This is a genomic window from Enterobacter sp. ODB01 (assembly GCF_001623605.1).
Lineage (GTDB): Bacteria > Pseudomonadota > Gammaproteobacteria > Enterobacterales > Enterobacteriaceae > Enterobacter > Enterobacter kobei.
Genome location: NZ_CP015227.1, coordinates 2,409,804 through 2,466,775 on the forward strand (window position 1 = coordinate 2,409,804; position 56,972 = coordinate 2,466,775).

Genomic DNA, 56,972 nt, shown 5'->3' on the forward strand with positions numbered 1-56,972 from the left:
CGGTCATGGTGAGCGCGGGGATTGTCGGACAGTGGCCGATTGGCCGCCTGGCCGATCGCTTCGGTCGCCTGCTGGTGCTGCGCGTTCAGGTCTTTGTGGTGATCATGGGCTGTTTTGCTATGCTCAGCAACGCCGCGATGGCCCCAGCGCTGTTTATCCTTGGGGCAGCGGGGTTCACGCTTTATCCGGTCGCGATGGCGTGGGCCTGTGAGAAAGTTGAACATCACCAGCTGGTGGCGATGAACCAGGCGCTGTTATTAAGCTATACCATCGGCAGCCTGCTGGGACCAACATTTACCGCGATGCTGATGCAGAGTTATTCTGACAATTTGCTGTTTATCATGATCGCCAGCGTGTCGTTTATTTATCTCTTAATGCTGCTGCGCAAAGCAGGCGAGCATCCAACGCCTGTGGCGCACGCCTGATTAAATAAAAGCCTGTCAATGACAGGCTTTTTTGTCCCTGTCATATATAAGACTTTTACGTATTGTTTGTTTTCCCCGCCCGGCGATAATTCAAATGAGTTCTACCACTAAAAGGCAACAATCATGTCTAAACGTCGTTTTTCCACTACCGCACTTGCCGTAGTGTTGTCTTTAACGTTTGCAACGGCTCCGGTCATGGCTAATCCAGGAAACGGGAATGGCGGTGGTCACGGCAACGGTGGCGGACAAGGTAATGGCGGCAATCATGGTAACGGGAACTCTGGTAACCATGGTAATAAGCAAAATAGCGGTCAGGATAACCCAGGGAAATCAGATAAGAGCTTTAAAAGCAGCAAAGATGTCGGCAATGATGTTGACGCTCGCGTAAGCTTCGATCATGCCCGTCACCTGGCACTGAATTACGGCTTAACGGGCTATGAGTCTCTGCCTCCGGGTATTGCGAAAAACCTGGCCCGCGGTAAACCACTTCCTCCGGGTATTGCGAAGAAAACCGTGCCAGCCTCTATGCTTGGCCAGCTTCCATCCTACCCAGGTTATGAATGGCGCGTGGTGGGTGACGATCTGGTCTTAATCGCGCTGAGTACGGCGATTGTGACTTCCGTTATTAACGGCGTCTTTAAATAGAATTTAAAAAGGCCCGGTTCTCACCGGGCCTTTTCTTTAATACATGACCTTGTGGCCATACTGCTCAAGAATACCTTTCACGCGCTCCATCGTCTCTTTTTTCGGTGGCTTCACGCCATCAAGTTTGTACTCTTCACCCATCGCCACCCATTTATGTTTGCCGAGTTCGTGATAGGGCAGAAGCTCAATTTTCTCGACGTTGCCCATGTCGCGGGTAAATTCCCCCAGGCGGTGCGCAGAGTCGTCATCATCTGACCAGCCGGGAACAACAACATAGCGGATCCAGGTTTTGATGCCTTTGTCGGCAATATACTTCGCAAATTCCAGCGTACGGTGGTTGGAAACGCCAACCAGATTCTGGTGGATCTCATCATTCATCTGTTTGAGATCGAGCATCACCAGATCGGTCACTTCGAGCAGTTCATCAATGACCGGATCGTAGCGGCGCACGAAGCCGTTGGTATCGAGACAGGTATGAATGCCTTCCTTGCGGCAGGCGCGGAACCAGTCGCGGACAAATTCAGCCTGAAGAATGGCTTCGCCGCCGGATGCGGTCACGCCGCCGCCGGACGCGTTCATAAAGTGGCGATAGGTCACCACCTCTTTCATCAGATCTTCCACGGTGACTTCTTTCCCACCATGAGTGTCCCACGTGTCGCGGTTGTGGCAGTACAGGCAGCGCATCAGGCAGCCCTGGAAGAAGGTAATAAAGCGGATACCTGGGCCATCGACGGTGCCACAGGATTCAAAGGAGTGAATGCGACCAATAGTTGACATTGCGGTGAGATCTCCGAATTTGGCCCATCCGGGGGCCTATGTAGTTGCACAGCTCAAAGGCTATGTCGAGTCTGTTTTGGCTGTTATCCATTCAGTATAGATAGCGGACAAAAGAGACTGATGAAGCGAGGGTGTTAAAAAGGCCCCACTTGCGTGGAGCCTTTATTGTACGCCTTTTAACGCGTGATTTCAGTCAATTCCACTTACATGGACTGAGTGAAAGTACGGGTGATAACGTCCTGCTGCTGTTCTTTAGTCAGGGAGTTAAAACGTACTGCGTAGCCAGATACACGGATGGTCAGCTGAGGATATTTCTCAGGGTGTTCCATCGCATCGAGCAGCATTTCACGGTTCATTACGTTCACGTTCAGGTGCTGACCACCTTCGATGGACGCTTCGTGGTGGAAGTAACCATCCATCAGACCCGCGAGGTTAGTTTTACGTACTTCGTCATCTTTACCCAGCGCGTTTGGCACGATAGAGAAGGTGTAAGAAATACCATCTTTCGCGTAGGCAAACGGCAGTTTAGCAACGGAGGTCAGAGAGGCAACCGCACCTTTCTGGTCACGACCGTGCATTGGGTTAGCACCTGGGCCGAATGGCGCGCCAGCACGACGACCGTCTGGGGTGTTACCGGTTTTCTTACCATACACAACGTTAGAGGTGATGGTCAGAACAGACTGAGTCGGGATAGCGTTACGGTAGGTAGTGAGTTTCTGAATTTTCTTCATGAAACGTTCTACCAGGTCAACCGCCATGTCATCAACGCGAGCGTCGTTGTTACCAAACTGCGGGTATTCGCCTTCGATTTCGAAGTCGATAGCCAGACCGTCTTCGTCACGAATTGGTTTAACTTTCGCATATTTGATTGCAGACAGGGAGTCAGCCGCAACGGACAGGCCTGCGATACCACACGCCATGGTGCGAACCACGTCACGGTCGTGCAGCGCCATCAGAGAGGCTTCGTAGCTGTACTTGTCGTGCATGTAGTGGATAACGTTCAGTGCAGTCACGTACTGCTTCGCCAGCCAGTCCATGAAGTGGTCCATGCGCTCCATGACTTCGTCATAGTTCAGCACGTCGCCTTTGATAGGTTCAGACTTAGGACCCACCTGCATTTTCAGTTTTTCATCAACGCCGCCGTTGATGGCGTACAGCATGGTTTTCGCCAGGTTTGCACGCGCACCGAAGAACTGCATTTGCTTACCAACAACCATTGGGCTTACGCAGCACGCGATAGCGTAGTCGTCGTTGTTGAAGTCCGGACGCATCAGGTCATCGTTCTCATACTGCAGAGAAGAGGTGTCGATGGACACTTTAGCGGCGAATTTCTTGAAGTTCAGAGGCAGTTTTTCAGACCACAGAACGGTGATGTTCGGCTCCGGAGAAGGACCCATGGTGTACAGGGTGTTCAGGAAGCGGAAGCTGTTTTTGGTTACCAGAGTACGGCCATCTACGCCCATACCGCCGATAGATTCGGTTGCCCAGATTGGGTCACCAGAGAACAGCTCATCATATTCTGGAGTACGCAGGAAGCGAACCATACGCAGCTTCATGACCAGGTGGTCAATCATTTCCTGAGCGTCTTGCTCGGTGATTTTACCTGCTTTCAGGTCACGTTCGATGTACGCATCCAGGAAGGTGGATACGCGGCCGAAGGACATTGCTGCACCATTCTGAGACTTAACAGCGGCCAGGTAGCCGAAGTAGGTCCACTGGATAGCTTCCTGGGCGTTGGTTGCAGGACCAGAGATATCGCAGCCATATTTCGCTGCCATCTCTTTGATCTGACCCAGCGCACGGTGCTGTTCAGCAATTTCTTCACGCAGACGGATAGTCGCTTCCAGGTTTACGCCGTTTTCCAGGTCAGACTGCAGGGAAACAAACTGCGCGTATTTGTCTTTCATCAGGAAGTCGATACCGTACAGCGCAACGCGACGGTAGTCACCAATGATACGGCCACGGCCATACGCATCTGGCAGACCAGTCAGAACGCCAGATTTACGGCAGTTCAGAATGTCTTTGGTGTAAACATCGAATACACCCTGGTTGTGGGTTTTACGGTATTCGGTGAAGATTTTTTTCAGCATTGGGTCCAGCTCGCGGTTATACGCTTTGCAGGAACCTTCAACCATTTTGATACCACCGAACGGGATGATTGCGCGTTTCAGTGGTGCTTCAGTCTGCAGACCAACGATTTTCTCAAGGGCTTTGTTGATATAGCCAGCATCGTGAGAAGTGATGGTGGAAGCAACGGAGGTGTCAAAATCAACTGGCGCGTGAGTGCGGTTTTCCAGTTTAACGCCTTCCATTACGCTGTCCCACAGCTTGGTGGTCGCGTCAGTTGCGCCAGCCAGGAAGGATTCGTCACCTTCATACGGGGTATAGTTTTTCTGAATGAAGTCACGGACGTTGACTTCATTCTGCCAGTCACCTTTCGCAAAACCTTCCCAGGCTGTGGCTAACTTTTCATTAAGCTCGGACATGTAACACCTACCTTCTTAAGTGGATTTTTTATTTACTGCCTGAGATAACCATCAATGATGGTCGTCGCCACGCAGGTAAATGACCCAGTATGTCAACCCAACTAACAGACCCCCACCGATAATGTTCCCGATAGTGACGGGGATCAGGTTATCAGTAATGAAATTCATAATAGTCAGGTGAGAGAAACTTTCCGGGGATGAACCAATTGCGGTCCAGAACTCCGGGCTTGCAAAGTTGCGGATAACAATCCCCATCGGGATCATGAACATATTCGCAATACTGTGCTCAAAGCCGCTGGCAACAAACATCGCAACCGGCAGAACCATAATCATGGCTTTATCCATCAGGCTACGACCAGAATAGCTCATCCAGACCGCCAGGCAGACCATCAGGTTTGCAAGGATGCCGAGAGCAACGGCTTCGATAAATGTGTGGTGCATTTTGTGGTCGGCGGTTTGCAGGACGTTAAGCCCCCAGCCGCCGTTGGCGGTCATGTACTCGCCAGAAAGCCACATCAACAGAACAAAGAGCAGACAGCCAATCAGGTTGCCAACGTAGACGTTAAGCCAGTTGCGCGCCAGTTGACCCCAGGTAATTCTTCCGCTGGCTTTTGCCACGACAATCAGCACCGTTGAGGTGAAGAGGTCGGCACCGCAGATGACGCAAAGAATCAGACCCAGTGAGAAGCAAATGCCGCCAATCAGTTTGGCCATGCCGAAAGGCATTCCGGCAGTACCGGTGGTGGCGGTGATGTAGAAGACGAAAGCGATTGAGATGAACACACCAGCAGTAATCGCCAGATAGAACGTCTTCATCGGGTGTTTCGTTGCTTTATAGACACCCGCTTCTTCGGCAACTTTTGCCATCGCGGCGGGGAGTAAAAGATCAAAAGGGTTGTCAGCTTTCACACTAACTCTCTCTTTATTAAGTCGGCGACGAGATACTAACAAAGCATTATAGAAGAGAAATTGATATAGATCATATCTCGCCTGGCTTATAGGCCCGCAGTGTGTATGGTTTTACAGCAAATGCGGAGTAAGTAATTGATTATCCGTATAAAAATAAATTTTAAAAGTTATGAAAAGAGTTGAATTATTTCGTTCGTCCCCCTCCGAAACAGTTAATTAATATGGAGTATTTACCATAAAAAGTAACAATAAAGCCCGGGTAAAGATTATTATATTTACCCATGTTTAACTTTATTATTACAATCAGCAATCATTACCGAAAAAAATAAAAAACGGGGCAATGAAATTGCCCCGTAATATAGCCCAGACGATTGAATACGCCTACTGCTGCTAATGTTATATGCGCTTATTTTGACCAGTAAGCGGCTTTTGCTTTCTGCAGCTTTTCATAGGCCTTGAGCAGCGACTGATGCGCCGGGAAGGCTTTCAGATCGCTGTCCACGGCCTGCAGACCGTAGAATGGCTCTTCACCGCTGAGCGCCGCGCTGGCGGCTTCAACCGCTTCAGCACCGTACATACGCACGAAAGCGTTCAGGTACTGCAGTGGCTCGCGATCCTCTTCCTGCGAAAGCAGCAGCAGGGTTTGCAGGCAACGGTAATAGTTGGTGCGCTCGGCAGAGAAGACCGACTGGTTGAATTCCATCGTCCATTCCGTCCAGGCCAGGGCCTGATCCAGATCGCCGCCAGCCAGCGCCAGCATCGCTTTCAGTTCCCCGATACGCAGGGTATACCAGCCGTTGTCTTTACCCGTCGCCAGGCCCAGCAGTTCACGCACGCGAGTGAAATCATCGTGACCTTCTTCGTCCAGTTGGGCGATCAGGTTCAGATAATCCTCTTTTTCCCACTCGCTGCCTGGCAGAGCAAGCAGGGTTTCGCGCAGGTGCGCACCCATGCTGTTGTTCGCCAGCCACAGATCTTCAGCAGGGTAGATGTCGGACATGCCCGGCACAATGATGCGGCATGCGTAAACGCCCAGGTGTTCATAGTCGGCAATGTAGACTTCCTGATCTTCGGCGTTAAAGATGGCCATTAGCGTGGCGAACTCTTCTTCCGTGGTGCCGGCAAAGCTCCAGTCTACGAACGGATAGTCTGCGTCCTGCTTAAACATATCCCAGGAGATCAGGCCGCTGGAATCGATGAAGTGGGTTTCGAGGTTGGTATGCTCCGCCACTTCTTCATCGTCAAAGGTTGGCGGGGTGAAGACGTCGAGATCTTTCAGGCTACGGCCTTGCAGCAGTTCGGTGACGGTACGCTCCAGCGCCACGCCGAAGTCAGGGTGCGCGCCGAAGGAGGCGAAGCAGGTGCCGTTTTCTGGGTTAAACAGCACCACGCAGATCACCGGATATTTACCGCCCAGTGAGCCATCGTAGGCGAAGATTGGGAAACCTTCCGCTTCGAGTTTGGCGATGGATTCCACCACGCCCGGGTAGCGCGCCAGCACGTCGGCCGGAATTTCAGGCAGGCTGATAGATTCGGCGATAATGCGGTTTTTAATGTGACGCTCGAACACTTCTGACAAGCCCTGAACGCGCGCTTCGTTGCGGGTGTTACCGGCGGACATGCCGTTAGACACATACAGGTTGCCGACGATGTTCATCGGAATATACACGGTCTGCTCGTCAGACTGGCGGGTGAACGGCAGGGCGCAGATACCACGATCTTCGTTACCAGACTGCAGATCGATCAGCATGCTGGCGGTCAGTTCGTTTTCTGGATCGTAGAACGCACGCAGGCGGGCGTCGAGAATACCTTCCGGCAGTTCATCGTCTTCGGTCAGCGGGAACCATTTTTCGTTCGGATAGTGAACGAATGGGCCGTTAGCGATGGTTTCGCCCAACCAGAAGTCAGCGAAGAAATAGTTGGTGGACAGACGCTCAAAATACTCACCCAGCGCGGAGGCCAGTGCCGCTTTTTTAGTCGCGCCTTTCCCGTTGGTAAAGCACAGGGCACACTCTTTGTCGCGAATATGGACGGACCAGACATGGGGCACCGGATTGAGCCAGGAGGCTTCTTCGATGTTAAAACCCAGGTCGGTCAGTTTCTGCTGGAAGCGAGCGATGGAATCTTCCAGAGCGGCGTCTTTGCCGGGGATAAACGTTTGAGTCATGGCGTTCACTTTTATCGTACGTAAAGCGCGCAATGATACGGGTTTTGCGTGACGGGTGCTATCTTCGGCGAAAATAAAAGGCTGGGCTATGCTTAGTGGCAGTAACTGACTGTTAAGGCATAGAAAAATGAAAGCATTTGATCTCCAGCGGATGGCGTTTGATAAAGTTCCCCCCGAGTTTTTAGGCGAAGTGGCTTTGCGGAGCCTGTATACCTTCGTTCTTGTCTTTCTGTTTCTTAAGATTACTGGCCGTCGCGGTGTGCGGCAGATGTCGCTTTTTGAAGTGTTAATCATCCTCACGCTGGGGTCAGCGGCGGGGGATGTCGCCTTTTATGACGATGTGCCGATGGTGCCGGTCTTTATCGTCTTTGTCTCGCTGGCGCTGCTGTACCGCCTTGTGATGTGGCTGATGTCGAAGAGCGAAAAGCTGGAAGATCTGCTGGAAGGGAAGCCTGTGGTGATTGTCGAAGACGGACAGTTGGCCTGGGAAAATGTGCAAAGTGCCAATATGACCGAGTTCGAATTTTTTATGGAATTGCGTCTGAACAGCGTCGAACAACTCGGACAGGTGCGTCTGGCCATTATGGAAACGAACGGTCAAATCAGCGTGTATTACTATCATGATGACGAGGTGAAGCCGGGGTTATGCATCCTGCCGGATATGCTCATTGAGCGATACAAAACCGTCCCCGATGCGGGCGAATATGCCTGTATAAAATGTAGTCATGTGGTGGTGATGAAGGCAGGCGATCATCAATTATGCCCTCGCTGTACGAATCCAGAATGGACGAAGGTTAGCCGGGCTAAACGGATCACCTGACAGCCATTTTGTCGGTTTTGTCCTGGCGAGGCGGCAGATTGTTTTGTGTGATGTGAGCCACATTTCACGGGTCATAAGTTTTAGACATTGCGGCGCGTGTCACTGAATGATAAAACCGATATCCACAGTTATAACTTATGGCTTTTAGCGTGGTGAGGGGAAATGGCTCAAGTCTTTAATTTCAGTTCAGGTCCGGCGATGTTACCGGCAGACGTGCTTAAACAGGCTCAACAGGAACTTTGTGACTGGAACGGTCTCGGTACGTCGGTGATGGAAATCAGCCACCGTGGTAAAGAGTTTATTCAGGTGGCGGAAGAGGCAGAAAAGGATTTTCGCGATCTGCTGAATATTCCCTCGAACTACAAAGTATTGTTCTGTCACGGCGGCGGACGCGGCCAGTTTGCTGGCGTACCGCTGAATATCCTTGGCGATAAAACGACGGCTGACTACGTTGATGCGGGCTACTGGGCGGCAAGCGCCGTTAAAGAAGCGCACAAATACTGCACGCCGAACGTTATCGACGCCAAAGTGACCGTTGACGGTCTGCGCGCCGTGAAGCCCATGAGCGAATGGCAGCTTTCTGATAACGCAGCCTATCTCCACTACTGCCCGAACGAAACTATCGACGGGATTGCCATCGACGAGACGCCAAACTTCGCCAGCGATGTTGTGGTTGCCGCCGACTTCTCCTCCACCATTCTTTCTGCCCCGATTGATGTCAGCCGCTACGGCGTTATCTATGCAGGCGCACAGAAAAATATCGGTCCTGCGGGCCTGACAATCGTCATTGTACGTGAAGATCTCCTGGGGAAAGCCCATAAGTCTTGCCCGTCAATTCTCGACTACACCGTGCTGAACGATAACGACTCCATGTTCAACACGCCACCGACGTTTGCCTGGTACCTCTCGGGCCTGGTCTTCAAATGGCTGAAGCAAAACGGCGGTGTGGCGCAGATGGACAAGGTCAATCAGCAGAAAGCTGAACTGCTGTACGGCGTGATCGACAAAAGCGATTTCTACCGTAACGATGTGGCGAAAGCTAACCGCTCCCGCATGAACGTGCCGTTCCAGCTGGCAGACAGCAACCTGGACAACGTGTTCCTGAAAGAGTCCTTCGCGGCAGGTCTGCACGCGCTGAAAGGCCACCGTGTGGTGGGGGGGATGCGCGCCTCTATTTATAACGCGATGCCGCTGGAAGGGGTTAAAGCTCTGACCGATTTCATGATCGACTTCGAACGTCGCCACGGTTAATCGCGCTGTTTCCACCCCCGTAGCCCTGCTGCGGGGTTTTTATTATGTTGAGTTGAGAGTTAAGTTTCATGGAATCCCTGACGTTACAACCTATCGCGCGGGTAGATGGCACCATCAATCTGCCTGGTTCAAAAAGTGTCTCGAACCGCGCTCTGCTGCTGGCAGCTCTGGCAAACGGTACCACCGTCCTTACAAACCTGCTGGACAGCGATGACGTACGCCACATGCTCAATGCGCTGAAAGCGTTGGGTGTTCATTACACTCTCTCTGACGATCGTACCCGCTGTGAAGTGACCGGCAACGGCGGCGCGCTGCGTTCGGGTGAAGAGCTCGAGCTGTTTCTGGGCAACGCGGGTACCGCGATGCGTCCATTGGCGGCGGCGCTGTGTCTGGGAAGCAATAACATCGTGCTGACCGGCGAGCCGCGCATGAAAGAGCGTCCGATCGGCCATCTGGTCGATGCCCTGCGTCAGGGTGGCGCGCAGATTGAGTATCTTGAGCAGGAAAATTATCCGCCACTGCGTCTGCGCGGGGGCTTTAGCGGCGGTGACGTCGAGGTGGACGGTAGCGTTTCCAGTCAGTTCCTGACGGCCCTGCTGATGACCGCGCCGCTGGCACCGCAGGATACGGTTATCACGATTAAAGGTGAGCTGGTCTCCAGACCGTACATTGATATCACGTTGCACCTGATGAAAACCTTCGGCGTCGAGGTCGAAAACCAGTCTTATCAGCGTTTTGTGGTGCGTGGGGCACAGCAGTATCAGTCTCCGGGTAATTACCTGGTTGAAGGCGATGCGTCATCGGCCTCTTACTTCCTGGCTGCGGGCGCGATCAAAGGCGGCACCGTGAAGGTGACCGGTATTGGCCGCAACAGCATGCAGGGCGACATCCGTTTTGCCGACGTGCTGGAGAAAATGGGCGCCACTGTCACCTGGGGCGATGACTTCATCTCCTGTACCCACGGCGAGCTGAATGCCATTGATATGGACATGAACCACATTCCGGATGCGGCGATGACCATTGCCACGGCTGCGCTGTTTGCCAAAGGCACCACCACGCTGCGTAACATCTACAACTGGCGCGTGAAAGAGACTGACCGTCTGTACGCGATGGCGACCGAGCTGCGTAAAGTGGGGGCTGAGGTGGAAGAGGGCGAAGACTACATTCGCGTCACCCCTCCGGCAAAACTGCAGTTCGCAGAAATTGGCACCTACAACGATCACCGTATGGCGATGTGCTTCTCGCTGGTGGCGCTGTCCGACACGCCTGTGACCATTCTTGACCCGAAATGTACGGCGAAAACTTTCCCGGACTACTTCGAGCAGCTGGCGCGCATCAGTACGCTGGCCTGATAGCGTTATGCCGCATCCTTCGATGCGGCATTTCCTTACGCTTCCTGACGAACACTTCCGCTCATTTCTTCTACACTCTGCTTCAATCATTCCGTAATTTGCACGCAAAGGTAACAGTTGCGCACGTTGGCGCGTATAATGCGCGGCGTTCATGTTAACGGTATGCCTTATTTAAGGAGAAAAAGATGACGGCAGTTGCCCCGGTAATCACCATTGATGGGCCGAGTGGCGCAGGGAAAGGTACCCTGTGCAAAGCGATGGCGGAAGCATTGCAATGGCATCTTTTAGATTCGGGCGCAATCTATCGCGTGCTGGCGCTGGCTGCGCTGCATCATCATGTCGATGTCGCCTCTGAAGAAGCGCTGGTACCGCTGGCTGCGCACCTGGATGTCCGTTTTGTGTCTACCGATGGCAACCTGGAAGTGATCCTTGAAGGGGAAGACGTGAGCGGTGAAATCCGTACGCAGGAAGTGGCGAATGCGGCCTCCCAGGTTGCGGCCTTCCCGCGTGTGCGCGAGGCGCTGTTACGTCGCCAGCGTGCGTTCCGCGAAGCCCCAGGGTTGATCGCCGACGGACGCGATATGGGCACCGTGGTATTCCCTGATGCGCCTGTAAAAATTTTCCTTGACGCCTCTTCAGAAGAACGTGCTCAACGCCGCATGCTTCAGTTGCAGGAGAAGGGGTTTAGTGTTAACTTTGATCGCCTTTTATCCGAGATAAAAGAGCGCGATGATCGCGATCGTAACCGCGCTGTCGCGCCACTTGTTCCTGCAGAAGATGCATTAGTTCTGGATTCAACCAGTTTAACTATTGAGCAAGTGATTGAAAAAGCGCTACAATATGCGCGCCAAAAACTGGCACTCGCGTAAACGCGACCGATTTAGCAGTACCCCCGCTGCAATGGATTGACGGCGGGTATGTGAAACAACCCCATCCGGCACGGAGCCAGGTGGACGTTAATATTAACCTGAAGATTAAACATGACTGAATCTTTTGCTCAACTGTTTGAAGAATCCTTAAAAGAAATCGAAACCCGTCCGGGTTCCATCGTTCGTGGTGTTGTTGTTGCTATCGACAAAGACGTAGTACTGGTTGACGCCGGTCTGAAATCTGAGTCCGCCATCCCGGCAGAGCAGTTCAAAAACGCCCAGGGCGAGCTGGAAATCCAGGTTGGTGACGAAGTTGACGTTGCGCTGGACGCAGTAGAAGACGGCTTCGGTGAAACCCTGCTTTCTCGTGAGAAAGCTAAACGTCACGAAGCATGGATCACCCTGGAAAAAGCTTACGAAGAAGCTGAAACTGTGGTCGGTGTTATCAACGGCAAAGTTAAAGGTGGCTTCACTGTTGAGCTGAATGGTATTCGTGCGTTCCTGCCAGGTTCTCTGGTAGACGTTCGTCCAGTCCGTGACACCCTGCACCTGGAAGGCAAAGAGCTTGAGTTCAAAGTCATCAAGCTGGACCAGAAGCGTAACAACGTTGTTGTATCCCGTCGTGCCGTTATCGAATCCGAAAACAGCGCAGAACGCGATCAGCTGCTGGAAAACCTGCAGGAAGGCATGGAAGTCAAAGGTATCGTTAAGAACCTCACTGACTACGGCGCATTCGTTGACCTGGGCGGCGTTGATGGCCTGCTGCACATCACCGACATGGCGTGGAAACGCGTTAAGCACCCAAGCGAAATCGTGAACGTGGGCGACGAAATCACTGTTAAAGTGCTGAAGTTCGACCGCGAGCGTACTCGTGTATCCCTCGGCCTGAAACAGCTGGGCGAAGATCCATGGGTAGCTATCGCTAAGCGTTACCCAGAAGGTACTAAACTGACTGGTCGCGTAACCAACCTGACCGACTACGGCTGCTTCGTTGAAATCGAAGAGGGCGTTGAAGGCCTGGTGCACGTTTCCGAAATGGACTGGACCAACAAAAACATCCACCCATCCAAAGTTGTTAACGTTGGTGATGTAGTGGAAGTGATGGTTCTGGATATCGACGAAGAACGTCGTCGTATCTCCCTGGGCCTGAAACAGTGCAAAAACAACCCATGGCAGCAGTTCGCGGAAACCCACAACAAGGGTGACCGTGTTGAAGGTAAAATCAAGTCTATCACTGACTTCGGTATCTTCATCGGCCTGGACGGCGGCATCGATGGCCTGGTTCACCTGTCTGACATCTCCTGGAACGTTGCAGGCGAAGAAGCAGTTCGTGAATACAAAAAAGGCGACGAAATCGCTGCAGTTGTTCTGCAGGTTGACGCAGAGCGTGAGCGTATCTCTCTAGGCGTTAAACAGCTCGCAGAAGATCCGTTCAACAACTGGGTTGCACTGAACAAGAAAGGCGCAATCGTAAACGGTAAAGTAACTGCAGTTGACGCTAAAGGCGCAACCGTAGAGCTGGCTGACGGCGTTGAAGGTTACCTGCGCGCTTCTGAAGCTTCCCGTGACCGCGTTGAAGATGCCACTCTGGTTCTGAACGTAGGCGACGACGTTGAAGCTAAGTTCACCGGTGTTGACCGTAAGAACCGTGCAATCAGCCTGTCTGTTCGTGCTAAAGACGAAGCTGATGAGAAAGATGCAATCGCAACTGTTAACAAACAGGAAGATGCAAACTTCTCTAACAACGCAATGGCTGAAGCTTTCAAAGCAGCTAAAGGCGAGTAATATCAGGTTCTCAGCATCATTTGAGCTGTAACGCATTTACAGCGCGAAGGATGAAGAGCAAACTTGACAGATTACAGGATCCGTCCTGTAATCAATAACAAAGGGCGGCTACGGCCGCCCTTGTTTAATGAGCTGTTCAGCTAATTGGTTTGAAAGGAACCGGAGGAATCATGACCAAGTCAGAATTGATTGAAAGACTTGCCAGTCAGCAACCGCATATCCCTGCCAAGGCAGTGGAAGATGCCGTAAAAGAGATGCTGGAGCATATGGCCTCCACTCTTGCCCAGGGCGAGCGCATTGAAATCCGCGGTTTCGGTAGTTTTTCTCTGCACTATCGTGCTCCACGCACCGGGCGTAACCCGAAAACGGGTGATAAAGTCGAGTTGGAAGGTAAGTACGTTCCACACTTTAAACCGGGTAAAGAACTGCGCGATCGCGCCAATATTTACGGCAACTGAGTTTAGCCAGCCGGTTAAACTGGGTTCGAAAGAAAGCACCTGCGGGTGCTTTTTTTGTTCCTGTCGTTTTCTTCTGGAAGGCACCCCGCATTTCCCGCTGCGTTTTCTGCAACCTGTTAAAAACCTTGCTGCGCTTGCTGTAAATCCTTTTCTTCACAACTGACGAGCCGCATCACCCACGAGCATACTGCCCCCTGAAACAGGGAGGTAGCAATGGGAATTCCCGCTTTATGTATCTGCGCCATTCTGGCGATAGCCCCGTTACTCTGGTTACCTGAACTGCCATCACGCTATACCGTCTGGATAATGCTGGCGGGCGGGGTGGTGCTGGGCACATGCCAAAACGTGCGCCTGAAGTATGTGGGGACCGTGCTGTTATTTTGCGCGTGGGGCCTTCTGGCCGCGCAGGAGAGCGTCTGGCCGATGCAGCATTTAACCACGAGAGCCGTGCAGGCCGAGGTAGAGATCACCGCCACTGATGGTGCAACTCAGCATCAGGGAAAGATTCGTACCGTAAACGGCCGGCGCTGGTGGGCGTCCACCGGCGTAACGCTGTATGGAAATTATTTGCCACAGAGAGCATGTGCTGGCCAGCGCTGGGCGATGATGCTCAGGCTAAAACCTGCACACGGCGAGCTGAACGACGGAGGCTATGATCCCCAACGCAGCGCCATTGCCCGACACCAAACGCTGAGCGGGCGCTTCACCCATGCGGAACTTGTTGATGGACACTGCAGCCTGCGAGCGCAATACCTGATGTCGCTGCAAAACCGACTTTCTGATTATCGCTGGGGAGCGGTTATCCTCGGGCTGGGGATGGGAGAGCGTCTGGATGTCCCCCGAGAAATAAAAGACCTGATGCGTGAAACCGGCACACTGCATCTGATGGCGATTTCGGGCCTGCATATCACGCTGGCGGCATCCCTCGTCTGGTTACTCGCGCGTGCGATCCAGTTTATATTCCCCAGCCACCGGGTCCACTGGCAAATGCCACTCCTGGCCGGGGTGTTCTTCGCCGCTTTCTACGCCTGGCTTACCGGTCTGCAGCCTCCTGCACTACGAACGGTCATCGCACTTGCCGTGCTGGCGGCGCTGCGAATCGGTTCCCGCCAATGGTCGCCGTGGCAGGTATGGTGTTGCTGTGTCGCGGCGATCCTGATAAGCGATCCCTTAGCCATACTTTCTGAGAGTCTGCTCCTGTCCGCATTTGCCGTCGCGGCGCTGATTTTCTGGTTTCAGTGGCTGCCTCTTCCTCGCTGGCAGTGGGCCCGACGCATACGGCCACTACTTAATCTGATCTATCTGCAGGTCGGCATGCTGGTGTTGCTCATGCCGTTACAGGTGCTGATTTTCCATGGCTTCAGTATCTCCTCTCTGGTCGCCAATCTCTTTGCCGTTCCGATAGTGACGTTTGTCAGCGTACCGCTGATTTTACTCGGTATGTTGCTCCATCTGTTACCGCTGGGGGGAATGGAAAGTGCCATCTGGTTTGCAGCCGATAAGTCCCTTGCCGGGTTGTTCTGGCTACTGATGCGCTTGCCAGACGGCTGGCAGAGTGTGGATCAACGCTGGCAGTACATGACGCTACTGCCCTGGCTTATCATCATCGGCTGGCGTTTGCGAGCCTGGAAAACCGTTCCAGCCGTGTGTCTGGCTGGGAGTCTATTGCTGGCATTTCCCCTCTGGCGAACGGCTAAAAGTGATGCCTGGACGCTACATATGCTGGATGTGGGGCAGGGGCTGGCCATGGTCATCGAACGGCAGGGAAAAGCGATTCTCTATGATACCGGGCTCGCCTGGCCAGGGGGAGATAGCGCACAGCGGTTAATTATCCCCTGGCTGCGCTGGCACCATCTGCGGCCAGATGGCGTGATTCTCAGCCATGAACATCTTGACCATGCAGGAGGTCTCGCATCGCTGCAAAAAGCATGGCCGGAGATGTGGGTAAGAAGTCCATTACGTCTGGCGGGGCATCGGCCCTGCTTTCGTGGGCAGAGCTGGAGATGGCAGGGATTAACCTTCACCGTCCACTGGCCCCTGGAAAATGACCCGGCTCGGGGAAACAACCGCTCCTGCGTGGTGAAAGTGGACGATGGTGAGCAGAGTATACTGCTGACGGGAGACATTGAAGCGCCAGCAGAACAGGCTATGCTTAGCCATTACTGGCAACATCTGACGTCGACGTTAATCCAGGTTCCCCATCATGGCAGCAATACCTCATCGTCATTGGCGCTGGTACAACGGGTGGAGGGAAACATTGCGCTGGATTCAGCAGCCCGCTATAACGCCTGGCGGTTTCCGTCGGCGAATGTGGTCCGACGTTATCGAAAAGAGGGGTATATCTGGCAAGATACCCCCCATTCCGGGCAAATATCGGTGACATTCTCGCAACATCGCTGGCAAATCCGGCGCTTGCGGGATCAATTTTTACCACGTTGGTATCATCAGTGGTTTGGCGCGCCCGTAGATAACGGGTAGAATATGCGGCTATTTCAACAAATGCTGGTTTTTTGAATGCATAACGACAAAGATCTCTCCACGTGGCAAACCTTCCGCCGACTCTGGCCGATGATTGCACCTTTTAAAGCAGGCTTGATCGTGGCGGGTGTAGCGTTAATCCTCAACGCAGCCAGCGATACTTTTATGTTATCGCTCCTTAAACCGTTACTGGACGACGGTTTTGGTAAAACGGATCGCTCAGTGTTGCTATGGATGCCGCTGGTGGTTATCGGGCTGATGATCTTACGTGGTATCACCAGCTATATCTCCAGCTACTGCATCTCCTGGGTATCCGGGAAAGTGGTTATGACCATGCGCCGTCGTCTGTTCAGCCACATGATGGGCATGCCGGTCTCATTCTTTGACAAGCAGTCTACGGGGACACTGCTGTCCCGTATTACCTACGATTCAGAGCAGGTTGCGTCCTCCTCCTCAAGCGCGTTGATTACCGTCGTGCGTGAAGGGGCGTCGATCATCGGCCTGTTTATCATGATGTTCTATTACAGCTGGCAGCTGTCGCTCATCCTGATCGTTTTGGCTCCGGTTGTCTCCATTGCCATCCGCGTTGTGTCCAAGCGTTTCCGCAATATCAGTAAAAATATGCAGAATACGATGGGGCAGGTAACAACCAGCGCCGAACAGATGCTGAAAGGACACAAAGAGGTGTTAATTTTCGGTGGCCAGGACGTCGAAACCAAACGCTTTGACAAAGTCAGCAACAAAATGCGTCTTCAGGGGATGAAAATGGTCTCGGCCTCTTCCATCTCTGACCCGATCATTCAGCTGATTGCCTCACTGGCGCTGGCGTTTGTCCTTTATGCGGCAAGCTTCCCAAGCGTGATGGAGACGCTGACGGCGGGTACCATCACCGTGGTCTTCTCCTCGATGATCGCCCTGATGCGTCCCCTGAAATCTCTGACTAACGTGAATGCCCAGTTCCAGCGCGGGATGGCGGCTTGTCAGACATTGTTCAGCATTCTGGATTCCGAGCAGGAAAAAGACGAAGGTACACGCGAGATTGAGCGCGCCCGTGGCGATGTTGAATTCCACAACGTGACCTTCACCTATCCGGGCCGCGATACGCCCGCTCTGCGCAATATCAACCTGACGATTCCGGCGGGTAAAACGGTGGCGCTGGTAGGCCGTTCTGGCTCCGGTAAATCCACCATTGCCAGCCTCATCACCCGTTTCTACGACATCAACGAAGGTGAAATTCTCCTGGACGGTCACGACCTGCGGGAGTACACCCTGCAGTCGCTGCGTAACCAGGTTGCGCTGGTTTCTCAGAACGTGCATCTGTTTAACGATACGGTCGCCAACAACATCGCTTATGCGCGCACTGACGAGTACAGCCGCGAGCAGATCGAGAATGCCGCACGCATGGCCTATGCGATGGACTTTATCAACAAGATGGATAACGGTCTGGATACCATCATTGGTGAAAATGGCGTGCTCCTGTCCGGTGGTCAGCGTCAGCGTATTGCGATTGCGCGCGCGCTGCTGCGTGACAGCCCAATCCTGATTCTGGATGAAGCGACGTCCGCACTGGATACCGAATCTGAACGCGCTATTCAGTCGGCGCTGGACGAACTGCAAAAGAACCGTACCTCACTGGTGATTGCACACCGTCTGTCGACTATCGAGCAGGCGGATGAGATCGTGGTGGTTGAGGATGGCGTCATTGTTGAACGCGGAAGCCACGCAGCTTTGCTGGAACACCGCGGCGTATACGCCCAGCTTCATAAGATGCAGTTCGGCGAATGATTGCACGCATCTGGTCCGGTGAATCCCCGCTGTGGCTGCTGCTTTTGCCGCTCTCCTGGCTTTACGGCCTGGTGAGCGGCATCATTCGTCTGCTTTACCGTCTGGGGATCAAGCGGGCCTGGCGTGCGCCAGTGCCGGTTGTGGTTGTGGGCAATCTTACGGCGGGCGGCAACGGTAAAACACCGGTGGTGATCTGGCTCGTGGAACAGCTGCAAAAACGCGGTATCCGCCCGGGTGTGGTCTCGCGTGGGTATGGCGGTAAAGCGGCGCAGTACCCACTGCTGCTGGCAGAGAAAACCACCACTGCCGAAGCGGGTGATGAACCGGTATTGATTTTCCAGCGTACTGGCGCGCCGGTGGCAGTCTCCCCGGTTCGCAGCGACGCCGTGCAGGCGCTGCTTGCCGAACACGCGGTACAAATTATCATCACTGACGATGGTCTGCAGCATTACGCGCTGGCGCGTGATAAAGAGATTGTGGTCATCGACGGGGTTCGCCGTTTCGGTAACGGATGGTGGCTGCCAGCCGGCCCTATGCGTGAACGCGCTTCACGTCTGAAGTCCGTTGATGCGGTGATTGTAAACGGTGGTGAGGCAAAAGCGGGTGAAATTCCTATGCACCTGTTGCCGGGACTGGCGATAAACCTGGTGACGGGTGAACGCCGGGCGGTTGCTGAGCTGCCTTCGCTGGTGGCAATGGCAGGGATTGGTCATCCTCCGCGCTTCTTCGCAACGCTTGAGCAGTGTGGTGCCAGGCTTGAAAAACGCATTCCACTGGCTGACCATCAGGCGCTGGTGGCAGAGCAGGTTGATGCGCTCACGGCGTCGGGACAAACGCTCATTATGACCGAAAAAGATGCGGTGAAATGCCGTGCCTTTGCGAAAGAAAACTGGTGGTATCTGCCGGTTGACGCTGAACTCAGCGGCGAGCAGCCGGAACACTTGCTCAAGGAACTGATTGCGTTAGTGCAGTGAGGGCTTACGCGGTTCTGGTGGCGCTTTGACTGACAGGAAAACGCATGTCTTTACCGCAACTCTCGCTTACAGCTGCACGTCATTTACACCTCGCCGCGCAGGGGCTGCTCAAAAAGCCCCGTCGCCGCGCACAGCCTGCCGATATCCTCTCTGCCATCCAGCGCATGTCGCTGCTGCAAATCGACACCATTAATATTGTTGCCCGTAGCCCTTACCTGGTGCTGTTCAGCCGCCTGGGCCACTATCCCTCTCACTGGCTTGATGAGGCGCTCAGCAAAGGGGAGCTCATGGAGTACTGGGCGCACGAAGCCTGTTTCCTGCCCCGCAGCGATTTTGCCCTGGTGCGTCACCGCATGCTTGCCCCAGAAAAGATGGGCTGGAAATACCGACAGGCGTGGATGCAGGAGCACGCGGCCGAAATAGAGCAACTCATCAGCCATATTCAGGAAAAGGGGCCAGTGCGTTCCGCTGATTTTGAACATCCGCGAAAAGGCACAAGCGGCTGGTGGGAGTGGAAACCGCACAAACGTCATCTTGAAGGGTTATTCACCTCCGGCCAGGTCATGGTGATTGAACGGCGTAATTTTCAGCGCGTCTATGACCTGACCCAGCGCGTGATGCCACACTGGGACGACGAACGTGACCTGCTTACCCAGGAGGCTGCCGAGGCCATCATGCTGGAAAACAGCGCCCGCAGTCTGGGCATTTTCCGGCCGCAATGGCTGGCAGATTATTACCGCCTGCGCCAGCCCGCGCTGAAGCCGCTGCTGGAGATGTGGCAACGCGAACAGCGCGTCATTCCCGTCACGGTAGAAACGCTGGGAGAGATGTGGCTGCATGCGGATCTCCTTCCTTTGCTGCCCAAGGCGCTGGACGGAAATCTCCAGGCAACCCACAGCGCAGTGTTGTCGCCTTTCGACCCGGTGGTCTGGGACCGAAAACGCGCCGAACAGTTGTTCGATTTCAGCTACCGGCTGGAGTGTTATACCCCGGCACCAAAGCGTCAGTACGGCTATTTTGTTTTACCCCTGCTGCATAAGGGGCGGCTGGTCGGGCGCATGGATGCCAAAATGCACCGCAAAACCGGCACGCTTGAAGTCATTGCGCTCTATCTGGAAGAGGGGGTCAGGGTGAAGGCGAGTCTGGAGAAGGGCTTAACGTCCGCCATTAGCGAGTTCGCCCTCTGGCAGGGGGCTCGCGACGTCACGCTGGGATGCGTTCCCGAAGGGCTATTTATATCCTGTCGAAGTGGCTGGGAAACAGACACGCCCTGAAAAAGGAATGTGTTAAGCTTTAGCGATTACCCATACGGAGGAACTATGGATCACCGTTTACTTGAAATTATTGCCTGCCCGGTGTGCAACGGCAAACTCTACTACAGCCAGGACAAACAGGAGCTGATTTGCAAGCTGGACAGTCTGGCTTTCCCGCTGCGTGACGGCATTCCGGTGTTGCTGGAAAACGAAGCCCGTTCCCTGGTGGCAGAAGAGAGCAAACCATGAGTTTTGTTGTCATTATTCCTGCTCGTTATGCCTCAACGCGTCTGCCGGGTAAACCGCTGGTGGATATCAACGGCAAGCCAATGATTGTGCACGTCCTTGAACGCGCCCGTGAATCCGGTGCCGATCGCGTGATTGTTGCCACCGATCATCCGGACGTCGCCCGTGCGGTTGAAGCCGCAGGCGGTGAAGTGTGCATGACCCGCGTCGATCACCAGTCCGGCACCGAGCGTCTCGCCGAAGTCGTTGAGAAATGTGGTTTCAGCGATGATACCGTCATTGTGAACGTGCAGGGCGACGAGCCGATGATCCCGGCCGTTATTATCCGTCAGGTGGCAGAAAACCTGGCGCAGCGTCAGGTGGGTATGGCGACACTTGCGGTGCCTGTTCACCACGCTGAAGAGGCATTTAACCCGAATGCGGTGAAAGTGGTGATGGATGCCGAAGGCTATGCGCTCTATTTCTCCCGCGCCACCATTCCATGGGATCGCGACCGCTTTGCGCTCTCGAAAGAGACCATCGGGGATTCCTTCCTGCGCCATCTGGGGATTTACGGCTATCGCGCCGGTTTCATTCGCCGCTATGTCACCTGGGCACCCAGCCCGCTGGAGCATATCGAAATGCTGGAGCAGCTTCGTGTGCTCTGGTATGGCGAGAAAATTCACGTTGCTGTTGCCAAAGAAGTACCAGGAACGGGCGTTGATACGCCGGAAGATCTTGAGCGCGTTCGCGCCGAATTACGTTAATACCGTCTGCATCCCTCCTTTCGGAGGGATGTCCTCTCGCCACAATTTTCGCTTTTCTTTTCCCTGATTGATCTCTACCGGGTGACATCTTCATTCTGCGCGCTCATTATAAAAGCAGTAGCATTAATGGGGGTAATCTCATATGGAACAGCTGCGTGCCGAACTTAGCCATCTGCTGGGTGAGAAATTAAGCCGGGTCGAGTGTGTGAGTGAAAAGGCCGATACCGCGCTCTGGTCGTTGTATGACAGTCAGGGAAACCCAATGCCGCTGATGGCGCGAAGTTTCACGTCGCCGGGCGTTGCCAGGCAGCTCGCCTGGAAAATGTCGATGCTGGCGCGGGAGGGGACCGTCCGAATGCCGACCGTGTACGGCGTCATGACGCACGATGAACACCCCGGCCCCGATGTCCTGTTAATAGAGCGTTTACGCGGCGTGCCTGTTGAAGCACCCGCGCGCACGCCGGAACGCTGGGAGCAGTTGAAAGACCAGATTGTCGAGGCGCTGCTGGCCTGGCATCGCCAGGATAGCCGTGGGCTCGTGGGGCCGGTCGACAGCACCCAGGAGAACCTGTGGCCGCTGTGGTATCGCCAGCGGGTGGAAGTGCTGTGGGGAACGCTCAACCAGTTCAATAACACCGGTTTGACCATGCAGGACAAACGTATTCTGTTTCGCACTCGTGAATGCTTGCCAGCGCTGTTCGATGGTTTTAATGATAACTGCGTGCTGATCCACGGCAATTTTACCCTGCGGAGTATGCTGAAAGACTCCCGCAGCGATCAGCTGCTGGCGATGTTAGGGCCTGGGATAATGCTGTGGGCCCCACGTGAATATGAGTTGTTCAGGCTCAGCGACAGCGGGGCGGCAGAAGGGTTACTGTGGCACTACCTTCAGCGTGCGCCCGTTGCCGAAGCGTTTCTCTGGCGGCGCTGGTTGTACCTGCTCTGGGATGAAGTCGCGCAACTGGTCAATACCGGGCGTTTCAATCGCGCAAACTTCGATCTCGCGGCTAAGTCACTCTTGCCCTGGCTCGCCTGAGGAACCTTTCAGCCACTGCCAGAGACGGCCGAGTGTCTCGTAGCCGACGCGATCGCTATGCATCAGCCACATCGGGGAGGGGATCACGCGTTCCCATGGGTTAAGTGGCGCATTGATGGCCATCTGGTTTGCCGGTGCGGGAAGCGGGTGCAGGCCCTGCTTTTCAAAGAAAATCATCGCCCGTGGCAGGTGTGAGGCGGAGGTGACCAGCAAGAATGGAACATCGCCAATCGCCTGCTTCACCGCAGCGGCTTCTTCTTCGGTATCTTTTGGACTGTCCAGGGTAATGATAGCGGAACGCGGTACGCCGAGGGATTCCGCAACTCTGGCACCCGCTTCAGCTGTACTCACCGGGTTCGTTTTTGCTGCGGCGCCGGTGAAGATCATTTTTGATCCCGGGTTCGCCAGCCACAGGCGAATCCCTTCGTTTAGCCGTGGCAGGCTGTTGTTGATCAGATTCGAGCTGGGGGCCCAGTCAGGATCCCAGGTATATCCACCGCCCAGCACCACGATGTATTCCACTTTCTGATTTCCATGCCATGTCGGGTACTTATCTTCAATGGGGCGTAACAGGCCATCCGCGACCGGCTGCAGGCTCAGCAGCAGTAAGACAAGCCAGCCGAACGTGATGAGCGTTTTGCCACTTTTCTGAAAGCGGCTGAACCACACCAGCGCCAGCCCCAGCGCGATGATGATGAGCAGCAGCGGAAGGGGAAGAATCATCCCTCCAATGTATTTCTTAAGGGTAAAAAGCATCCTTTTTGGTTCCTTTTTTGACCATATAGCAGGTGATTACCGGTGATATTACACCAGAGAGGTTCATTCTCCGCGCGGGTGTGACAAAATAGCGGTTTTGCAGTTAGCGAGTGGAACTCTCCCAATGCGGGATCGCAATTTTGATGACATCGCGGAAAAGTTTTCGCGCAACATTTATGGCACCACAAAGGGGCAGCTCCGTCAGACGATCCTCTGGCAGGATCTGGACACCATTCTGGCCACTTTTGGCGACCAGACGTTGCGCGTGCTGGACGCAGGTGGCGGCGAAGGACAGACGGCGATAAAAATGGCCGAGCGCGGTCATCACGTCACGCTTTGCGATCTTTCGGCTGAAATGGTCGCCCGCGCGACGCGTGCTGCAGATGAGAAAGGTGTGAGCGACAACATGCATTTTATACAATGCGCCGCTCAGGACATCGCACAGCATTTGGAAACCCAGGTTGATCTGATATTGTTTCATGCGGTGCTGGAGTGGGTGGCCGATCCGCAAAGCGTGTTACAAACCCTGTGGTCGATGTTGCGCCCGGGCGGCACGCTGTCGCTGATGTTCTACAATGCTAACGGCTTCCTGATGCACAACATGGTTGCAGGTAACTTTGACTATGTGCAGGTCGGGATGCCTAAAAAGAAAAAGCGCACGCTTTCCCCGGACTATCCGCGCGATCCGCAGCAGGTTTACGGCTGGCTGGAAGAGATTGGCTGGCAGATTGTCGGGAAAACGGGCGTCAGGGTGTTTCATGATTATCTGCGTGAAAAACACAAACAGCGTGACTGTTTTGACACCTTAACAGAATTAGAAACGCGGTATTGCCGTCAGGAGCCATTTGTCAGCCTTGGCCGCTATATTCACGTCACCGCGCACAAGCCGCAGATGCAAGGATAACCTATGAGTGAATTTTCCCAGACAGTCCCCGAACTGGTTGCCTGGGCCAGGAAAAACGATTTCTCCATCTCGCTGCCGGTAGACAGACTCTCTTTCCTGCTGGCGGTTGCCACGCTGAACGGTGAACGGCTGGATGGCGAAATGAGCGAGGGTGAACTGGTGGATGCGTTCCGCCATGTCAGTGATGCGTTTGAGCAAACCAGCGAAACCATTAGCGTGCGTGCCAACAACGCAATCAACGATATGGTGCGTCAACGTCTGCTGAACCGCTTTACCAGCGAGCAGGCGGAAGGAAACGCCATCTATCGCCTGACGCCGTTGGGTATTGGCATCACCGATTACTACATTCGCCAGCGCGAATTTTCCACGCTGCGTCTTTCCATGCAGCTCTCGATCGTGGCGGGTGAGCTTAAGCGTGCCGCCGATGCTGCAGATGAAAACGGTGATGAATTCCACTGGCACCGCAACGTTTACGCGCCGCTGAAATATTCGGTGGCCGAGATTTTCGACAGCATCGATCTTACCCAGCGTTTGATGGACGAACAGCAGCAGCAGGTCAAAGACGACATCGCGCAGCTGCTGAATAAAGACTGGCGTGCGGCCATCTCCAGCTGCGAACTTTTACTGTCAGAAACCTCCGGTACGCTGCGAGAATTGCAGGATACGCTGGAGGCGGCAGGGGATAAGCTGCAGGCTAACCTGCTGCGCATCCAGGACGCGACGCTGGCGCATGACGATCTGCATTTTATCGACCGTCTGGTGTTCGATCTGCAGAGCAAGCTCGACCGCATCATTAGCTGGGGACAGCAGTCGATCGACCTGTGGATCGGCTACGACCGACACGTGCATAAGTTTATCCGCACCGCGATTGATATGGATAAAAACCGCGTCTTTGCTCAGCGTCTGCGCCAGTCGGTTCAGACCTACTTCGATGCGCCATGGGCGCTGACTTACGCCAATGCCGATCGTCTGCTGGATATGCGCGACGAAGAGATGGCCCTGCGCGATGAAGAGGTGACCGGTGAACTGCCGCCGGATCTGGAGTTCGAAGAATTCAACGAAATTCGTGAGCAACTTGCGGCGATGATCGAAGAACAGCTCGCTGTCTACAAAACCAGACAAGCTCCGCTGGATCTTGGACTCGTGGTGCGCGACTATCTGGCGCAATATCCGCGAGCGCGCCACTTCGACGTTGCCCGCATTGTGGTAGACCAGGCGGTGCGCCTGGGTATCGCGCAAGCAGATTTCACCGGACTGCCGCCGAAGTGGCAGCCAATTAACGATTACGGAGCCAAGGTACAGGCGCATGTCATTGACAAATATTGAACAAGTGATGCCGGTTAAGCTGGCACAGGCGCTGGCGAATCCGTTATTTCCGGCGCTGGACAGCCAGCTGCGTGCCGGTCGTCACATTGGCTTAGACGAGCTGGATAATCACGCCTTTTTGATGGACTTCCAGGAGTTCCTGGAAGAGTTTTACGCCCGCTACAACGTGGAGCTGATTCGCGCGCCGGAAGGTTTTTTCTACCTGCGCCCGCGCTCCACGACGCTGATCCCGCGCTCCGTGCTCTCCGAGCTGGATATGATGGTCGGCAAAATTCTTTGCTATCTCTATCTCAGCCCGGAACGTCTGGCGAATGAAGGCATCTTCACCCAGCAGGAACTCTACGATGAGCTACTGACGCTGGCGGATGAGAGCAAGCTGCTCAAGCTGGTGAACAACCGTTCGACCGGATCGGATCTTGACCGTCAGAAATTACAGGAAAAGGTGCGCTCTTCCCTGAACCGTTTGCGTCGTCTGGGGATGGTCTGGTTTATGGGCCACGACAGCAGCAAATTCCGCATTACGGAATCAGTCTTCCGCTTCGGCGCCGATGTGCGTGCGGGGGATGACGCGCGTGAAGCGCAGCTTCGCATGATCCGTGACGGTGAAGCGATGCCGGTGGAAAACCATTTGCAGCTCAATGACGAGCATGAAGAGAATCTGCCGGATAGCGGGGAGGAAGAGTAATGATTGAACGCGGTAAATTTCGCTCACTAACGCTGATTAACTGGAACGGCTTCTTTGCCCGAACCTTCGATCTGGACGAGCTGGTCACGACGCTCTCCGGCGGTAACGGGGCGGGGAAATCCACCACCATGGCGGCGTTTGTGACGGCGCTGATCCCCGACCTGATGTTGCTTCACTTCCGTAACACCACTGAAGCAGGCGCGACAAGCGGCTCCCGCGATAAAGGTCTGCACGGTAAGCTGAAAGCGGGCGTCTGTTATTCCGTTCTGGACGTCATTAACTCTCGTCACCAGCGCGTGGTGGTGGGGGTTCGTTTGCAGCAGGTTGCCGGTCGCGACCGTAAAGTGGATATCAAACCGTTTGCTATCCAGGGGCTGCCAACCTCCGTGCAGCCGACCGCGCTGCTGACGGAAACCCTGAATGAACGCCAGGCGCGCGTGCTGACGTTACAGGAACTGAAAGACAAGCTCGAAGCCATTGAGGGCGTGCAGTTCAAGCAGTTCAACTCCATCACCGATTACCACTCCCTGATGTTCGATCTGGGCGTGGTGGCGCGTCGTCTGCGTACCGCTTCAGACCGTAGCAAATACTACCGTCTGATCGAAGCGTCCCTGTACGGCGGTATCTCCAGCGCCATTACCCGCTCCCTGCGCGACTACCTGTTGCCGGAGAACAGCGGCGTGCGTAAGGCGTTCCAGGATATGGAAGCGGCGCTGCGTGAAAACCGCATGACGCTGGAAGCGATTCGCGTGACCCAGTCAGACCGTGACCTGTTTAAACACCTGATCAGCGAAGCCACCAACTACGTGGCGGCGGACTACATGCGTCACGCCAATGAGCGCCGCGTCCATCTCGATCAGGCATTAGAATACCGCCGCGAACTGTTTACCTCCCGTAAACAGCTGGTGGCAGAGCAGTATAAGCACGTCGAAATGGCGCGCGAGCTGGGCGAGCACAACGGTGCTGAAGGTGATCTGGAAGCCGACTACCAGGCCGCCAGCGATCACCTGAACCTGGTGCAGACCGCGCTGCGCCAGCAGGAGAAAATCGAGCGCTACGAAGCGGATCTCGATGAGCTGCAAATTCGTCTCGAAGAGCAAAATGAAGTGGTGGCCGAAGCCGCCGAGATGCAGGAAGAGAACGAAGCCCGCGCCGAAGCCGCCGAGCTGGAAGTGGATGAGCTGAAAAGCCAGCTTGCTGATTACCAGCAGGCATTGGACGTGCAGCAGACGCGTGCGATTCAGTACACCCAGGCACTGCAGGCGTTACAGCGCGCGAAAGAGCTGTGCCATCTGCCTGACCTGACGCCGGAAAGCGCCGACGAGTGGCTGGATACCTTCCAGGCTAAAGAGCAGGAAGCCACCGAGAAACTGCTCTCTCTTGAACAGAAAATGAGCGTCGCGCAAACGGCGCACAGCCAGTTTGAACAAGCGTATCAGCTGGTGGTCGCCATTAATGGCCCGCTGGCGCGTAACGAAGCCTGGAACGTTGCCCGTGAACTGCTGCGCGACGGCGTCAACCAGCGCCATCTGGCCGAGCAGGTGCAGCCGCTGCGTATGCGCCTGAACGAACTGGAACAGCGCCTGCGTGAGCAGCAGGAAGCCGAGCGTTTGCTGGCTGAGTTCTGTAAGCGTCAGGGTAAACATTACGATTTCGACGAGCTTGAGGCGCTGCATCAGGAGCTGGAAGCGCGTATCGCTGCGCTTTCCGATACGGTCTCCAGCGCCAGTGAGCAGCGCATGACCCTGCGCCAGGAGCTGGAACAGCTTCAGTCCCGTTCTAAAAGGCTCCTGGAGCGCGCGCCGGTCTGGCTGGCGGCGCAAAGCAGCCTTAACCAGCTCAGCGAACAGTGCGGCGAACAGTTCGAATCCAGCCAGCAGGTGACCGAATACCTGCAACAGCTGCTGGAGCGTGAGCGCGAAGCCATTGTTGAGCGTGATGAAGTCGGCGCACGTAAGCGTGACGTCGATGAAGAAATTGAGCGCTTAAGCCAGCCGGGCGGGTCAGAAGATCCGCGCCTCAATGCCTTAGCCGAGCGTTTTGGTGGCGTACTGCTGTCTGAGATTTACGACGATGTCGGCCTGGACGATGCGCCATACTTCTCCGCATTGTACGGCCCATCCCGTAACGCGATTGTGGTGCCGGATCTGTCGCTGATTTCTGACCAGCTCGCCGGGCTGGAAGATTGCCCGGAAGATCTCTATCTGATCGAAGGGGATCCGCAGTCGTTCGATGACAGCGTGTTTAGCGTTGACGAGCTGGAAAAAGCGGTGGTGGTGAAAATCGCTGACCGCCAGTGGCGTTACTCCCGCTTCCCGGAACTGCCGCTGTTTGGCCGTGCCGCGCGTGAAAGCCGTATTGAGAGCCTCCATGCCGAGCGTGAAACACTGTCGGAACGTTTTGCGACCCTGTCGTTTGATGTACAGAAAACCCAGCGTCTGCATCAGGCGTTCAGCCGTTTTATCGGTAGCCATCTGGGCGTGGCGTTTGAAGCCGACCCGGAAGCGGAAATCCGCAAACTCAATACCCGCCGCGGCGAGCTGGAACGCGCCATTGCCAGTCATGAAAGTGACAACCAGCAGAGTCGCGTCCAGTTTGAACAGGCGAAAGAGGGCGTCGCGGCCCTTAACCGCATCCTGCCGCGCCTCAACCTGCTGGCAGATGACACGCTGGCCGATCGCGTGGATGAGATCCAGGAACGTCTGGATGAAGCCCAGGAAGCCGCGCGTTTCGTGCAGCAGCACGGCAATCAGCTGGCGAAGCTGGAGCCCGTGGTGTCTGTCCTGCAGAGCGACCCGGAACAGTTCGAGCAGTTAAAAGAAGATTATGCCTGGTCGCAGCAGGTGCAGCGCGAAGCGCGTCAGCAGGCGTTTGCCCTGACGGAAGTCGTGCAGCGTCGCGCGCACTTCGGCTATTCCGATTCGGCTGAAATGCTGAGCGGTAACAGCGACCTGAATGAAAAGCTGCGTCAACGTCTTGAGCAGGCAGAAGCGGAACGTACCCGAGCACGCGAAGCGATGCGCAGCCACTCCGCTCAGCTTAATCAGTACAACCAGGTGCTGGCCTCGCTGAAAAGCTCCTTCGACACCAAGAAAGAGCTGTTAAACGACCTGCAGAAAGAGTTGCAGGACATTGGCGTGCGTGCCGACAGCGGGGCGGAAGAGCGCGCCCGTCTTCGTCGTGATGAACTGCATAGCCAGCTCAGCAACAACCGTGCGCGTCGTAATCAGCTGGAAAAAGCGCTGACCTTCTGCGAAGCCGAAATGGATAACCTGACCCGTCGCCTGCGCAAGCTGGAACGCGACTATCACGAGATGCGCGAGCAGGTGGTGACGGCGAAAGCGGGCTGGTGTGCGGTCATGCGGATGGTGAAAGACAACAACGTGGAACGTCGCCTGCACCGTCGCGAACTGGCGTACCTCTCAGCCGATGAGCTGCGTTCAATGTCGGATAAGGCGTTGGGTGCGCTGCGCCTGGCGGTGGCGGATAATGAGCACCTGCGCGATGTGCTGCGCATGTCAGAAGATCCGAAACGTCCGGAGCGTAAAATTCAGTTCTTCGTGGCGGTTTATCAGCATCTGCGCGAGCGTATTCGTCAGGATATTATCCGTACCGACGATCCGGTCGAAGCCATCGAACAGATGGAAATTGAGCTGGGGCGCCTGACGGAAGAGCTGACTTCCCGCGAGCAGAAGCTGGCTATCAGCTCCCGCAGCGTGGCGAATATTATTCGCAAAACCATTCAGCGTGAGCAGAACCGTATCCGCCAGTTGAACCAGGGTCTGCAGAGCGTGTCGTTTGGTCAGGTGAACAGCGTGCGTCTCAACGTCAACGTGCGTGAAGCCCACGCGACGCTGCTGGACGTGCTCTCTGAGCAGCACGAGCAGCATCAGGATCTGTTCAACAGCAACCGTCTGACCTTCTCTGAAGCGCTGGCGAAGCTGTACCAGCGTCTGAACCCGCAGATTGATATGGGTCAGCGCACGCCGCAAACCATCGGTGAAGAACTGCTGGATTACCGTAACTACCTGGAAATGGAAGTTGAGGTTAACCGTGGTTCAGACGGCTGGCTGCGTGCGGAATCCGGGGCGCTCTCTACCGGTGAAGCGATCGGTACCGGGATGTCCATTCTGGTGATGGTTGTACAGAGCTGGGAAGATGAAGCGCGCCGTCTGCGCGGTAAAGACATCTCTCCATGCCGCCTGCTGTTCCTGGATGAAGCGGCGCGTCTTGATGCCCGCTCTATTGCCACGCTGTTTGAGCTTTGCGAGCGTCTTGATATGCAGCTCATCATTGCGGCACCGGAAAACATCAGCCCTGAAAAAGGGACCACCTATAAACTGGTGCGTAAAGTGTTCCAGAACAGCGAACACGTTCATGTTGTCGGGTTGCGTGGTTTTGCGCCGCAGCCTCCGGAGTCATTGCCGGAAACCACGGCAGACGCTTCCTGAGGCGTTTTGTTACAAAGAGCGGCGCAAAAGCGCCGCTTTTTTTATTCACTTAACTTGTGCTTAGGGCTGCGTTATCTTTAAACTTCTTTACATAAGGTAAGGCAACAGGTTTGCCGTCTACCTATAATAAAAGAAAGCCCCACCGTGATGGGCATGTCGTGAAAACAGGGGGCAAGGGATGTTGCTAAAGAAAGAATGTGGTCGTCAGCTGTCTGCGCTGAGTTTATGCCTGGCAGTGATGTTTGCTCCACTGTTAACCGCCCAGGCCGACGAGCCTGAAATTGTGCCGACGGACAGCTCCGCAGCGACAGGCGCGCAGCCGACGTCATTGTCTCAGCCGCTGGAACAGTCTCCGGCGACCGCCGTCATGGCCGGCATTAAGCCGTTGCCGGAAGGCATCGATATCGAATCGCTTAGCCAGCAGCTCCTCTCAGGGTTGCCGTCAGGCTACACGCCCGCCTATATCAATCAGCTCACGCTGCTTTATGCTGCCCGGGACATGAAACCCATGTGGGAAGACCGTGATGCCGTGCGCGCGTTCCAGCAGCAGCTGGCAGAAGTGGCGATTGCGGGTTTTCAGCCGCAGTTTACGAAGTGGGTTGAGCTGTTAACCGATCCAGCCGTCACTGGCCAGGCGCGGGACGTGGTGCTTTCCGATGCCATGATGGGCTATCTGCAGTTTGTGGCGGGTATTCCGGTCAACGGCAACCGCTGGTTATATAGCGATAAGCCCTACAAGCTGGCGACGCCAGCGCTGTCGGTGATCAACCAGTGGCAGCTGGCGCTGGATAATGGCGATCTGCCGCGCTTTATTGCCAGTCTCGCCCCGGCGCACCCGCAGTATGCCACCCTGCATGAGTCGCTCCTCGCGCTGGTGGGCGACTCGCGTCCCTGGCCGCAAATGCGGGGTACCGCGACGCTGCGTCCAGGCCAGTGGAGCAGCGATGTTCCTGCTCTGCGCGAAATCCTGAAACGCTCCGGTATTCTTGAGGGCGGGCCGAAGATTGCCCTGCCGGGCGACGATCCGCAAAGCGCGGTTGTGAGCCCGTCAGCGCCGGTGAAAGAGAAGAAGGCCGCTCTCCTGAGCGATAAACCTGCGGCATACGATCGCGAACTGGTTGCTGCGGTTAAGCAATTCCAGGCTGCGCAGGGGCTGGGTGCCGACGGGGTAATAGGTCCGTCAACGCGCGACTGGCTTAACGTCTCTCCTGCGCAGCGGGCAGGGGTGCTGGCACTGAATATTCAGCGTTTGCGCCTGCTGCCGGGCACCTTGTCCACAGGCATTATGGTGAATATTCCGGCCTATTCCCTGGTCTATTATCAGGATGGCAGCGAAAAACTGGCCTCGCGCGTCATTGTCGGGCGTCCGGATCGTAAAACACCGATGATGAGCAGCGCGTTAAATAACGTGGTGGTTAACCCACCGTGGAACGTGCCGCCGACGCTGGCACGTAAAGACATTCTGCCAAAGGTCTGGAACGATCCGGGTTATCTGGAACGTCATGGCTATACGGTGATGCGCGGCTGGAACAGTAAAGAGGCGATTGATCCTTACATGGTCGACTGGTCGACGATTACGGCTTCCAACCTGCCGTTCCGCTTCCAGCAGGCTCCCGGGGCGCATAACTCCCTGGGGCGTTACAAATTCAATATGCCGAGTTCAGATGCTATCTATCTGCACGATACGCCGAACCACAACTTGTTCCAGAAAGATACCCGGGCCCTCAGTTCAGGCTGCGTGCGCGTAAACAAAGCCTCGGAGCTGGCCAATATGCTGTTGCAGGATGCGGGCTGGAACGATACGCGTATTTCTGACGCCCTGAAACAGGGGGATACGCGCTACGTGAATATTCGACACAACATTCCGGTCAATCTTTACTATCTGACGGCGTTTGTGGGTGAAGACGGGCGCACTCAGTATCGTACAGATATTTACAATTATGATCTCACTGCGCGATCCGGCGCACAAATTTTGCCAAAAGCGGAACAATTAATCAGGTAAATGAAGTAGTTCGGGAAAAATGATTGTCGTAAGTTATGGTGAATAGGGGGCGATATCGCTGTAAGCCGCGTATTCACTGGGGTTGGGCGCCTTGACGTACCCCGTTTTGCCAGTTAAGGTGCCCTTCGTGCGCTAAGCATACTTACGATTTCATTGACCTGTAGACCTGATTATCATGGACAAATTTGACGCTAATCGCCGCAAACTGCTGGCGTTAGGTGGTGTTGCGCTTGGCGCAGCGGCCATCTTGCCGACGCCAGCATTTGCCACCCTCTCGACACCTCGTCCGCGAGTTTTAACGCTCAACAATCTTCATACCGGTGAGTCGCTAAAAGCGGAGTTTTTCGATGGCAGAGGCTATATTCAGGATGAATTAGCAAGACTCAACCATTTTTTCCGTGATTTCCGCGCGAATAAAGTAAAAGCCATCGACCCAGGATTGTTTGATCAGTTGTTCCGCCTTCAGGGCCTGCTGGGCACCAGGAAGCCCGTGCAGCTCATTTCTGGTTATCGCTCACTGGATACCAATAATGAACTACGCGCCCATAGCCGTGGGGTAGCGAAAAAAAGCTATCACACGAAGGGACAGGCAATGGATTTCCATATTGAAGGCGTTTCGTTAGCCAATATTCGCAAAGCTGCGTTATCTATGCGCGCAGGTGGTGTAGGATATTACCCCAGCAGCAACTTTGTGCATATTGATACCGGTCCGGTCCGGCACTGGTAATAACGAAACACAGGAGCAGTATGAACTATCGTATTATTCCGGTTACCGCGTTCTCCCAGAACTGTTCATTGATCTGGTGCGAGCAAACCAAACTGGCCGCGCTTGTTGATCCCGGCGGCGACGCCGAGAAAATCAAGCAGGAAGTCGCCGACAGCGGTGTGACGCTGATGCAGATTTTACTGACGCATGGTCATCTCGATCATGTTGGCGCAGCGGCAGAGCTGGCACAGCATTTTAGTGTGCCGATCATCGGTCCGGAAAAAGAAGATGAGTTCTGGCTGCAGGGGTTACCTGCCCAAAGCCGCATGTTTGGCCTTGATGAGTGTCAGCCTCTGACGCCCGATCGCTGGCTGAACGAAGGAGAGCGCGTTAACGTAGGGAATGTGACTTTACAGGTGTTGCATTGTCCTGGGCATACGCCAGGCCATATCGTCTTCTTTGATGACCAGTCTCGTCTGCTGATTTCGGGCGACGTGATTTTCAAAGGCGGCGTAGGACGCAGCGATTTTCCGCGCGGCGATCACGGGCAGCTGATTCAGTCGATCAAACAGAAGTTATTGCCGCTGGGTGATGACGTGACGTTTATTCCTGGACACGGTCCGATGTCGACGCTGGGCTATGAACGGCTCCATAATCCGTTCCTTCAGGATGAGATGCCTGTCTGGTAAACCTGGATAAATAAAAAAGCCTGCTGAACGCAGGCTTTTTTATGGGCGTAAATTACAGTACGGCGACAATCGCTTCGCACAGAGGCGCCATGTTGTCAGGCGTCATCCCTGCCACGTTCACGCGACCGGAAGCCACGGCGTATACGCCAAACTCTTCACGCAGACGCAGAACCTGCTCTTTGGTCAGGCCGCTGAAAGAGAACATGCCGTTCTGTTTGATGATGAAGCTGAAGTCACGGTCTGCGCCTTTCTCGGCCAGAGTATTAACAAACAGCAGACGCATACGCTGGATACGCTGGCGCATATCGTTCAGCTCTTGTTCCCAGATCGCGCGCAGCGCATCGTTGCTGAGAATGGTCGCAACAACGGACGCGCCGTGTGCCGGTGGGTTAGAGTAGTTCGCGCGGATAACCGATTTCATCTGGCTGAAGGCACGATCGACGGTTTCGTCGTTAGCTGCAACCAGCGTACAGGCACCTACGCGCTCATTGTACAGACCGAAGTTCTTGGAGTAGGAGCTGGCAACGATTAATTCCTGGTGTACGGCTGCAAAAGCGCGCAGGCCTTCTGCATCTTCTTCCAGTCCACGGGCGAAGCCCTGATAGGCGAAGTCAAACAGCGGCAGCCAGCCTTTCTCTACGGAGAGTTTAGCCAGCTGTTCCCACTGCTCAAGCGTCGGGTCGATACCGGTTGGGTTATGGCAGCAGCCGTGGAACAGCACCACATCACCCGCCTGCGCTTCGTTCAGGCTTGCCAGCAGGCCATCAAAGTCGAGAGCATGGTTTGCCGCGTCGTAGTAAGCGTATTCGCGCACTTCCAGACCTGCAGAGTTAAAGACGCTCTTGTGGTTCGGCCAGCTTGGGTTGCTCACCCAGACACGCTTAACAGAGGTGTTTTTCGCAAGGAAATCCGCCGCCACACGCAGTGCGCCGGTACCGCCTGGTGTCTGTGCTGTACGCGCACGTTTGTCACTCACAATTGCGCTACCTTTACCGAACAGCAGCTCCTGCGTGCAGCGACCAAATTCAGGAATACCATCAATACCGAGGTAGTTTTTGGTGGTTTCATTTTCCAGCAGATACTGCTCAGCTTTCTTAACGCTGGTCAGTACCGGAGTTTTGCCGGTTTCATCTTTATATACACCAATACCCAGGTTGATTTTGCCAGGGCGGTCGTCGGCACGAAACAGATCGGCCAGGCCCAGAATTGGGTCGGCAGGAGCGGCGGTAATGTTCTCAAACATGACGAAGTTCCATTGTGATTACAGAAGTGAAATCCGCTATCAGGTTAACGGTAGATTTACAAAATGCCAACCGTTTGCGACGAAAAGCGTGCGGCTTTTCAAAAGTCGCCATTATTTTCTGTCAGGCATAAAAAAACAGGGCCGAAGCCCTGTTCATTAAGCATATAACAAAGTGGTGTTCTGATTAGAACTGGTAGGTTACACCCACAGCAGCCATATCGTCGTTGCCGTTCAGACCGCCAACCGCTTTCGCGTAGTCGGTGTCTTTGTCCAGCAGGTTGATGTAGTAGTCAGCCCACACGTTGAAGTTTTTGTTGAAGTAGTAAGTGGTACCCACCTGGATGAATTTAGCCAGGTCTGCATCGCCACCGCTGAAGCCGCCGACGGCAGCCAGGTCTTTACCTTTGGTCTGCACGTAGGAGATGGCTGGACGCAGGCCGAAGTCGAACTGGTACTGAGCAACCACTTCGAAGTTCTGCGTTTTGTTAGCAAAACCAGCATCACCGCTAGAACCGGTACGGGTGGTGTTACGGGTTTCTGCATAGGTGGTTGCCAGGTACAGGTTGTTAGCGTCATATTTCAGACCAACACCCCATGCTTCAGCTTTGTCACCCTGACCATCAGCTTTCTGGTTCAGAGTACGGTTAGCGTTGCTGTAAGATGCGATTGCACCGAAGCCTTCGCCGAAGTCGTAACCCAGGGAGTAACCTACGCCGTCACCGTTAGAGGTTTTAACGTCAGCACGGTCGTTTTTACCCTGGTACTGTACGCCCAGGCTCAGACCGTCAACCAGACCGAAGAAATCGCTGTTACGGTAGGTCAGCAGGCCGGTGCTACGGCTGGTCATAAAGTTATCAACGTAGTTACCGCCCCAGGTCATACCTGAGAAGGACGGTGCCATATCGGTGTATGACTCAACGTCGTAAACGATACCGTAGTTACGACCGTAGTCGATGCTGCCAGCGTCGCCCGCTTTCAGACCGGCAAAGGCCAGACGGTTTTTGTTTTTCTGTGCAGTGTTTTCCGCATCATTGGCCATGAAGCGGTATTCCCACTGGCCGTAACCGGTCAGCTGGTCGTTGATCTGAGTTTCGCCTTTGAAACCGATCTGCGCGTAAGTTGCGTCGTTGTTGTTAGTGTTATCACCAGAGGTCACGAAATCGTGCTCGGCGTTAACTTTCCCGTAGAAGTCCAGTTTGTTGCCGTTCTTGTTATAGATTTCTGCAGCGTTAGCTGCACCGGCTACCAGCAGGGCAGGGATTACCACTGCCAGAATATTGCGCTTCATCATTATTTATTACCCTCATTGGTTTTTTTATGACACTCGCCACTGCCGTCAATAAATTCTGTCAATAAATATTTCCGGAACTATTGATGAGAGTTAGGTGTCTTTATGTATCTGACAGGCATCTTTCCATTCACCGAAGCGTTTCGCTAGCCTGAAAGTGCTACAATTCTCAAGATTGAGTTACAAAAAGAAAATATGTGTAACTAAATGTGAATTTTTCGGAACTTTGTGAACCATCTCAAATTTCAGAACGCCCTGGCGAATTAAACAGCAGATTGTTTCCTATATATATGAATTCCTTATGATTAATTTGGATAAAGGCAATTCCTATAAACAGATGTTAAACGACTCGTTTTTTCTTATGACCGAAAAAAGACTTCTGGATGGCTGAAAAAGTGGTTGAAAATTGTGCTATTGCTTGAGGGTGTAATAATCGCAATAAGAATAGGGTTTATTTTTTGTGGCTAGATGTTTCTCGGAAACAAAACGTAACAGGTAGTGGTTGTGACGGGGTGGTGCTTTAAAAACACTGACTTTGCGCTGACGAAAACTGACAGTGCAGAATAAAATAATGGCCAGCAAATGCTGGCCATGGTCTGTTTTTTTGCTCTTAGAAGCTGGCGTTACGTGGCGTACGCGGGAACGGAATCACATCACGCACGTTCTGAACACCGGTAACGTAGGCGATCAGACGCTCGAAGCCCAGGCCGAAACCTGAATGCGGAACGGTGCCGTAACGACGAAGATCGCGATACCAGCTGTAGTCCGCAGGATTGAGACCCATCTCTTCCATGCGCGCGTCCAGCACATCCAGACGTTCTTCACGCTGAGAACCACCGATGATTTCACCGATGCCAGGCGCCAGGACGTCCATCGCTGCGACGGTTTTACCGTCTTCGTTAAGGCGCATATAGAAGGCCTTGATGTCTTTCGGGTAGTTTTTAACGACAACCGGCGCTTTGAAATGTTTCTCGGCCAGATAGCGTTCGTGCTCAGACGCCAGGTCAACGCCCCAGTAAACCGGGTTCTCGAACTTCTCACCGCATTTCTCGAGGATCGCAACCGCGTCGGTATAGTCCACCTGCGCAAAGTCGGCAGAGACAAAACGTTCCAGACGGGCGACCGCATCGCTGTCTACGCGCTCAGCGAAGAACTTCATATCGTCCGGACGCTCTTCCAGCACCGCTTTGAAGACGTACTTCAGCATCGCTTCTGCCAGACCGGCGACATCGTCGAGGTTAGCAAACGCCACTTCCGGCTCCAGCATCCAGAATTCCGCCAGGTGGCGGCTGGTGTTGGAGTTTTCAGCACGGAAGGTTGGGCCGAAGGTATAAATCTTAGACAGTGCACAGGCGTAGGTTTCGCCGTTGAGCTGACCGGATACCGTCAGGAAGGCCTCTTTACCAAAGAAGTCTTTGTCATAGTCCACTTTACCTTCTGGCGTGCGCGGCAGGTTTTCCATGTCCAGCGTCGAGACGCGGAACATTTCACCCGCACCTTCCGTATCGGAGGCGGTGATCAGTGGGGTAGACACCCAGAAGTAACCCTGCTCATCGAAGAAGCGATGCAGCGCCTGAGCCAGCGTATGGCGCACGCGTGCCACCGCGCCGATCAGGTTGGTACGTGGACGCAGGTGCGCCACTTCACGCAGGTACTCGATGCTGTGACGTTTTGCCGCCATCGGGTAGGTGTCCGGATCTTCAACCCAGCCGGTCACTTCAATTGCAGAGGCCTGAATTTCGAAACTCTGGCCCTGACCCGGAGACGCCACAACCACGCCGGTCACAATGACGGAACAGCCGGTTGTCAGGTGCAGAACGTCATCATTGTAATTGGGCAGAGAATTATTAATGACGGCCTGTACAGGATCAAAGCAGGAACCGTCATAGACGGCGAGGAAGGAGATGCCAGCTTTAGAATCTCGGCGGGTACGCACCCATCCGCGCACGGTGACTTCCTGGTCAACGGCGACACGGCCCTGGAGTACGTCGGCTACAGGCACAACGCTCATAATATTCTCTCTGTTAATAGTCGGAAAAAATAAACACTTGTCCACCCTTATGGGGGATATCTATGTTACCTGCCATCCGCTATCAGACAAGTAAATTTCGCAGTCAAAAGAGAAGAATTGAGAAATAAATAAGGGAAGGGAGCCCTTCAGGCTCCCGTAAGCGCTTAACTGGCTTTTTTGATCTGCGGGAGATCGAAGGCTTTGCGCAATGCGCGGACAAACGCTTTGTCATGGCAGATGGTTTTACCCGGGCTGTCGGAGAGTTTCGCCACCGGCTTGCCGTTACATTCCACCAGCTTTATCACAATATTCAGAGGTTTTACCTGAGGAATGTCGCAGGTCAAACGGGTACCAATCCCGAAGCTCAGGTTCACTCGGGTGTTGAAATGGCGATAAAGTTCAACCGCTTTTGCCAGGTCAAGATTATCGGAGAAAACCAGCACCTTGCTCATCGGGTCAATGCCGAGTTTTTGGTAATGGGCTATCGCCTTCTCGCCCCATTCAACCGGGTCCCCGGAATCGTGGCGTAACCCCTGATAACGCTCAGCAAACTCGGGACCGAAGTCACGCAGGAAGGCATCCATCGTAATGCAGTCGGTGAGGGCGATCCGGAGTTGATTCGGGTACTCCTCAAGCCATGCGGCGAGGGCCGCGCGCTGGCTGTTAGCCAGATCCGGGCTGATTTGCTGATGCGCCTGGAACCACTCGTGCGCCTGGGTGCCCATCGGCGTCAGGTTGAGGCGACGCGCCAGGTCGTAGTTACTGGTGCCCACGAACCACGGCTCCTGCTGCAGACGTTTAACGATGGCCTGCTGAACCTCGCGAGAGAAACGGCGACGGGTGCCGAAATCCATCAGGCGGAAGCGGGACATATCCAGCCCTTCGGTCAGCGTGGTGAAGGCTGCAAGTTTATTTTCCAGCGAGGCGACCGCCTGGGCGACGCCCATTTCCGGCGAACGGTAGCGGTGAGCCAACTCGCTGATCACTGCCAGCAGCGGCACTTCCCACATGATCACTTCCCGCCACGGACCTTCAAGGCGAATATCCAGCTTGCCGTTCTCGTTGGTCACGGTGACCTGCTCCGGCTTATAGCGGAAATCACGCAGCCAGTTCAGGTAATCGGTTTTAAAGAAAGGCAGGCCAGAAAGCCACTGGTATTCATCGTCCTGCAGCGTCAGATGCTGCATCGCATCGACCTGTTCACGAATGGAGTCTGCGTAGATACCGAGCAAATCGTCACCACGGCAGCGGAATTCCGCCGCGACGTGAACGTCATAGTAATGGTGGAAAACGGCTTGCTGCATATGCAGTTTATACGCGTCGGTATCCAGCAACGTATGCAGAACCGGAGAAGCGAATTGAGTCATAGGTGCGCTGTAGCATCCTCTCACGGGAGCGTTTAGTACAATAAACAACTCCGGAGTATACCTTGTTTAGTGATTTATTGAACCCCGATCACAACATAAGCACACTTTATGGTCGAGGGCATTTTGTGCCCCGTGTTATACAAATGTAGCAGTAACGATGCTAACCACTTGAATTTAAGGTTTTCTACTGCGCTACTACCATGCTTTGGGGCAGTGATGGGGCAGTGTGTGAAAGCGCCTGGTTGAGCAGAGCAACCTGCTCTCCACTCTTCTCTGACATCCACTTTCCATACACCTTGTAAACCATCTGTGCATCGGTATGCCCCATCTGAGTTGCTATAAAGTTCGGGTTAGCACCAGCTGATAATGACCAGCACGCATAGGTATGCCGTGACTGATAAGCGTTGCGGTAACGAATACCGGCGCGCTTGATTATCGGAGCCCAAATTTTATTAATCGAATTAACCGCGTAGTGATATCCTGTGCGAGACCCACGTTTGACGCATTGAGGGCTGAAAACGAAAGTGCATGGATGTATGACTGACTGGCCATATTCACGCAAATTCACTTCAACCTCATGCTGCCGGCCAAGGCGCGTCAGTTGGGCCTGATCCCTAAGGGCATCAATAGCTGGTTGTATGAGATAAATCACCCTGTCAGTGCCTGCCTCGGTTTTTGGCAGGGTGAACTCATACGTTTGGGTGAGGTTACGCTTAACCGTAATGGTTCCCGCGGTGAGATCGATGTCTTCCCATGCAAGACCACATAATTCCCCATGCCTCATTCCGGTATAAACGGCGACGGTCCACAGATTTCGCATCTGCTGGTGGCCGCATGCCTGAATGAACCTGATGAACTCGTCGGTCGTGAGTGGATCTGGTTCGTCTTTTGCCTTCCTGAGACGGTTAATTCCGCTAAACGGGTTTTCCTTTGCGTAGCCGTTATCAGCTGCAAACTGGAAGATCTCGGCCATCAGCATCATGTAATTATTCACGGTGGAAGACTTCCGGCCTTTTACCTGTGTCCGGTGATCCTTCTTCATTACATGGAAGCCCGTCAGCAACTCCTTCCTGACATACAGCAAATCTTCAGTGGTAACCGCAGAAACCATTTTATTTTCGCCGATGCGCGGAAGCATGTTTTTTATGATGGATTCATACCTACTCATGGTATTAGAGCTGATCTCCATTCTCTTCAGCTCTGACCATCTTTCGGTAAGCTCCAGCACAGTAATTTCCTTTCTATCCTGACCTAACCGGGCAAGGTTCGGTGAGTTTGGGAATTTTTCTGCATAGTTAAAATTCCCCATCCTTATCGCAAAACAAACCGAAGAACGCAGCTCACCAGCTATCTTGCGATTTTTTGCAGTGTCAGGGACACCGAGGTTTTCCCTGACACGTTTACCTTTATACAGAAACCAGATGCGGAGCGAACCGCCGTGGTTTTCGACGCCTGTCGGGTATGATGCATTAGCCATTGATCCCTCCTGACGTCCAGGAGCGTGGACGAGTGTACTTCTTTTCATGCTGTCTTCGCACCTGGTTGATTTTTTTTCTGCGCCTCGATCCACTGATCAACGGCTTTCCTGTTGTACATGCATTCGCTCGAAGGCTTGGGATTACCATCTGGTGAAATGTGCAGGTACTCGCGGCCCAGCATCCAGGATTCTTTTCTGGCGCGGGTGATGGTTCCGGGCTTGAGCCCGGTAACCGCAATCAGAACCTTTTCGCTAACCCAGTCATTCGGCACCAGAAGAACGATTTCAGCACTGGTTTGCATGGATCTCCTCCATTTTCTCTTTAGCCAGACGCACGCAACGCGCAAAAGAGGAGGGCGTTACGATTTCGCGCAGAGCCTGAACCAGGAAGTCGTTGTGCTGCTGGTGCAGCTCCAGGTTGCGCTCTTTTTCCTCATGACGCAGAACTGCCAAACGAGCTGTGATGATTCGACGCTTCCCCTTGATCAGCCGCAGCGCGTTCTCTGCCTTTTTGCGCCATGTGCTCCAGTCAATACTGCTGTTCGATCTCGCCAGTTGCTCTTCAATACTGAGCTGCGCTTCTTCTGCGTTAACAAGCTGCTGCAGGCAATCGCTGATAGTGTTCAGGTTGTTTGTCTCCACGAAGAATTTGTGCATTCTTAACCCTCCCACCCAATCGCCTGGAACAGGCCCATTTTAGGGTGATACCAGCGGGTGCCGCGCGGTTCAGCTTCTGACATCATCTGGCGAAACGCGGCCATAAACGGCTCCAGTTCGACGATAGCCCTTCGTGACAAAAGCCCGTCTGGAGTCATAAATTCGTGCGTGTCTGTCGGGATGCGGTAGGCATTGACCAAATTCCGGCACTTGGCGTCACTCATTCCGCTTTTGGCTACCACCTGGCGGTAACCGACATATCCGGCGCGCATGGTCCCGCGTTTGATGTTCTCCACAGCTTCTGTGACCGTTTCGATCTGCTCTTCAACATGATTCAGGCGCTTCTGCTGGCGAACGGCATCGGCGGCCATTGCGGCGATCATCTCGATTTCTGTCAGCGGCGCGCGAGTGCGGAAATAGTTGTTAACCAGTTCGCGCTGAACCTGCCAGGCAAGATCATCGTTAAATGGCTTCGTCAACATCAGGTAGCCTGATTCGAAAAACACAATCCCTGACGGTGCAAATTTAGAGAATGTCCCTTCCGGGAGGTCCGTACGTATTACGTCCGCACCTAATTCGGCATAATCAACACCGTTGATGAAATGCTCACGGTTTCGGTTGAATGCTGCACGAGCGGTTCCTTCCGGTCGCTGGTGGACTTCATCAATCATCGCCAGCGTCACAACGCGCTGACTGCGATATTCGACTGCCGGCAGTTGTTTGTTATTGATCGTTACTGTGTTCATGCTCGATATCCTTCTGAGTGCCCGGCTTTACGCCGGGCTGGTGAATCACTTAACCTGGATAAATGGAGTATTGGCGCCGCTGGTCATGTACTGGGGCAGAGTGCCGTTCCATTTGTTGATGGCCTCCAGTTGAAGCACCTCAGGGTTTTCGCGCATGGCCTGCCCACGAATCTGGATAGACTTCGCTTCCGCTTCCGCCAACTTCAACTTTGCGTCTGCCTGGCCATCTGCTTCAGCGCGCAGCATGTTTGCTTCAGCTTCACGCTGTTTTACCTCCTGCTCGCGCTGCAGGGTCTTCTGGTTGGCGGTGACTTTGGCGTTGATGCTGTCGATAACTGTCGGCGGGTACTCCGGACGGCCGACGTAAGAAAGGCTGATAACCTGGATTCCTACCGGCCCCATGTCGGACTGGATCTCTTTCAGAGCGTTTTCAAGCAACTCAGCTTTCCCGCCGTCAATGAACTTATCGGTACTCATGCGGCTTGCGAGACGATTAAGGGCATCGGCAATCTTCTGGCGCAGATCGGTATCTGTGATGTCGTCCACGCCTTTGCGATAGGTCTGGAAGACCGTCGTCACTTTGGTTGGATCAACTTTATAGGCGACACCAATGTGATAGCCGATCGTAGTGCCGTCACTCATCTGGAAATTGAATGCGTCGTCGTAGGTTTTCATCTGTTTGAAGGTTGGGAAAATGTAGACCTCTGTGTTCCAGCCTGTCCAATAGCGGCCTACGCCAACCACTTCACCGACGCCTTTGTCGTCTCCCAGCTTATTCACCTTGATACCCACGTTACCGGGCTCGACACGATCGCAACCTACAAGACCGATGGCAGAGAGCGCGATAATTGAAGCCATAATTGCTTTTTTCATTTCTTTTCCTTATTTACGGTTACAACAAGACCCTTACAAATGGCGTAGATGCACGGCGGGGTCAGGATCGCCAGGGCAAAACCGGATAACACTGCTGTGGTGTCCTTCATCGAAATGAGGATCGGAACGAAAAGGCCATAAACGCTGGCGACAATTACCAGCGAGAGAACAACGCGTAAGTAAGCAATCATCAGCGCAGCCCCTCTGGTTTACTGGCCTGCAGTTCTGCCTGCTCTTTCACGAATCGGTCATGCATGGCGTCCCACTTTCCGAGCCACTTACGTGCTTCGCGCTTACGCTCCAGAATTCGGCGAATGCGCCGCATGCAACGGTTATGTGCAAAGAGATATTGCTGTGTGTGCTGGCCCATGCGGTTGACGAGCACACCATTGCTGAAAACAGGTTCGTCTGGTTCGTTGGTGTTCAAACCGGCACGATGAAAAGTTTTGGTTACCATGTAGTGAGCAAGGTTACTGATCGCTGCGTTCCTGCTGAGGAAACGGCGCGAATAGCCGTGTCGTGATACGACGTAAACGGGCTGCAGCTCTTTGGCAAAGGCGCTGTCAATTGAGGTGGTGCTGATGCGTTTATCGTTCATTTCCGGTCCTTAACTTTGCTGTATCGTTCGTGACTCATTACTTCCCAGTTCTTTCCGCCATCGCGGGAGAGTAGCCGCCAGCGATGGTTAACTTTGAGGCTCAAATTCCCGGAGCCGTGCATTCGGCAGGGGTGAATGCGCCTTGCCCTGAACTGGCTTAAAACGTGTACCGCTTTGAGGTGAACCCACTCAGGAATTCGTATCGCTGTAAGTGCCATCAGATCCCCCCATTTCATGACCCTCCGTTTTCGGAGCCTCCACTTTTTGTTTTTTGACGAACTCAACCAGCTCAGAAATGAGTTCGTCGATTAATTCCTTTCCGCTATCTGTGAGGAATTCACCGCTGCCATTAACATCCACAGCGCTGCTGTAAATTCCCTTGATAGCTATTACGCCTTCGACATTCCCGTACTCACTGATCGCGAGCCTTTCGAATTTTCGTAATAATCCATCAAGTAAAATCTCTGTTAATTCGACCGTGTTAATGCCGCCTTTATTGAGTTTAATAACAAGGCAGTTACTGCCCGTTTTTCGCTGGTGGCGTAATAACGCTGCCTTTAAAATTCTGCGTCGGTAGGTGTTAATTAAGTTATTCATGCTTCACGCCTTTTCTTTCAGCTTCATCATTCGCCAGAACAATTTGTTCTTCTTTATCCGTCCAGTCATAAACAGAACCAGCGATATCGTAAGCTAGTCCTAATAGGGCGTTTAATTGATGGCAGTCAAAATCATTGTGGTGGGCATGAATTGTCTGCATGAGAAAATTAAGTTGCTCGGCCTGAACTTTTACGTTCAGAATATTTTGACGTTCCTGAATCATTTTTATCTCCCATATGCCTTTTTAAGGTAAAGCCGAGCGATCACCTCGTAACCGCAAGCCGCATAAAGGCATGCTGTTCTATATGCCGATTTATCAATGATGAAAGTCATACGAAGCGCCTCATTGTCATTGAGGCAATAACCCGGCCATGCACCTGCATATCGCTCTGCTCGTCGGCATCAAGCGTAAAAGTCTCGTAATGATGATTGTCAGAAATTATCACCAGAGAACCGTCCGGCATTGGCTCAACACGCTTAACGAATACGCACGGCCGTCCGAAAACATCGCGGGTAAAAACATAAATACCAGGTCCAGAGACCTTTCCGCCACAGTCAGCAAAAGCGATCAGTTCTAATGGCTGGATGGTTGGTTGCATGGAGTCCCCACCCATCTGGCAAGTCATAATCTTCCCAGGTGTATACTTACCCTTCTCATCAACAAATAATTCACGAGGATAGGCAACTGGCTTATTGATTGGATTAAGTAAATTATTCATTTTCATTTCCTCAGGGTGAGTCTGTCCTCACCCGTAAAGGTGTTAATTAAATAAAATTAATTAGTTTTAGATTCTGTCTGCTTCTCTTGAAAGAATTTCCTGCATTTCATCTAGTTTCTCATAGACGATGGTAAGCGTGCCTATTGCAGATAGTTCTTGAGGCATGCAGTCCATAGCGTTAGAAATGGCCATTCTGCAATTACCGATATCCGCAGCCCATGAGTAAAGATGATTGGATGTTAAATTTTTGGCATTTTCAGTAAACAAACCACACTGTTCATTTCCTGAAATGAGCCACAGAACATCAGAATGAAGAATGTTAGCTAATTGGATTAATTGGTCTGCGAAAGGAATGGATTTTTCTTTTTCCCAGTCATTAATCGTTTCAACTGTTAGCCCGAGGTGATCAGCCAGAAAGTCCTGAGAAAGGCCAAGGGTTGTTCTGCGGTTGAAAATTCTTTGCCCGATAGATTTAGCTATTAGTATGCTCTTGCTCATTTTCAATGGCTCCGTTGTTTGCCGATGAATAAAGCGTACACACTTCGTTGTTTTCTGTAAACAACGTTTGTTGTTTTATTTTTGGTTTTTAACTTAATTATTTGTTTTTTATAGATATAAAATATCCCGAATGTTGTGTGTGTGCTTGGTATAGACAAAAAAAATCCCGCCGAAGCGGGATCTTTGATGAGTGCATTTTTTTATCTTTTACGTCTGTAAATTCGATGCTCAACCATCGTGCCAATTATGGTTAAAGGTATGTCTTGCGATCGAAGGACTGGGTAGTCAGGGTTTAATGGAGTGAGTTCGAAGTTATTGACTCCATGTAACCCTATTCCTGTAGGCCTATACTTTTTAAAAGTTGCCTCGTGCTCGCCATTTTTTGCAACCACAAACTCCCCTGGGGCTGGTTCTATTTCAGGATCTACTATGATGACGTCACCCTGCTTGAAATCCGGCTCCATAGAATCACCTTCAATTCTCAAAGCAAAGGTAAATTGTGACCAGTCCATGTCTGTCATGACATACTCGAAACTTCCATCAAACGCTTCAATAGGGTTCTTATGAGCTAGTGCACCTGCTTGTACGTAGCTTATCAATGGAACACGTTTGGTGCTTACTTCCTCTAATGTCTGGAACGATCCACCGTTCATGAGCCAGTTTGCGTCTGTTTGAAGAGCTTTCGATAACTCAAGGAGGTTCCGTGGTCGCTTTGTTCTTCCGCTTTCGATAGAAACTATCCCCTGCTGAGTAGCGCCAATTTTTTCAGCAAGTTCGGTCTGTGTCATCCCTAACTGTAAACGCCGTTGTTTAACTCTGTCTGAAAGATTCATTTTGCAGCACCTCTTTTTAATGCCCACAGCATACAACAAGCATTGTATTTGACAAACAACGAAATGAGTAATTTAATACTACAATTGTTGTATTGAGTTTGAGGTGATGAATGTCCATATCTTCACGATTAAAGCAGCGCCGTTTAGAGCGCGGATTAACCCAGCAGCAGCTGGGGTTTCTTGCAGGTGTTAAGCAGCAGACTATTCAGCGAATTGAGTCTGGTTCATCGCATAACCCGCGAAATATCATTGAAATTGCCGAGGTACTCGAATGCTCAGCTAAGTGGCTATTACGGGGAACTGAACCGAGAGATACACAGTCATGAGTAGCAAAATTCTCGGTAACGTCTGGGACGCATGCGCCGCGCATGACATTAAGGGTGCAAAGCTGGTGATTATGGCTCGTCTGGCTGACTACTCGAATGATGATGGTGTCTGCTATCCGAGCGTTGAGACCATTTGCCGCCAGCTGGGTTTGGGTGAAAGTACGGTCAGAACCGCCATTGCAGAACTGGAATCTGCCGGTTGGTTGCGTCGTGAATCACGCCGTAAAGGTAATCGCAACACGTCCAATCTTTATCATTTGAATGCTGATCGTCTTGAGGCTCTGGCACGCATTGAGAAGGATAAAGTGGCAGCGCTGAAACAGCAGCGTAGGACTAACGGTTTTCACCCGTCAGATTCTGACCCTTCAAAATCTGAACCGTCAGATTCTGGATGTTCAAACGGTTTTCACCCGTCAGATTCTGACAAAAATGGCGTTTTCACCCGTCAGAATCTGACCCCAGATCCACAAGTAAATTCAAAACATGATCCACAAGTAAATTCAAAACAAGAATCACAAGATATTGGCGTGGGTGGCAAAGCCTCTTCTGAAAATCGCTCTTCCAAAGAGAACTATTCCAACGAGTTCGAGCAGGCCTGGCAGGCGTACCCCAAACGTGCTGGTGGTAATTCCAAAGCCGCTGCCTGGAAAGCCTGGAAAGCTCGAACCAAAGACGGTGTTAACACTATGGCAATGCTGGCTGGCGTAAATCGCTACGCGGCATATGTCCGCGCAACCGGTAGTGCCGGAACGCAGTACGTGAAACAGGCGGCGACATTCTTTGGCCCCGATCGGCACTTTGAAGAATCGTGGCAGGCGCCAGCTGTTGCGGTGAGTGGTCGTCCTGGTGGACTGCCGGTTTCGGGGTTTAGTGAACAAGACTATGGCCAATCAGACTGCAACTGGTAAGCAGGAGAAATCAAAATGCTGAGTATCAAACAACGCGAAGAAAGGGAAGCTCTGGTGGCAAAGCGCGAAGGGCTTCGTGAAGAGATGGCGTTTGCTGTGGAACACAAAAAACCGTGGCAGTGGGGAAGCTGGGAGTCAGGGAACGTCCACGCCGCCGCCTGTGAAAAACATGGTGATTATCAGCGTATTTCCCTCACTGGAAAAGCATATCGTGGCGTTGAAAACGTTAAACACTCCCAGTGCCCGGAGTGTGTGAAAGCGGAACTTGCTGACATTGAATCCAGTCTGCGTACATTACGCGTAGCCGACCTGATGGACAATTCCGGCATCGCAAGACGATTCGAAGCATGTGAATTCGATAACTACCAGGCTATCAACCCGGATGCTGCCAAGAATCTCGCAGCCTGCCAGCGTTATGCCAGCAGCTGGCCTGAGCGACTGAATGCCGGTACCGGGCTTGTTATGACCGGCAATTGCGGCACCGGAAAAAACCACCTGGCAGTGGCCATGGCAAAGAGCATCATCCGCGGACATCTCGCTAAAGTGGAAATCACAGACGTTATGCGTCTCACCCGAGCCGTGAAAAGCACGTGGCGCCACAATGCTGAAATGACCGAGGAAGATGTCATTGAACGTTTCGCCTCACTGGATCTGCTAATTATCGACGAGGTGGGCGTTCAGTTCGGCAGTCCGACTGAAATGACCATCCTTCAGGAAATTATCAATGCCAGGTACGAAAGCATTCTCCCGACAATCCTGATCAGCAATCTCACCTTCGACCAGCTGAAAGAGATGATTGGTGAACGTATCGTGGACAGGGTTACAGATGGTGGCCGCAACCGTCTGGCATTTGGCTGGGGAAGTTTCCGTGCCATCGCGTCAGGAGTTGTAGCATGACTCCTGTCTGGAAAAATGAAGATCTGGAAGGTGCGGTGATCGGCGCAATTTTTCTGCGTGGAGCCGACCCTGAGGTACTGGATATTCTTTCCAGGGTGCCGGCCACCGCTTTCTCGGTACCGCAGTATCGGGAAATCTACACAGGGATCTGCCGTCAGGCGCGTGGAGCCGGCGTTATTGACCCTGTACTGCTCTGCGAAAACATGCCAAAGCACAGCGCAATTATTCTGGACTCGAGCCGTATCGCTTGGGCTAAGTCGGCGCTTGTATCCTACGTTTCCACGCTGGAGCGTAACGCGGCAGTTCGCGACGCTGAAGCTGTGATTGAACGGGCGCTGGCAGATCTGCGTAGTGCTCACAATGGTGATGCGGCTTTATCGGCATTCAGGGCTGCACAGAACAGCATTGCCGCAATTTCTCTGGAAGAAAAGACCGTTCAGCCAGTTCATATCGACGACATTCTTCCTGCTGTGGTGGATCGGGTAGATGCGCGCAACCGTGGGCTTGAAGAAGCCAGAAGCCTCATGACAGGTATCGAAGAGCTGGACGCAAAGACTGGCGGCATTGAACCAACAGACCTGGTGTTTATCGCTGCGCGGCCGTCGATGGGTAAAACTGAATTGGCGCTGGATATCATCGACAAGGTTTCTGAGCAGGGCCGTGGTGTGCTGTTCTTCAGCATGGAAATGCCAAACATCCAGATCGGTGAGCGAATGGTATCTGCTGCCGGCGGTATGTCGGTTTCACGCCTGAAAAAGGCTGCTGATTTTGATGATGAGGACTGGGCCAGGCTGACAAACGGTGTAGAACGGCTGACTGGTCGTAGCATCTGGATGGTTGATTCCACCGATCTGACAGTAGATCAGATTCAACAGATAGCTACCCGCCTGCAACTGGCGCATCCGGAAATAGCGCTGGTGGTGGTGGATTATCTGGCACTCATCAAAATCGAAAGCACTGCACGATATGACCTTGCCGTCGGCGAGGTGTCAAAAGGACTAAAACGTCTGGCTAAATCTAATAAAACGCCGGTGCTTGCCCTGAGCCAGCTTTCTCGTGGCGTTGAGTCGCGGCCCAATAAGCGACCGATGAACTCAGACCTCAAAAACTCGGGTGAGATCGAGGCAGATGCTGATCTGATCATGATGCTTTACCGCGACGAAGTTTATAACCCTGAGTCTCCAGCGAAAGGGATCGCGGAAATTAACGTGACCAAACAGCGAAACGGTGAACTAGGCACGATTTACCGTCGATTCTATAACGGGCACTTCCTGCCAATTGACCAGGAGTTAGCAAAGCAGCGTTCGGCGCCACAGCAGAAAACTCAAACCAGACGATACGCAAAAGATAGGCAATCCAGCAATGCAGACTATTAAAACCATTAAAACAGCGGGGGCAAGCGCATGAAACTGGAAGCATCACTCAAACATTTTAGTCCTCAGGGAATGCACATCAGCGATGACGTGAAAGGAACTTCTCCGGATCGCCTTACAGGAACAGATGTAATGGCGGCGATTGGCACCACCAGCAGCCGTGCGCGCTTCGGCCTGGCGGCGTTCTTCGGTAAAGCGGGAATCAGCAAAACGGATGAACAGCTCGCAGTTCAGGCACTGGCGCGATATGCGATGGATGTCGCACCGAAGAATGTTCGCAAAGCAGCTGGTGGCCAGTTCGGATGGTGTATGCAGATGTTGGCACAATTTGCCTTTGCTGATTACTCACGTTCAGCGGCTACCAGCGTGACGTGTCACAGTTGCAGTGGTACCGGACGAACAACTCGCGAGCAGATTACCCGCAAGGTTTCGTACCCATGGGGTAAAGCTCCATGCTGGGCCTGCCGCTCTCGTGCTGTTCGACCGTCTGACTGGGAGCAGTGGACAGAGGTAACAGAGGTTGTACCGGCGGTCTGTGATGCTTGCGAAGGCAAGGGAACGATCAGCGCCCGTTGTCGTTGCGGCGGTAAAGGCGAGGTTCTAGACCGCAAGGCCACAAGCGAGCGCGGCGCTCCGGTGTTTAAAACCTGCGAGCGCTGCAGCGGAAATGGATTTTCTGCAATCTCCTCGGCGACGGTACACCGTGCCATTCTGAAGCGTCTCCCGGACCTCCATCAATCATCATGGTCACGCAACTGGAAACCCTTCTATGAAATGCTGGTGGACACTCTGCGTCAGGGGGAGCGTCACGCAGCAGTGGAATTTGAGAAGGCGACAACTTATTAATATGATCGGAGAAAATGGCGACACTTTTTTGCACGTTAGTGTTGACTTTGCATAAAACTGTCCTGTATGCTTCTGATTATGGAGTATAACGCCTGTAGATAATTCACTCCGAAAAGCCCGCCATGTTGCGGGTTTTTTTTTCAGGGTCAGAAGCACAGAGGTTGTGCGTTCGGCTGTTAACCGAATGGTCGAAGGTTCGAATCCTTCCTGTCCCGCCAAATTCGCCGGTCTAGTTCAGTGGCAGAACGGCAGCCTTGTAAGCTGCGCGTCAGAGGTTCGATTCCTTTGCCCGGCACCAGAACCCACTACCTGGGACCCTTCGGCCAGAGAGCCTACATTGCCTTACCCTCATCTTCCCGGCCTGTCGCCGGGTTTTTTTCGCGCTTCGCATGCGCTCCCCATTAACGTCGAACCGTTCACTTTGAAATGAGCCTTTGAGGAAGTCAGTTAGTGCTGGCGAGCCTCGACGGGCTGATTTCCTATGCGGCAAAGGTTCATCTCAAAGAAGGCAAACGCCATGTTAAAAGATCCTTCCAAGGAAGAGATTGAAAAATACTTCTTTTGCGACCCAGATGTCGGGAGCATTGTCAGGATAGCCAACTCAAGTACAGCAAAGGCCGGGGAAAACCCAATTTATGTTAACAAGTGTGGTTACCACATGGTCAGCGCTCTGGGTCAGGTGATTGGCCTACACCGAATAGTTTGGATCGTGGCGAAGGGATCTATCCCTGAAGGTATGGAAATTGACCATATCAACGGCGACAAGAGCGACAACAGAATTACAAATCTGCGCCTTTGTACGCCAACACAGAACAGGCAAAACAAGACCAAATATAAAAACAACAAATCTGGCTTTAAGGGTGTTCATTTCGAATCCTCTCCACGGATTAAAAGACCATGGCGAGCAAGGATTGTTGTTAATAAAAAGGCTATCAGCTTGGGAAACTTTATGACCAAGCATGAGGCTCATGAGGCCTATCAAGAAGCAGCCAAAAAATACTTTGGCGAATTCAACAGGTCATAACTTCAGGCAGCAGACAATCAATTCCAGATGCCCCGTAGCTATCGTGTCTGACGGCCTTTCCCACTACACGAACAGCACCCGCTAACTACGCGAGGTGAGAGCATGTATCGCATGGAAAAAATAACCACTGGTGCTGCCTATGGCGCTTCAGCCGGGAGCATCCTAAACGGCATGCTTAATGCCTACAGCCCCGAGCAGTGGAACGCTATCGGCGTGCTGGTGGGTATCATCATTGCCGTACTGACGTATCTGACAAATCTCTATTTCAAGATCCGCGAAGACAACCGACGCAGCAGGAGCCGAGATGAACCCAACGTTGAGGAATAAGCTGGTGGGTGCCATCGTTGGCGGATCCGGAGCAATCACCCTTGCTGCAGTAATGCTGGGCAATGCGGATGGGCTGGAAGGGCGGCGTTATTACGCCTATCAGGATGTGGTCGGCGTCTGGACTGTTTGCGATGGGCACACCGGTGCCGACATTCGCCGCGGTCACCGCTACACCGACAAAGAGTGCGACAACCTCCTGAAGGCGGATCTGCGAAAAGTGGCAAATGCTATCGACCCGCTGATCAAGGTTCGTATCCCTGAGCCTACCCGTGCAGCGCTTTACTCCTTTACCTACAACGTTGGCTCTGGTGCTTTTGCCAGCTCGACGCTGCTGAAGAAGCTGAACTCCGGAGACGTGCCGGGGGCATGCAAAGAACTGCGACGCTGGACGTATGCCGGTGGCAAGCAGTGGAAGGGGCTGATCACCCGGCGCGAGATTGAGCGTGAAGTCTGCGAGTGGGGCCAGAAATGAGCCGATTAACCGCAATCATCTGCGCTGTCGTTATCTGCCTGCTGGTTTCCATGGCCTGGGCGATTAACCACTACCGCGACAACGCCATCACCTACAAAGACCAGCGCGATAAGGCGACGGTCAGGGCCGACACATCAGAGGCGATCACCAATAACGTGATCACCACGATGAACCTCATTCGCGATATCTCACAGGCTACCCAGAATGCAAAGAACGAACTGGCCAAAAAAGGCGAAACGCGCATTGTCTACATCAGGCAGGCGCTTGAAGGCGATCCGTGCGCTAACCAGCTTGTTCCTTCTGCCGCTGCTGACAGCCTGCGGGAATACGCAGACAGTTTACGTCCCGGCTCCAGTGGTTCCGATAAGCGCTGACCTGACAGCAGACACGCCGATCCCCGGAATGGCTATTCCGTTCACGTGGCAGGCAAGTCTTGAGTTAAACGCTCAGCTCTATACGGCGCTGGGGCAGTGCAATCTGGATAAAGCGGCAATCCGCAAAATCGAAGAGGAAAGGCAGCATGCAAAATAGTCAATGTACTCAGGGTTTCGATAACCCATCCAAGTTCCGCGAGGAATGGGATAAGCAGACCCAAGGGAAATAGAGCCTCATCCATGAGGCTCTGACACAGTCTCTCCTCTGGACTTTAAACGTAGAAAACTCGTTTAGTCTCGCAACGACAGGTGTTTACTGAGCGTCTGTGGTATAAAATATCCTCCTAATTTAAAGGGGGTTTTCATGTTTCAAGTAATCTGCTCTTGGCCTTGGTCAACTATATGGGCGGCGGTATCTGCAATATTTACAGCTGCAACTGCGGGCGTAGCATGGTGGGCAATGCGTGTTTGGCGCCAACAGGAGGCTTTAAAAGCTAAAATGGCTCTTAAAATGGCAGTGGCTGAATATTCAAATGCATTATCACAGCTACCTGTAAACCTTGCCTCTCCGCAAATCCGTATCGAGAAAAGGCCTGAAGTAAGAGATCTAAGAATTAAATTAAATGCCGTTATGAATTCATTTCTTGTATGTGAACACATGCTGGAGAGATATCCACGTGTAGTCAGTTGCTGCCGTTCTTTGCCTGAGACCCACAAAGAATACGTTATGGGAAGGGATAACAATATCCAGGTGAAATACATTTGCCACCTTCTTCTTTCGCAACCATTTGTTTTTAAATAAAAGCGTGATTATCAGGCACTACAAGATAAATAGATTGGCTTATCAATAGCTAAAACCATCTTAAACGTTAATTTTCCATTACGCTGACAGCCCCAATATATCCTCTTATCCTCTACGGGTGATAAATATTAACCATCCCCTATAGGGGATAAAATGATCTTTGCAGTAGCGTAACTCCTCTTTGCGCATCGCACGCGCACATCAAAGAAAGTCTTTCAGCTGTGAGCCTGGGCAAACCGTTAACTTTCGGCGGCTTTGCCGTGCGACAGGCTCACGTCTAAAAGGGTAGTAAACATGAAAAAAACTTTAAGCCTAAAAGATGCAATGCGTAGCCTTCACGTTATCGAAACCGATGAAGGAATCGAACTACAAAGCGCGGCTGGCACGGCAAAATATGATGCGTGGGGCGCACGCCGTGAGGTGAATGGTATCCCAGAGTACTTTCCCTCCTCTGTCACGGTAAATAAGCGTCCGCAAGCGCTAGTGGATGATAAAGGACCATCTGTACCTGATGACTCATGCGCACCATTGGTACGCACAATGAAGCTTCGTGTTGAGCTGGACACATCAGGCGCACAACAGGCTGTTGACGAACTGGATGACAAAATCCGTAACAGCGATGCATTCAAAGTCCTGAAAGATGGCTGGACTTTCGAAAAGAACGGGGTGCTGATTATTAATAACGGCGAGGTGTTCGTTACCGATGCGAAGATCGACGATGCCGTATTGTCTAAGAGCTACAGCGTTAAATTAAACGTCGCCGGCAAAGGCAAGCCGCACGAAGCTGGCATGACCCTCGGTGTTGAAGGTGAGAATAGCAAGGTTGAGTTTCTGGCCGATCGCTATAAGGTGCATGAAGCCGCTCAATCAGCAAGCAATAATGAAAAGACGACATTCAATGTTGGTTTGTCTTTTGGTGGCTTCCCTAGAGCAATTAGTCATGATAAGGCTAATCCCGCTGATGGTAATAATGCCACCAAAACCAGCCTCAATGATGAGATGTGCGAAGCCATTATCTCCGCCGTACGCGAAAGCGATTTGTTCGCAGCCCTCCAGGCAAAGATTGATGCGCAAACAGCTTCAGTAGTTGGCTTGCAACAGGCGATGCACGAAGCGGTGAACGACGCTCTTCGCAATGCGCTCAAGCCAGGCGGCATCCTCTGGAATACACGGTCGAGTGGACTCTGAGGGAGGATGTATGCGTATCACTGTATTGGATGACGATCCGGGGCGGAAAATTAATCTCGCTCGGGAACGATATAAAGTCTATATCAATGGCGTTGAAGTTAAGCACGTATTCACTGCTGATGATGAAAAAGGCGAGGTAATTGCCGCCGTGACCGATGAGCGCGGATACATTAAGGCGGAGTACGGCGAAGTGAAGCGACAGACGCTTTACGGGAAGGTAACCATTAAGCGTCAATAAGCCCCGATGGAGAAATTATGCAGGTCACTATTGATGGTGTCCCGTTTGTTCCTGCCTGCGCTTCAGTATCACGGATTGGCATTGCCATCACTACCCACAACCGGCCAGACGTTTTAACGCGCGCCATTGAGCAGCACATGAAGCATCTGCCAGCCGGTGCGCTGGTGGTTGTTATCGATGATGGTTCGAAACCTGCCGCTGTAGTTCCAGACGGCGTACAGAAGCTTCGCCATGAAATATCACTCGGCATTGTTGCTTCGAAGAACGCCAGCCTGTCAGCCCTGATGGATGCCGGGTGTGAGCATCTGTTTTTATGGGATGACGACGCCTGGCCGATCGCCGATAACTGGCATCTTCCCTACATCGAATCACCAGAGCCGCACCTGGCTTATCAGTTTCTGGATCTGGCCGGGCGCAATAAGCTGAACGACATGGCGGAGCTGTACCGTGATGATAAGCATGTTGCTTACACCGGTCAGCGCGGGGTGATGCTTTATTACCACCGCAGCGCCATCGAGAAGGTGGGCGGATTCGATCCGGTTTATGGTCGCGGCATGTACGAACACAGCGACCTCGCCCTGCGCATCCATAATGCTGGCCTGACGACATGGGCTTACGGTGATGTGGTCGGTTCAGAAAAGCTGATTCATTCTCTCGATGAGCATGAGGCAGTGGAGCGTTCGGTACCGAAACCAGACAGGCAGGCGCTGGTGGAACGTAACGTTAAAATTCACAACGAACGGCGTGATGCCGAGTTTACCGGTTACGTTGAATACCGCCAGCAGCGAGACGTGGTTATCACTACGCTACTGACTAGTCAGCCCGACCCGCAGCGCGGTACGAAAATGACCGCCTCTCCTGACATGCTGACCAGGTGGGCGGCATCGCTTCGGAATTGTGGACGTATTGCGCTGGTGGATGAGCTGCATACGGCACCGGCAGACGTTGAGCTGTACCGCGTCCCTGACGTGAAGATGAATGTCTACTTTCGTCGCTGGCTGCACATCTGGCAGCACCTGCACGATCACCCTGAATACCGGTTCGTCTGGTGTACTGATGGTACCGATGTCGAAATGCTTCGCGCGCCGTGGGAAGAAATGGAAGCCGGAAAGGTGTATGTCGGTTCAGAACCAAAGACCTACGCCGACACCTGGGCAAAGCAGAATCATCCAGAGCGTATCTATCAGGAGTTCATTGAAGCGCACCGAAACGATGTAATGCTTAACGCTGGCCTGCTGGGTGGCAACCGCGCTGATGTAATGTCGTTCGCTCACGGCATCATCCGTCTTTACTACCGGATCGAGAGTTA

Annotated in this window: 58 protein-coding genes and 2 tRNA genes (2 of these 60 cut by a window edge); 38 read left to right on the forward strand and 22 right to left on the reverse strand. The window is 53.1% G+C overall.

The features are described 5' to 3' along the window. Positions 1-425 carry the 3' end of an MFS transporter gene (locus A4308_RS11455; RefSeq protein ID WP_045282256.1) on the forward strand. It extends 724 nt beyond the left edge of the window, so 425 of the gene's 1,149 nt are visible here — the last part of the coding sequence; its start codon lies off the left edge, out of view; its stop codon occupies positions 423-425. 123 nt (positions 426-548) lie between these two features. After that, positions 549-1,070, forward strand: a complete 522-nt coding sequence (locus A4308_RS11460; RefSeq protein ID WP_023338209.1) for an anti-virulence regulator CigR family protein — start codon at positions 549-551, stop codon at positions 1,068-1,070. A 36-nt stretch (positions 1,071-1,106) separates the two neighbouring features. Here A4308_RS11460 and pflA read toward each other — a convergent pair whose 3' ends face one another. The 4 genes from pflA to ycaO all read right to left on the reverse strand — a co-directional run bounded on the left by pflA (position 1,107) and on the right by ycaO (position 7,409). Then, positions 1,107-1,847 carry a pyruvate formate lyase 1-activating protein gene (gene pflA, locus A4308_RS11465; RefSeq protein WP_014883212.1) on the reverse strand — a complete coding sequence of 247 codons (741 nt, stop codon included), beginning with the start codon at positions 1,845-1,847 and terminating at the stop codon, positions 1,107-1,109. Positions 1,848-2,050: 203 nt separating this feature from the next. Beyond that, positions 2,051-4,333, reverse strand: a complete 2,283-nt coding sequence (pflB, locus tag A4308_RS11470) for a formate C-acetyltransferase (protein ID WP_045282257.1) — start codon at positions 4,331-4,333, stop codon at positions 2,051-2,053. Between the two features lie 51 nt (positions 4,334-4,384). Next, positions 4,385-5,242 (reverse strand): formate transporter FocA, encoded by an 858-nt coding sequence (gene focA, locus A4308_RS22415; RefSeq protein ID WP_032637072.1) that lies wholly within the window; start codon positions 5,240-5,242, stop codon positions 4,385-4,387. Positions 5,243-5,648: 406 nt separating this feature from the next. Next, the gene (gene ycaO, locus A4308_RS11480; RefSeq protein ID WP_014883215.1) at positions 5,649-7,409 is read right to left on the reverse strand and encodes a 30S ribosomal protein S12 methylthiotransferase accessory factor YcaO; all 1,761 of its coding nucleotides are present in this window, start codon (positions 7,407-7,409) and stop codon (positions 5,649-5,651) included. 127 nt (positions 7,410-7,536) lie between these two features. Here ycaO and A4308_RS11485 point away from each other — a divergent pair, with 127 nt between their 5' ends. The 13 genes from A4308_RS11485 to A4308_RS11545 all read left to right on the forward strand — a co-directional run bounded on the left by A4308_RS11485 (position 7,537) and on the right by A4308_RS11545 (position 22,462). Beyond that, entirely contained in the window at positions 7,537-8,229 is a 693-nt protein-coding gene (locus A4308_RS11485; RefSeq protein ID WP_014883216.1) for a DUF421 domain-containing protein, read from the forward strand. 162 nt (positions 8,230-8,391) lie between these two features. Beyond that, entirely contained in the window at positions 8,392-9,480 is a 1,089-nt protein-coding gene (gene serC / locus A4308_RS11490) for a 3-phosphoserine/phosphohydroxythreonine transaminase (protein WP_023332545.1), read from the forward strand. 68 nt (positions 9,481-9,548) lie between these two features. Further along, a complete protein-coding gene (gene aroA / locus A4308_RS11495; RefSeq protein WP_045282258.1) occupies positions 9,549-10,832 on the forward strand; it encodes a 3-phosphoshikimate 1-carboxyvinyltransferase in 1,284 nt (427 codons plus the stop codon). A 185-nt stretch (positions 10,833-11,017) separates the two neighbouring features. Continuing rightward, the gene (cmk, locus tag A4308_RS11500; RefSeq protein WP_013097305.1) at positions 11,018-11,701 is read left to right on the forward strand and encodes a (d)CMP kinase; all 684 of its coding nucleotides are present in this window, start codon (positions 11,018-11,020) and stop codon (positions 11,699-11,701) included. Positions 11,702-11,812: 111 nt separating this feature from the next. Next, complete coding sequence (gene rpsA / locus A4308_RS11505; RefSeq protein ID WP_008499966.1) at positions 11,813-13,486, forward strand: 30S ribosomal protein S1; 1,674 nt, start codon at positions 11,813-11,815, stop codon at positions 13,484-13,486. A 170-nt stretch (positions 13,487-13,656) separates the two neighbouring features. After that, complete coding sequence (gene ihfB, locus A4308_RS11510) at positions 13,657-13,944, forward strand: integration host factor subunit beta (protein WP_008499965.1); 288 nt, start codon at positions 13,657-13,659, stop codon at positions 13,942-13,944. A 213-nt stretch (positions 13,945-14,157) separates the two neighbouring features. Continuing rightward, entirely contained in the window at positions 14,158-16,422 is a 2,265-nt protein-coding gene (locus A4308_RS11515) for a ComEC family protein (protein ID WP_045282259.1), read from the forward strand. A gap of 36 nt (positions 16,423-16,458) precedes the next feature. Further along, complete coding sequence (msbA, locus tag A4308_RS11520; RefSeq protein ID WP_014883220.1) at positions 16,459-18,207, forward strand: lipid A ABC transporter ATP-binding protein/permease MsbA; 1,749 nt, start codon at positions 16,459-16,461, stop codon at positions 18,205-18,207. Then, a complete protein-coding gene (gene lpxK / locus A4308_RS11525) occupies positions 18,204-19,181 on the forward strand; it encodes a tetraacyldisaccharide 4'-kinase (RefSeq protein ID WP_023332548.1) in 978 nt (325 codons plus the stop codon). Before msbA ends, lpxK begins: the two co-directional genes overlap by 4 nt. A 44-nt stretch (positions 19,182-19,225) precedes the next feature. Next, the gene (locus A4308_RS11530; protein WP_045282260.1) at positions 19,226-20,455 is read left to right on the forward strand and encodes a winged helix-turn-helix domain-containing protein; all 1,230 of its coding nucleotides are present in this window, start codon (positions 19,226-19,228) and stop codon (positions 20,453-20,455) included. 45 nt (positions 20,456-20,500) lie between these two features. Further along, positions 20,501-20,683 (forward strand): protein YcaR, encoded by a 183-nt coding sequence (gene ycaR / locus A4308_RS11535; protein WP_006174474.1) that lies wholly within the window; start codon positions 20,501-20,503, stop codon positions 20,681-20,683. Beyond that, positions 20,680-21,426: a 3-deoxy-manno-octulosonate cytidylyltransferase gene (kdsB, locus tag A4308_RS11540; protein ID WP_014883223.1), complete on the forward strand. Its 747-nt coding sequence runs from the start codon at positions 20,680-20,682 to the stop codon at positions 21,424-21,426. Before ycaR ends, kdsB begins: the two co-directional genes overlap by 4 nt. 142 nt (positions 21,427-21,568) lie before the next feature. Further along, complete coding sequence (locus tag A4308_RS11545; protein ID WP_045282261.1) at positions 21,569-22,462, forward strand: YcbJ family phosphotransferase; 894 nt, start codon at positions 21,569-21,571, stop codon at positions 22,460-22,462. On the opposite strand, the gene elyC is transcribed toward A4308_RS11545, so the two are convergent. After that, positions 22,439-23,218, reverse strand: coding sequence for an envelope biogenesis factor ElyC (elyC, locus tag A4308_RS11550; protein ID WP_045282262.1), 780 nt, complete (start codon positions 23,216-23,218; stop codon positions 22,439-22,441). The two genes, A4308_RS11545 and elyC, sit on opposite strands and share 24 nt — an antisense overlap. A 124-nt stretch (positions 23,219-23,342) precedes the next feature. On the opposite strand from elyC, the gene cmoM reads away from it, so the two are divergent. The 7 genes from cmoM (at position 23,343) to A4308_RS11585 (ending at position 33,981) form a co-directional block, all read left to right on the forward strand. Continuing rightward, positions 23,343-24,122 carry a tRNA uridine 5-oxyacetic acid(34) methyltransferase CmoM gene (cmoM, locus tag A4308_RS11555; RefSeq protein ID WP_014883226.1) on the forward strand — a complete coding sequence of 260 codons (780 nt, stop codon included), beginning with the start codon at positions 23,343-23,345 and terminating at the stop codon, positions 24,120-24,122. Positions 24,123-24,125: 3 nt separating this feature from the next. Further along, complete coding sequence (mukF, locus tag A4308_RS11560) at positions 24,126-25,448, forward strand: chromosome partition protein MukF (protein WP_014883227.1); 1,323 nt, start codon at positions 24,126-24,128, stop codon at positions 25,446-25,448. Beyond that, a complete protein-coding gene (gene mukE, locus A4308_RS11565) occupies positions 25,429-26,133 on the forward strand; it encodes a chromosome partition protein MukE (RefSeq protein WP_045282263.1) in 705 nt (234 codons plus the stop codon). Before mukF ends, mukE begins: the two co-directional genes overlap by 20 nt. After that, positions 26,133-30,584 carry a chromosome partition protein MukB gene (gene mukB, locus A4308_RS11570; RefSeq protein ID WP_063308520.1) on the forward strand — a complete coding sequence of 1,484 codons (4,452 nt, stop codon included), beginning with the start codon at positions 26,133-26,135 and terminating at the stop codon, positions 30,582-30,584. The genes mukE and mukB overlap by 1 nt, the downstream gene beginning before the upstream one ends. 178 nt (positions 30,585-30,762) lie before the next feature. Further along, a complete protein-coding gene (gene ldtD, locus A4308_RS11575) occupies positions 30,763-32,586 on the forward strand; it encodes a L,D-transpeptidase (protein ID WP_014883229.1) in 1,824 nt (607 codons plus the stop codon). A 175-nt stretch (positions 32,587-32,761) separates the two neighbouring features. Then, a complete protein-coding gene (locus tag A4308_RS11580; protein WP_014883230.1) occupies positions 32,762-33,313 on the forward strand; it encodes a YcbK family protein in 552 nt (183 codons plus the stop codon). 20 nt (positions 33,314-33,333) lie between these two features. Further along, complete coding sequence (locus A4308_RS11585) at positions 33,334-33,981, forward strand: MBL fold metallo-hydrolase (protein ID WP_045134657.1); 648 nt, start codon at positions 33,334-33,336, stop codon at positions 33,979-33,981. A 52-nt stretch (positions 33,982-34,033) separates the two neighbouring features. On the opposite strand, the gene aspC is transcribed toward A4308_RS11585, so the two are convergent. From aspC to A4308_RS11665, 17 genes are all read right to left on the reverse strand, one after another. Further along, positions 34,034-35,224 carry an aspartate transaminase gene (gene aspC, locus A4308_RS11590; protein ID WP_014883232.1) on the reverse strand — a complete coding sequence of 397 codons (1,191 nt, stop codon included), beginning with the start codon at positions 35,222-35,224 and terminating at the stop codon, positions 34,034-34,036. 184 nt (positions 35,225-35,408) lie between these two features. Further along, a complete protein-coding gene (locus A4308_RS11595) occupies positions 35,409-36,515 on the reverse strand; it encodes a porin (RefSeq protein ID WP_014883233.1) in 1,107 nt (368 codons plus the stop codon). 607 nt (positions 36,516-37,122) lie between these two features. Then, complete coding sequence (gene asnS / locus A4308_RS11600) at positions 37,123-38,523, reverse strand: asparagine--tRNA ligase (RefSeq protein WP_014883234.1); 1,401 nt, start codon at positions 38,521-38,523, stop codon at positions 37,123-37,125. Positions 38,524-38,687: 164 nt separating this feature from the next. Next, positions 38,688-39,890, reverse strand: a complete 1,203-nt coding sequence (gene pncB / locus A4308_RS11605) for a nicotinate phosphoribosyltransferase (protein WP_045281289.1) — start codon at positions 39,888-39,890, stop codon at positions 38,688-38,690. Between the two features lie 184 nt (positions 39,891-40,074). Then, a complete protein-coding gene (locus tag A4308_RS11610) occupies positions 40,075-41,367 on the reverse strand; it encodes a tyrosine-type recombinase/integrase (protein WP_063308521.1) in 1,293 nt (430 codons plus the stop codon). 44 nt (positions 41,368-41,411) lie between these two features. After that, the gene (locus tag A4308_RS11615; RefSeq protein WP_013097283.1) at positions 41,412-41,669 is read right to left on the reverse strand and encodes an excisionase family protein; all 258 of its coding nucleotides are present in this window, start codon (positions 41,667-41,669) and stop codon (positions 41,412-41,414) included. Beyond that, on the reverse strand, positions 41,653-42,024 hold the full coding sequence (locus A4308_RS11620; protein WP_047345118.1) for a hypothetical protein: 372 nt from the start codon (positions 42,022-42,024) through the stop codon (positions 41,653-41,655). The genes A4308_RS11615 and A4308_RS11620 overlap by 17 nt, the downstream gene beginning before the upstream one ends. Positions 42,025-42,026: 2 nt before the next feature. Then, positions 42,027-42,770 (reverse strand): ORF6N domain-containing protein, encoded by a 744-nt coding sequence (locus A4308_RS11625; RefSeq protein WP_047345117.1) that lies wholly within the window; start codon positions 42,768-42,770, stop codon positions 42,027-42,029. 45 nt (positions 42,771-42,815) lie between these two features. After that, on the reverse strand, positions 42,816-43,643 hold the full coding sequence (locus A4308_RS11630; protein WP_042889584.1) for an SPFH domain-containing protein: 828 nt from the start codon (positions 43,641-43,643) through the stop codon (positions 42,816-42,818). Continuing rightward, the gene (locus tag A4308_RS11635) at positions 43,640-43,834 is read right to left on the reverse strand and encodes a hypothetical protein (RefSeq protein ID WP_045326846.1); all 195 of its coding nucleotides are present in this window, start codon (positions 43,832-43,834) and stop codon (positions 43,640-43,642) included. Before A4308_RS11635 ends, A4308_RS11630 begins: the two co-directional genes overlap by 4 nt. Beyond that, a complete protein-coding gene (locus A4308_RS11640; RefSeq protein WP_058684728.1) occupies positions 43,834-44,241 on the reverse strand; it encodes a hypothetical protein in 408 nt (135 codons plus the stop codon). Before A4308_RS11640 ends, A4308_RS11635 begins: the two co-directional genes overlap by 1 nt. Then, entirely contained in the window at positions 44,238-44,477 is a 240-nt protein-coding gene (locus A4308_RS22970; RefSeq protein ID WP_419095430.1) for a ParE family toxin-like protein, read from the reverse strand. Before A4308_RS22970 ends, A4308_RS11640 begins: the two co-directional genes overlap by 4 nt. Next, complete coding sequence (locus A4308_RS11645) at positions 44,431-44,838, reverse strand: hypothetical protein (protein ID WP_063308522.1); 408 nt, start codon at positions 44,836-44,838, stop codon at positions 44,431-44,433. The genes A4308_RS22970 and A4308_RS11645 overlap by 47 nt, the downstream gene beginning before the upstream one ends. Further along, positions 44,831-45,061, reverse strand: coding sequence for a hypothetical protein (locus A4308_RS11650; RefSeq protein ID WP_063308523.1), 231 nt, complete (start codon positions 45,059-45,061; stop codon positions 44,831-44,833). Before A4308_RS11650 ends, A4308_RS11645 begins: the two co-directional genes overlap by 8 nt. A 106-nt stretch (positions 45,062-45,167) precedes the next feature. Next, complete coding sequence (locus tag A4308_RS11655) at positions 45,168-45,557, reverse strand: S24 family peptidase (RefSeq protein WP_063308524.1); 390 nt, start codon at positions 45,555-45,557, stop codon at positions 45,168-45,170. Between the two features lie 66 nt (positions 45,558-45,623). Next, positions 45,624-46,055 (reverse strand): helix-turn-helix domain-containing protein, encoded by a 432-nt coding sequence (locus A4308_RS11660; protein ID WP_063308525.1) that lies wholly within the window; start codon positions 46,053-46,055, stop codon positions 45,624-45,626. A 200-nt stretch (positions 46,056-46,255) separates the two neighbouring features. Further along, the gene (locus tag A4308_RS11665; protein WP_063308526.1) at positions 46,256-46,888 is read right to left on the reverse strand and encodes a LexA family protein; all 633 of its coding nucleotides are present in this window, start codon (positions 46,886-46,888) and stop codon (positions 46,256-46,258) included. A gap of 110 nt (positions 46,889-46,998) precedes the next feature. Between A4308_RS11665 and A4308_RS21820 the strand changes: the two genes are divergently transcribed. The 16 genes from A4308_RS21820 to A4308_RS11730 all read left to right on the forward strand — a co-directional run. Further along, positions 46,999-47,214, forward strand: coding sequence for a helix-turn-helix domain-containing protein (locus A4308_RS21820; RefSeq protein WP_071890822.1), 216 nt, complete (start codon positions 46,999-47,001; stop codon positions 47,212-47,214). Beyond that, positions 47,211-48,122, forward strand: coding sequence for a helix-turn-helix domain-containing protein (locus tag A4308_RS11670; RefSeq protein WP_063308527.1), 912 nt, complete (start codon positions 47,211-47,213; stop codon positions 48,120-48,122). The genes A4308_RS21820 and A4308_RS11670 overlap by 4 nt, the downstream gene beginning before the upstream one ends. Before the next feature lie 15 nt (positions 48,123-48,137). Further along, positions 48,138-49,019: an ATP-binding protein gene (locus A4308_RS11675; protein WP_063308528.1), complete on the forward strand. Its 882-nt coding sequence runs from the start codon at positions 48,138-48,140 to the stop codon at positions 49,017-49,019. Further along, positions 49,016-50,395, forward strand: a complete 1,380-nt coding sequence (locus A4308_RS11680; RefSeq protein WP_063308529.1) for a replicative DNA helicase — start codon at positions 49,016-49,018, stop codon at positions 50,393-50,395. Before A4308_RS11675 ends, A4308_RS11680 begins: the two co-directional genes overlap by 4 nt. Positions 50,396-50,422: 27 nt before the next feature. Continuing rightward, the gene (locus A4308_RS11685; RefSeq protein WP_047363380.1) at positions 50,423-51,238 is read left to right on the forward strand and encodes an antitermination protein; all 816 of its coding nucleotides are present in this window, start codon (positions 50,423-50,425) and stop codon (positions 51,236-51,238) included. Between the two features lie 143 nt (positions 51,239-51,381). Then, positions 51,382-51,456, forward strand: a tRNA-Asn gene (locus tag A4308_RS11690). Between the two features lie 5 nt (positions 51,457-51,461). After that, positions 51,462-51,536, forward strand: a tRNA-Thr gene (locus A4308_RS11695). A 219-nt stretch (positions 51,537-51,755) separates the two neighbouring features. Then, entirely contained in the window at positions 51,756-52,262 is a 507-nt protein-coding gene (locus A4308_RS11700) for an HNH endonuclease (RefSeq protein WP_231867137.1), read from the forward strand. A 102-nt stretch (positions 52,263-52,364) separates the two neighbouring features. After that, positions 52,365-52,589 carry a class II holin family protein gene (locus A4308_RS11705; RefSeq protein ID WP_023622516.1) on the forward strand — a complete coding sequence of 75 codons (225 nt, stop codon included), beginning with the start codon at positions 52,365-52,367 and terminating at the stop codon, positions 52,587-52,589. Beyond that, the gene (locus A4308_RS11710) at positions 52,567-53,061 is read left to right on the forward strand and encodes a lysozyme (RefSeq protein ID WP_044901837.1); all 495 of its coding nucleotides are present in this window, start codon (positions 52,567-52,569) and stop codon (positions 53,059-53,061) included. The genes A4308_RS11705 and A4308_RS11710 overlap by 23 nt, the downstream gene beginning before the upstream one ends. Then, positions 53,058-53,435, forward strand: a complete 378-nt coding sequence (locus A4308_RS11715) for a DUF2570 domain-containing protein (RefSeq protein WP_063308530.1) — start codon at positions 53,058-53,060, stop codon at positions 53,433-53,435. The genes A4308_RS11710 and A4308_RS11715 overlap by 4 nt, the downstream gene beginning before the upstream one ends. Then, on the forward strand, positions 53,416-53,592 hold the full coding sequence (lysC, locus tag A4308_RS22920; RefSeq protein ID WP_071890824.1) for an Rz1-like lysis system protein LysC: 177 nt from the start codon (positions 53,416-53,418) through the stop codon (positions 53,590-53,592). The genes A4308_RS11715 and lysC overlap by 20 nt, the downstream gene beginning before the upstream one ends. 207 nt (positions 53,593-53,799) lie before the next feature. Then, on the forward strand, positions 53,800-54,237 hold the full coding sequence (locus tag A4308_RS21830; RefSeq protein WP_071890826.1) for a hypothetical protein: 438 nt from the start codon (positions 53,800-53,802) through the stop codon (positions 54,235-54,237). Positions 54,238-54,531: 294 nt separating this feature from the next. Continuing rightward, entirely contained in the window at positions 54,532-55,425 is an 894-nt protein-coding gene (locus tag A4308_RS11720; RefSeq protein ID WP_231867138.1) for a phage tail tip fiber protein, read from the forward strand. Positions 55,426-55,435: 10 nt separating this feature from the next. Continuing rightward, positions 55,436-55,663 carry a hypothetical protein gene (locus A4308_RS11725; RefSeq protein WP_045133824.1) on the forward strand — a complete coding sequence of 76 codons (228 nt, stop codon included), beginning with the start codon at positions 55,436-55,438 and terminating at the stop codon, positions 55,661-55,663. 17 nt (positions 55,664-55,680) lie between these two features. Continuing rightward, positions 55,681-56,972, forward strand: the 5' portion of a protein-coding gene (locus tag A4308_RS11730; RefSeq protein ID WP_063308531.1) for a glycosyltransferase family 2 protein. 166 nt of this gene lie beyond the right edge of the window; the window shows 1,292 of its 1,458 coding nt (coding positions 1-1,292); the start codon lies at positions 55,681-55,683; the stop codon falls past the right edge of the window.

Bases quoted from the DNA above. Each gene is read 5' to 3' on its own strand.
- A4308_RS11460 (WP_023338209.1), top strand. From the start codon at position 549: ATGTCTAAACGTCGTTTTTCCACTACCGCACTTGCCGTAGTGTTGTCT.
- pflA (WP_014883212.1), bottom strand. From the start codon at position 1,847: ATGTCAACTATTGGTCGCATTCACTCCTTTGAATCCTGTGGCACCGTC.
- pflB (WP_045282257.1), bottom strand. From the start codon at position 4,333: ATGTCCGAGCTTAATGAAAAGTTAGCCACAGCCTGGGAAGGTTTTGCG.
- ycaO (WP_014883215.1), bottom strand. From the start codon at position 7,409: ATGACTCAAACGTTTATCCCCGGCAAAGACGCCGCTCTGGAAGATTCC.
- A4308_RS11485 (WP_014883216.1), top strand. From the start codon at position 7,537: ATGAAAGCATTTGATCTCCAGCGGATGGCGTTTGATAAAGTTCCCCCC.
- serC (WP_023332545.1), top strand. From the start codon at position 8,392: ATGGCTCAAGTCTTTAATTTCAGTTCAGGTCCGGCGATGTTACCGGCA.
- aroA (WP_045282258.1), top strand. From the start codon at position 9,549: ATGGAATCCCTGACGTTACAACCTATCGCGCGGGTAGATGGCACCATC.
- cmk (WP_013097305.1), top strand. From the start codon at position 11,018: ATGACGGCAGTTGCCCCGGTAATCACCATTGATGGGCCGAGTGGCGCA.
- rpsA (WP_008499966.1), top strand. From the start codon at position 11,813: ATGACTGAATCTTTTGCTCAACTGTTTGAAGAATCCTTAAAAGAAATC.
- ihfB (WP_008499965.1), top strand. From the start codon at position 13,657: ATGACCAAGTCAGAATTGATTGAAAGACTTGCCAGTCAGCAACCGCAT.
- A4308_RS11515 (WP_045282259.1), top strand. From the start codon at position 14,158: ATGGGAATTCCCGCTTTATGTATCTGCGCCATTCTGGCGATAGCCCCG.
- msbA (WP_014883220.1), top strand. From the start codon at position 16,459: ATGCATAACGACAAAGATCTCTCCACGTGGCAAACCTTCCGCCGACTC.
- lpxK (WP_023332548.1), top strand. From the start codon at position 18,204: ATGATTGCACGCATCTGGTCCGGTGAATCCCCGCTGTGGCTGCTGCTT.
- A4308_RS11530 (WP_045282260.1), top strand. From the start codon at position 19,226: ATGTCTTTACCGCAACTCTCGCTTACAGCTGCACGTCATTTACACCTC.
- ycaR (WP_006174474.1), top strand. From the start codon at position 20,501: ATGGATCACCGTTTACTTGAAATTATTGCCTGCCCGGTGTGCAACGGC.
- kdsB (WP_014883223.1), top strand. From the start codon at position 20,680: ATGAGTTTTGTTGTCATTATTCCTGCTCGTTATGCCTCAACGCGTCTG.
- A4308_RS11545 (WP_045282261.1), top strand. From the start codon at position 21,569: ATGGAACAGCTGCGTGCCGAACTTAGCCATCTGCTGGGTGAGAAATTA.
- elyC (WP_045282262.1), bottom strand. From the start codon at position 23,218: ATGCTTTTTACCCTTAAGAAATACATTGGAGGGATGATTCTTCCCCTT.
- cmoM (WP_014883226.1), top strand. From the start codon at position 23,343: ATGCGGGATCGCAATTTTGATGACATCGCGGAAAAGTTTTCGCGCAAC.
- mukF (WP_014883227.1), top strand. From the start codon at position 24,126: ATGAGTGAATTTTCCCAGACAGTCCCCGAACTGGTTGCCTGGGCCAGG.
- mukE (WP_045282263.1), top strand. From the start codon at position 25,429: ATGTCATTGACAAATATTGAACAAGTGATGCCGGTTAAGCTGGCACAG.
- mukB (WP_063308520.1), top strand. From the start codon at position 26,133: ATGATTGAACGCGGTAAATTTCGCTCACTAACGCTGATTAACTGGAAC.
- ldtD (WP_014883229.1), top strand. From the start codon at position 30,763: ATGTTGCTAAAGAAAGAATGTGGTCGTCAGCTGTCTGCGCTGAGTTTA.
- A4308_RS11580 (WP_014883230.1), top strand. From the start codon at position 32,762: ATGGACAAATTTGACGCTAATCGCCGCAAACTGCTGGCGTTAGGTGGT.
- A4308_RS11585 (WP_045134657.1), top strand. From the start codon at position 33,334: ATGAACTATCGTATTATTCCGGTTACCGCGTTCTCCCAGAACTGTTCA.
- aspC (WP_014883232.1), bottom strand. From the start codon at position 35,224: ATGTTTGAGAACATTACCGCCGCTCCTGCCGACCCAATTCTGGGCCTG.
- A4308_RS11595 (WP_014883233.1), bottom strand. From the start codon at position 36,515: ATGATGAAGCGCAATATTCTGGCAGTGGTAATCCCTGCCCTGCTGGTA.
- asnS (WP_014883234.1), bottom strand. From the start codon at position 38,523: ATGAGCGTTGTGCCTGTAGCCGACGTACTCCAGGGCCGTGTCGCCGTT.
- pncB (WP_045281289.1), bottom strand. From the start codon at position 39,890: ATGACTCAATTCGCTTCTCCGGTTCTGCATACGTTGCTGGATACCGAC.
- A4308_RS11610 (WP_063308521.1), bottom strand. From the start codon at position 41,367: ATGGCTAATGCATCATACCCGACAGGCGTCGAAAACCACGGCGGTTCG.
- A4308_RS11615 (WP_013097283.1), bottom strand. From the start codon at position 41,669: ATGCAAACCAGTGCTGAAATCGTTCTTCTGGTGCCGAATGACTGGGTT.
- A4308_RS11620 (WP_047345118.1), bottom strand. From the start codon at position 42,024: ATGCACAAATTCTTCGTGGAGACAAACAACCTGAACACTATCAGCGAT.
- A4308_RS11625 (WP_047345117.1), bottom strand. From the start codon at position 42,770: ATGAACACAGTAACGATCAATAACAAACAACTGCCGGCAGTCGAATAT.
- A4308_RS11630 (WP_042889584.1), bottom strand. From the start codon at position 43,643: ATGAAAAAAGCAATTATGGCTTCAATTATCGCGCTCTCTGCCATCGGT.
- A4308_RS11635 (WP_045326846.1), bottom strand. From the start codon at position 43,834: ATGATTGCTTACTTACGCGTTGTTCTCTCGCTGGTAATTGTCGCCAGC.
- A4308_RS11640 (WP_058684728.1), bottom strand. From the start codon at position 44,241: ATGAACGATAAACGCATCAGCACCACCTCAATTGACAGCGCCTTTGCC.
- A4308_RS22970 (WP_419095430.1), bottom strand. From the start codon at position 44,477: ATGAAATGGGGGGATCTGATGGCACTTACAGCGATACGAATTCCTGAG.
- A4308_RS11645 (WP_063308522.1), bottom strand. From the start codon at position 44,838: ATGAATAACTTAATTAACACCTACCGACGCAGAATTTTAAAGGCAGCG.
- A4308_RS11650 (WP_063308523.1), bottom strand. From the start codon at position 45,061: ATGATTCAGGAACGTCAAAATATTCTGAACGTAAAAGTTCAGGCCGAG.
- A4308_RS11655 (WP_063308524.1), bottom strand. From the start codon at position 45,557: ATGAATAATTTACTTAATCCAATCAATAAGCCAGTTGCCTATCCTCGT.
- A4308_RS11660 (WP_063308525.1), bottom strand. From the start codon at position 46,055: ATGAGCAAGAGCATACTAATAGCTAAATCTATCGGGCAAAGAATTTTC.
- A4308_RS11665 (WP_063308526.1), bottom strand. From the start codon at position 46,888: ATGAATCTTTCAGACAGAGTTAAACAACGGCGTTTACAGTTAGGGATG.
- A4308_RS21820 (WP_071890822.1), top strand. From the start codon at position 46,999: ATGTCCATATCTTCACGATTAAAGCAGCGCCGTTTAGAGCGCGGATTA.
- A4308_RS11670 (WP_063308527.1), top strand. From the start codon at position 47,211: ATGAGTAGCAAAATTCTCGGTAACGTCTGGGACGCATGCGCCGCGCAT.
- A4308_RS11675 (WP_063308528.1), top strand. From the start codon at position 48,138: ATGCTGAGTATCAAACAACGCGAAGAAAGGGAAGCTCTGGTGGCAAAG.
- A4308_RS11680 (WP_063308529.1), top strand. From the start codon at position 49,016: ATGACTCCTGTCTGGAAAAATGAAGATCTGGAAGGTGCGGTGATCGGC.
- A4308_RS11685 (WP_047363380.1), top strand. From the start codon at position 50,423: ATGAAACTGGAAGCATCACTCAAACATTTTAGTCCTCAGGGAATGCAC.
- A4308_RS11700 (WP_231867137.1), top strand. From the start codon at position 51,756: ATGTTAAAAGATCCTTCCAAGGAAGAGATTGAAAAATACTTCTTTTGC.
- A4308_RS11705 (WP_023622516.1), top strand. From the start codon at position 52,365: ATGTATCGCATGGAAAAAATAACCACTGGTGCTGCCTATGGCGCTTCA.
- A4308_RS11710 (WP_044901837.1), top strand. From the start codon at position 52,567: ATGAACCCAACGTTGAGGAATAAGCTGGTGGGTGCCATCGTTGGCGGA.
- A4308_RS11715 (WP_063308530.1), top strand. From the start codon at position 53,058: ATGAGCCGATTAACCGCAATCATCTGCGCTGTCGTTATCTGCCTGCTG.
- A4308_RS21830 (WP_071890826.1), top strand. From the start codon at position 53,800: ATGTTTCAAGTAATCTGCTCTTGGCCTTGGTCAACTATATGGGCGGCG.
- A4308_RS11720 (WP_231867138.1), top strand. From the start codon at position 54,532: ATGAAAAAAACTTTAAGCCTAAAAGATGCAATGCGTAGCCTTCACGTT.
- A4308_RS11725 (WP_045133824.1), top strand. From the start codon at position 55,436: ATGCGTATCACTGTATTGGATGACGATCCGGGGCGGAAAATTAATCTC.